This is a genomic window from Rahnella sp. AA (genome assembly GCF_002834385.1).
GTDB lineage: Bacteria > Pseudomonadota > Gammaproteobacteria > Enterobacterales > Enterobacteriaceae > Rahnella.
The window spans coordinates 115344-173014 of the sequence record NZ_PITQ01000008.1 but is presented as its reverse complement, the minus strand read 5'-3'; the positions used below and the strand labels follow the sequence as shown (position 1 = coordinate 173014).

Sequence of the window (57671 nt, the reverse complement as noted above, 5' to 3'; positions counted from 1 at the left end):
CCGGCTCGCAGAAAGCACGGATCAAAAGCTCGATTCCCTCATCAGCCCCGCGACTGACCAGGACTTGTTCAGGATCCACACCGGCGTAGGCCGCGTAGCGGTTGATGACCAGTGCGGGCTGGCATTCCGGATAGCGGTTGAATGTCTGCTGCGTCAGCTCAAAGTGTGGCGCAAGGGCATATTCGTTGGCGTTCAGCCAGACATCACCATTCCCCCCCAGACGGCGGGCGGACTGATACGGCGTCAGATCCTGAACATTTTGACGTGCCAGCGCCTGAACGCTGAGATTCTTTTCATTACTCATCAACGTGGCTCCTTTAATGCATTCACCCGCAGGGTCACTGCATTTTTGTGTGCGGTCAGTTGTTCAGCCTGCGCCAGTGTTTCAATGGTACTGGCTAAACCCAGCAAACCTTCCGGCGTTAGCTGCTGAACGGTCATTCGTTTCTGGAAATCGGCCAGACCGAGGCTCGAACAGGTGGCGGTATAGCCGTAAGTGGGCAATACATGGTTGGTTCCGGAGGCGTAATCGCCTGCGGATTCCGGTGACCAGTCACCGAGAAACACCGAACCGGCGCTGGTAATTCGATCAACCAGCAATTCCGGCTCGCGGGTTTGCAGTATCAGGTGTTCCGGGCCGTAGGCGTTGCTGATTTCAATGCACTGGGCAAGATCTTTGGCGACAATCAGGCGGCTGCTGGCCAGTGCCTGACGGGCAATTTCGCTGCGTGATAGTGTCTGTAACTGGCGTTCAACAGCTTCACCGACGGCCTGCGCCATTTGCACATCCGGCGTCAGCAAAATAACCTGCGAATCCGGTCCGTGTTCCGCCTGTGACAGCAGATCAGATGCCACGAAATCTGGCGTTGCGCCGCTGTCGGCAACCACCAGTACTTCGGAAGGCCCGGCAGGCATATCGATGGCCGCCCCGTCCAGACGCTGGCTGACCTGACGTTTTGCTTCGGTGACATACGCATTGCCCGGCCCGAAAATTTTCGCCACACGCGGGACGGTTTCGGTGCCGAACGCCAGGGCGGCAATCGCCTGCGCACCGCCAAGCTGATAAACCTCTTCAACGCCACACAGTTGCGCAGCATACAAAATTTCATCGGCAATCGGCGGCGGCGAGCAGAGCACCACTTTCTGGCAACCGGCGATACGTGCCGGTGTCGCTAACATTAATACGGTTGATACCAGCGGCGCGGAACCGCCCGGAATGTACAGGCCGACGGACTGAATCGGACGGGTCAGTTGCTGACAACGGACACCCGGCTGCGTTTCGATATCCACTACGGCCAGTTTCTGCGCCTGATGGAAAGTGTCGATGTTACGCACCGCGTGCGCCATTGCCTGTTTTACGTCATCGCCTAAACGCGCCGCGGCTGCCGCGATTTGTTCCGCCGTTACGCGAAGATCCTGCACTTCTGTTTTATCAAAGCGGGCGCAAAACTCGCGCAGCGCGCTGTCACCTTCACTGCGGACACGACGCAAAATTTCGCTGACAGATTCGGTAATACGATCTGACGCCGAAATCGCAGGGCGGGTCAGCAGATCGCGACGTTGCTGCTCGTCGCATTGTTGCCAGTCAATCGGGGTAGTAAACGCGTCAGGCTTCATGGCATTACTCCATCATTTTTTCGATTGGCAGAACCAGAATGGAGCTGGCGCCCAGCGCTTTCAGTTTCTCCATGGTTTCCCAGAACAGGGTTTCACTGCTGACCATGTGCATCGCAACACGTTGCTGATCGCCTGCCAGCGGCAAAATGGTCGGACGTTCAGCGCCCGGCAGCAGGGCAACGATTTCGTCGAGACGCTCGCTTGGCGCGTGCAACATAATGTATTTGGATTCGCGGGCCTGAATCACACCCTGGATTCGGGTCATCATTTTGTCGATCAGCAGTTGTTTCGCCTGCGGCATCTCGCCGTCGCGCTGGATAAGGCAGGCTTTGGAACGGTAAATCACTTCGACTTCACGCAGACCGTTGGCCTCAAGCGTTGCGCCAGTGGACACCAGATCGCAGATGGCGTCAGAAAGGCCCGCACGAGGTGCGACTTCGACAGAGCCGTTCAGCAGACAGGATTTGAAATCGACGCCTTTTTTATCGAGGTATTGCTTGAGCAGGTGTGGATATGAGGTGGCGATACGGGCATTTTGCAGGCTTTGCGGGCCGGTGTATTCCGTATCCAGCGGCGTCGCCAGTGACAGACGGCAGCCACCGAAATCCAGACGACGCAGCGTGAAGTAACGCGGATCTTCCCCCTGAGCGCGGCGGCTCAGCAACTCTTCTTCCAGCACGTTCTCACCGATGATGCCCAGGTCAACTACGCCATCCATCACCAGCCCCGGAATATCGTCATCACGGACACGCAAGATGTCGATCGGCATGTTTTCTGCGAAAGCGATCAGGCGCTGTTCCTGCAGGTTGATTTTGATCCCGCAGCGCGCCAGCAGTTCGCGTGATTCATCGCTCAGGCGACCTGACTTCTGCATTGCTATCCGTAAACGTGTTTTATCCAGCATGATGACCTCAATTTCTCAATTATTTATAGTAAATTCATGGTTATAAAATATTTAACTTCAATCCGTCAGGCCAAAAAAAAGCCCCCGGAAGAAATCTTCCGGGGGCTATCTCTGCGTTCTGCGCCACTGGAAGATCTAAACGTCTCCCAGCACCAATCGCCTGAAAGACTAGTCAGGGTGATGGTGATGATGGTGGTTAATCAGAACGTTTGTCATGTCAGTGTCTCAATTTATCTATTCATATGCCGCGTGATTCAGGTTTGAATCATCCGCAACACGTATCAAATTCATTGGCAATAAAACTAAACTATCGGGCTGCCAGTGCGCAACCTTTTTTTATGATGATGAGTTTTTCTTATCTGCTGAAGGGGTTTCATCGCAAAAATGAATGATCTGTTAACAGACGCAGATAAAACCTTACGCAGGCTGAACGGGGAAAAGGCGTAGTTTGCTAGTATAAAGAAAGATATCAGCAATTGGCGACGTGATGCCAAATCTGAACAAATGGAGCAGAGTATGAAGAAGGTTTCGATTATCGGGCTGGGGTGGCTGGGAATGCCGTTAGCAAGGGCGCTGGCTTCCAGAGGTTACGATGTGGTCGGCAGTAAAACGACACCGGATGGTGTGGACGCCGCCAGAATGGTCGGTATCGAATGTTTTCCACTGGTGTTTACGCCTGAGCTGGTATGTGAGGCTGAGGATCTGGAGCGGTTGCTTAACGCAGATGCGCTGATTATCACGTTACCGGCGCGCAGAACCGTTGAGGGCAGTGAACTCTATTTTCAGGCGGTACAATTGCTCACCGACAGCGCACTGGCGCATAACGTGAAACGGATTATTTTCACCAGCTCGACGTCTGTCTATGGCGAAGGTGAGGGCCTGGTGCGCGAAAACTCTGCGCTTGAGCCGGTGACGGCCAGCGGCAAAGTGCTTAAAGAGCTGGAGAACTGGTTCCACGGATTACCGAATACCTCCGTCGACGTTCTGCGTCTGGCCGGGCTGGTGGGCGGCGATCGCCACCCAGGCCGGTTTATGGCCGGTAAAGCTCAGGTCAAAGGCGGTCAGCAGGGCGTGAATCTGGTGCATCAGGATGATGTGATTGCCGCCATTACTCTGTTGCTGAGCCTGCCAAAAGGCGGACATACCTATAACCTCTGCGCCCCGGTGCATCCGTCCAGAGCGGCATATTACCCGGTCGTGGCAAAACAGTTAGGGCTTGAGCCGCCGACTTTTGCTGAAGAGGCTTCAGCCACAAAGGGGAAAGTTGTCGATGGCGGGTTAATCTGCAAAGAGCTGGGGTTTGAATACCAATACCCCGACCCGCACACTATGCCTTTTTAATCCGTAAAGGGCTTTCAAATAATATAACGTGATGACCTGCCGGAAATTTCGGCAGGTTTTGAAAATTCGCTGGATTAATGTTCAGCACGTTAAGTTCTGTCTTTGAGTGAAAGTCCCCCGCCTTTGAAAATAGCCTGTAATAAATAATTCAACAATTAGCCCGATTAATGGCTCTTCCTTCCGCAGGGATATTCCCTAATACCCTTAATAGCGACAGTTAAAGATGTGCTTTATGCGTTTTTTTACCCGCCAAAGTGGCGTTGAGTGCTGTATTGGTAATAAAAGTCCTAGTTATAAGCTTTTAATTCGTCATTGGGTGGTATAAACCACTTTTTTAAGCCCAATCATTAAAGTTTTCCTGAAGAGTTGCCGATAGGGTAGTACGGCAAAACTACGCCGTTTCATCATTTCTTCTTAACAATCTGACCGTCTGGTTGGATGCGCCTCCCTGCATGATCACAAATTCTTACAATCATTGTCTTTTTACTTTTGAAATAGCGTGGTTGCTCACGATTTCAAAACAATCTGCACTTATTTTAGCCGCAATTTTTTAGGACTACTCCCCGATAGGCCGCATGGTGACTGGGTTGCGCACAATTAGCACAATGATCATGCTATATGAAATTTGCAGCATAAAACACTGCCTGAGCTATGATTAATTTCTGTGTATGCTAACCATTTGGGTTTAAGTGGACTTTGTACAAAATGATCTAAAAAAGGCGAAAAAAGACAGTTTGAAGACAGCTTTTTAGACGCTTTTTTACTTTTGACTGAAAAGTGCGCAAATTTTTACGATAAATTGCACTTTCGGAGACAAAATAAATTTTAAAAGTGTGATGTACGTCACACTTTATTCAAAATTCGGCAACGGTAAGATTGTATGTATAAAGGAAACGGGGTTAGAGTTGCGTCGTAGTAAGATTATTCCTAATAATGTATGTAAAAGCGTTTCACTGAACGAGACGCCATCACAGCAACGGACTCTGCCAGTACACCAAAACTGAAGTGTTTTACGATTACTTAGCAGTGCAATTGTCACAATTAATTTAGTTTACATCAGGAACAACTTTGTATTGGCGGTGAAGTAAATACCGCGGGATAAATCTAATTGTCATCGTGAGATTTATTAATCAGCCAATGATCCAATTGTTTTGATAGTAAAAAATACTCCTGCCACGCCGGGTAAAACTCTTGCTGCATGGAATATGTCTATCAATCAGCCACCTTAAAAAAGTGGCATCGGTAATGGGGTAGAACAGAATGTCCGAATTGCTTAAGCACATATATGATATCAACCTGTCATATTTACTGTTAGCACAGCGTTTGATTAACGACGAGAAAGCCTCAGCGATGTTCCGGCTGGGGATTGATGACGTAATGGCAGACACCCTGGGACAGCTGACACTGCCTCAGATGGTGAAATTAGCTGAAACGAACCAGCTTTTGTGCCAGTTCCGCTTTGATGACAGTAAGACAATTGAACGCTTGACGCAGGAATCGCGTGTGGATGATTTACAGCAAATCCATACCGGCATCTTGTTGTCCAGTCACCTGCTGAAAGGCCTGGCTGCGAAAGATAGCGGCGCGATGAAGAAAAGGGCGTAGCTATGTCTGGGAAAGATGCGTCAACCAAACCGGCAGAAAAAAGTATCGTTCAGGAAGCACGGGACATTCAGCTTGCCATGGAATTGATTACGCTGGGTGCCAGATTGCAGATGCTGGAAAGCGAAACGCAATTAAGTCGTGGCCGACTGATTAAATTGTACAAAGAGTTGCGCGGGAGCCCGCCGCCAAAAGGAATGTTGCCGTTCTCCACCGACTGGTTTATGACCTGGGAACAAAACATTCATTCTTCCATGTTCTACAACGCGTATTCGTTCTTGTTAAAGAGCGGCCATTGTAACGGCGTGGAAGCGGTGATTAAGGCTTACCGTTTATATCTGGAACAATGTCCTGAACAACCTGGAGAAGCGCCGATTCTCGCACTGACCCGCGCCTGGACACTGGTACGTTTTGTCGACAGCGGAATGCTGCAGCTCTCTGCGTGCAACTGCTGTGAAGGATCATTTATCACCCATGCACACCAGCCTCGCCACGGGTTCGTCTGCAGTCTTTGCCAACCGCCATCCCGGGCAGTAAAAAAACGTAAACTTTCCCCGCAAGTTGCCGATATAACATCTCAAGAGCTGGACGAACAGGTCAAGCGCGCAGTTTGAGATGTATGGGTTGCAGTATGTCGTTCTGAGCGGTGGTTACACCGCTCATCATTTCTCCCCTGAACATCTCAGTTATCCATTGTCTGGCATCTTTTATGCACGTTTTAGCTGCGTAAATTCTGGCAAGACTCTGGCGTCGCGTGTTACCTCGCCCTGAAACCACATCGAATTAAGGATTCATCGTGCTAGTGATAATAGGTTACATCGTGGTGTTGGGCTCAGTCTTCGGCGGTTTCATGCTCGTCGGTGGTGAACTGGGCGCGTTATACCAACCAGCAGAATTGCTCATCATCGGCGGTGCAGGTATTGGTGCCTTCTTTGTCGGTAACAACGGCAAGGCCATCAAATCCACCATGCGCGCGTTGCCGCAGCTGTTCCGCGCGTCGAAATACAACAAAGCGTTGTATATGGATCTGATGGCTTTGCTTTACCGGTTATTAGCAAAATCACGTCAACAGGGGATGCTGTCGCTGGAAAATGACATCGACAATCCCAGCGAAAGTGACATTTTTGCTAATTATCCGCGCATCATTGCCGATAAACATTTAGTCGAATATCTGACTGACTACCTGCGTCTGATGGTCAGCGGCAACATGAATGCTTTCGAAATTGAAGCATTGATGGATGAGGAAATTGAAACCTACGAACACGAAAGCGAAGTGCCCGCCAACAGCCTGGCGCTGGTCGGTGACTCGCTGCCGGCATTTGGTATCGTCGCCGCCGTTATGGGGATCGTCCACACCCTGGCCGCCGCAGACCGTCCGGCAGCCGAGCTGGGCGCATTGATTGCCCACGCGATGGTCGGGACTTTCCTCGGCATCCTTTTGGCTTACGGTTTTATCTCTCCTCTGGCGAGCGTTCTGCGCCAGAAAAGTGCTGAAAACGCCAAAATGATGCAGTGCATCAAGGTGACATTGCTGTCGAGTATTAATGGTTATGCGCCACAAATTGCCGTCGAGTTTGGCCGCAAAACGTTGTACACCTCAGAACGACCTTCATTTATTGAGCTGGAGGAACACGTTCGTCAGGTCAAATCGCCGGGTCAGAAACAAACTGAAGAAGAAAAAGTATGAAGCATCAGAGTCATCCCATCGTTGTTGTGCGTAAGAAAAAGAACAAGCACGGCGGCGGGCATCACGGCGGTTCGTGGAAGATTGCTTACGCTGACTTTATGACAGCGATGATGGCTTTCTTTCTCGTGATGTGGCTGATTTCGATCTCCAGCCCTAAAGAACTGGTGCAAATTGCCGAATACTTTCGTACGCCGCTTGCGGTAGCCATCACCGGTGGCCCGCGCAGCAGCGATGCAACCAGCCCGATCCCGGGCGGTGGGGCAGACCCTACCGTGCAGGACGGTGAAGTACACAAAATGGATCAGTCGCAGGGCGAGAGTAAACGCGAAGCCGGCGACTTGCAGAAATTGCAGCAGAAACTGGAAGACATGCTGGCAGCCGATCCGCGACTGAAAGATTTGCGTCCGCACCTGATGATTAACCTGACCGAGCAAGGTTTGCGCATTCAGATTATTGATAGCAAAAACCGCCCGATGTTCCAGCTCGGCAGTGCGATTGTTGAACCTTACATGCGGGATATTTTGCGGGCGATTGCGCCAGTGCTGGATGATTTCCCGAACAAAATCAGTCTTGCAGGTCACACCGATGACATGCCGTATGCCACAGGCGAACGTGGTTACAGCAACTGGGAGTTGTCAACGGATCGTGCCAATGCTTCGCGCCGCGAGATGATTATCGGTGGATTAAGCGAAGGTAAGGTTCTGCGCGTGATGGGCATGGGATCTACCATGCAGTTGAAAAACCATCCGGCGGGCGACGCGATAAACCGTCGTATCAGTATTTTAGTTCTCAATAAACATGCTGAGCAGGCCATCGAGCGGGAAAACAGCGAAGGCGAAGCGATTACGATCAGCGATGCGGGCGAGTTGCAAAGACAAGTACAGGGCACCAAAACCGTGCCTGCATTAGCGCCACAAGCGAGTCCGGCTCCGGCTGCTCCGGCATTAGCCCCTAAGGCTAGCCAGGCACCAGCAGTACCCGCACCAGTAAATACACAAGCACCACCATTACCCGGGATTGGGACGCAAACGCCAGTGACACCATCGGCAGGCGCTCAACCTGCGACGGCAGCTCCGGCTGCTGCGGCAGGCACGGCACCTGCGACACATTAACAAGCCGCGATTCACAGCAGAGGTGATCACGTGAGCATGGATATTACTGATTTTTATCAGACATTCTTTGATGAAGCAGACGAGTTGCTGGCGGACATGGAACAACATCTGTTGTTACTTGATCCGGATGCGCCCGATATTGAGCAGCTCAACGCGATTTTCCGCGCTGCGCACTCAATCAAGGGCGGGGCAGCAACCTTTGGATTTACGGTTTTACAGGAAACAACCCATTTACTGGAAAACCTGCTCGACGGTGCTCGTCGTGCTGAAATGAGCCTGAGCACCGACATCATCAACCTGTTTCTGGAAACAAAAGACATTATGCAGGAGCAACTCGACGCCTATAAATCATCACGGGACCCTGACGCAGAAAGCTTTGAATATATCTGTGCAGCCCTGAGACAACTGGCTCTCGAAGCGCAACAACAGCGAGAGCCTGCGCCTGATCTTCACGTCGTTGAAGATGAGCCTGCGGCGGCGGCTGCTGCACCGGCAACCGTTGCTCCGGCGGCGGGTAAGGGCGGTCTGCGAGTCCGTCTGTCCGGCCTGAAAACACAGGAAATCCCTGTGATGTTGGAAGAACTGGGCAATCTTGGTGAGATCAAAGATCCCGTTCAGACCGATGACAGCGTGGAAGCGACACTGGTCACCACCGTCACCGAAGACGACATCATTGCTGTTTTGTGTTTTGTCCTGGAACCAGAACAAATCAGTTTCACGCAGTCTGCAGCGCCGGTGGCCTCTGCCCCCGTCGCCGTCACGGCACCGGTTGTGGCTGAAGTTGCACCGGTTCCGGCAGCAGCTCGCCCGGCACCGGTACTGACTGCGGTACCTAGCAGTGAGCCTGCGAAAGCGCGTGCGCCGAAAGCGCCGGAATCAACCAGTATTCGCGTTGCCGTTGAAAAAGTAGACCAGCTGATCAACCTGGTCGGCGAACTGGTGATCACCCAGTCGATGCTTGCGCAACGTTCTGACCTGCTGGATCCGGTGGTTCACAGCGACCTGCTTAACAGCATGGGGCAGCTTGAACGTAACGCCCGCGATTTGCAGGAATCGGTGATGTCGATTCGTATGATGCCGATGGAATTCGTCTTCAGCCGCTTCCCGCGTCTGGTGCGTGATCTGGCAAGCAAGCTGAATAAGCAAATCGAACTGACGCTGCTCGGCAGCTCTACCGAGCTGGATAAGAGCCTGATCGAACGTATTATCGACCCGTTAACGCACCTGGTGCGTAACAGCCTTGACCACGGTGTGGAAACGCCGGAAGTGCGTATTGCCAACGGCAAAGAGCCGACCGGTAACCTGACACTGTCTGCTGAACACCAGGGCGGTAACATCTGCATCGAAGTTATCGATGACGGTGCGGGCCTGAACCGTGAACGTATCCTGGCAAAAGCCGCGTCGCAGGGTATGAATGTCAATGACAACATGAGTGACGAAGAAGTCGGCATGTTGATCTTCGCCGCCGGGTTCTCGACGGCAGAAAAAGTCACTGACGTTTCAGGCCGCGGTGTGGGCATGGACGTGGTGAAACGTAACATTCAGGAAATGGGCGGTCACGTCGAAATCCATTCCCAGCAGGGCAAGGGGACGACTATCCGTATCCTGCTGCCGCTGACGCTGGCGATCCTCGACGGAATGTCGGTTAAAGTCGGTGAAGAAGTCTTCATCCTGCCGCTGAATGCCGTGATGGAATCGCTGCAACCGCTGGCAGAAGATTTACATCCTCTGGCCGGTGGCGAACGTGTTCTGCAGGTTCGCGGTGAATACTTGCCGCTGGTTGAGCTTTACAACGTCTTTGATGTTGAAGAGGCGAAAACCGAAGCTACGCAGGGCATCGTCGTTATTTTGCAAAGTGCAGGACGTCGCTACGCATTGCTGGTCGATCAGCTGATAGGTCAGCATCAGGTTGTGGTGAAAAACCTGGAAAGCAACTATCGCAAAGTGCCGGGCATTTCCGCCGCGACCATTTTGGGCGACGGTAGCGTGGCGCTGATTGTGGACGTCTCTGCATTGCAGACGCTGAACCGTGATAAGTTAGCAACAGGCGCAACCGCTGCATAATAAGTAAAGCTTCCCGGTGACCTGAACCGTCGCCGGGTGTGAAAAACTCAGGCCGATTTAAAGATAAAAGCAAAGGTGAACAACATGGCAGGACTTGCAACCGTGTCGAAAATTGCGGGCGAAACAGTAGGTCAGGAATTTCTGATCTTCACTTTAGGCGATGAAGAATACGGCATTGATATCCTGAAAGTGCAGGAAATCCGCGGATACGACCAGGTAACCCGCATTGCTAATACACCGTCATTCATTAAAGGTGTGACCAACCTGCGCGGTGTTATCGTGCCAATCCTCGACCTGCGTGTGAAATTCGCGCAGGAAGATGTGATTTACAACGAAAACACCGTGGTTATCGTACTGAATTTCGAAAACCGTGTTGTCGGGATCGTTGTCGATGGGGTTTCTGACGTGCTCTCCCTGAGCCAGGATCAGATCCGCCCGGCACCGGAATTCGCCGTCACCATGTCGACAGAATACCTGACTGGCCTGGGCTCTTTGGGCGACCGTATGCTGATTCTGGTGGATATCGAAAAACTACTGAGCAGCGAAGAAATGGCGCTGGTTGATTCGGTAACGAAGATCTGAGTCTTTGAAGGTCAAGGTCAAGGTCAAGGTCAAGGTCGTGGGCGCCGGCCCACACCGGGTTAAGGGGCGTAAACGCGCCCCTTAACAATCCTGCGTTTTTCTCACTGCGCGCTGCCGCTGGAACGACGGACATGTTCTGCCACAACGGCGCGTGGCGCAAATCTTGCCGCTGCGCGGTTCCTTCTCCCGATCCTGAAGCCTCAGGTCTTCAGGCCGCTCCGTTCAGCAAGATTTTGAGCGCGCCAGTCTCGAACAAATATCAGTCTCGAAAAAATGCCAGTCTCGAAAAAAATCCTCGCTATGATTCTTATTTAAAATCATGTGGTTAATTGGGGTTTCTTGCTCCTCCCCCTGCGAAGGGGGAGGCCGGGAGGGGGTTTTAATGCCATCTCTGCAATTCCCTGAAAACCATAAAAACTCTCTGGAAGCAGTATCTCATTCCCAAAGTTTGCCCATTTTCTCCGTATGGTTATCCAGTTATTGTCTCCTCGCTGCGACAAAATCCGCAGCCGTAGAGGCATCTCTTTTTCACCCCACCAAATCCCTTTCCCTAAATTCTTTCCGCCAGCGCGTCGGCGTGGTGTTAAGCCGTTGCCGGAAGTGGTGGCGAAGCGCTTCGGGTGAACCGAAACCCGCCTGTTCTGCGATGCTATCAACGCTCATTTTTCCGCTTTCCAGCAACGCGCAGGCTTTTTCCAGCCGCACGGTCAGCATCCATTCGCCCGGCGTGGTGCCGGTTGCATCGTGAAAACGACGCAAAAATGTCCGGCGGCTCATCCCGGCCTGAACGGCAAGTTGCTCAATAACCATCGGCGTATTGAGATGGCTGCGTAAATCATCCAGCAGCGGCGCGAGCGTTTTGGCCTGCCGCAGCGGCACCGGTTGCTGAATAAGCTGCGCCTGATTTCCTTCACGCATCGGCGGCGTCACCATCCGGCGGGCGGTGCGGTTGGCGACTTCGATACCGTAATCGCGGCGGATCAGATGCAGGCATAAATCGACACCCGCCGCGCCGCCCGCAGAGGTGATAATGCTGCCTTCATCGACGTAAATCATGCCGTGCTCGACCTGCACTTTCGGGAATCTCTGCGCCAGAATATCGGTGCTGTTCCAGTGCGCGGTGGCCCGTTTTCCGTCAAGCAAACCGGCCGCGCCGAGCACAAAACTGCCTGCGCAAATCGACACAATCCGCGAGCCGTCGTTATGCGCTTTTTGCAACGCTGCAATCAGCCGCGCCGGTGCCGGTTCATGGACGCTGCGCCAGCCGGGGATCACAATCGTGCCCGCGCCTTCGAGCAGTTCCAGCCCGCCATCGACCACCAAACGGACGCCCCCCTGTGCGCCAAATGTGCCTTCCTCAACTGACGCCACGGACAACTCATATAAGGGTTCGCCGGTCAGTTCATCGGCGCGACCAAACGCTTCGACCGCTGTCCCAAATTCAAACGTGCACAAGCATTCATAGGCGAGCAAAACCAGCCGCCGGTTTTGCGGTGCAGAAACGCGCGTTGCTTCAATTTTTTGCATAACAGGTTACCGTCAGTTTGGCATGATCTTGACGATACATGGCATATCCGCTGATTTCCACTTCGCCGCCAATCTTTCATGCTGAACGCCTCTCAACGTTTGCAGGATTTACGCATGAAAAACACATTGGCACTGATGGCTGTGTGCCTCGCCGCCCTGATGTCAGGGCTGGAAATCTCCAGCGTACCGGTTATCTCGCCGGTGCTTGAAACGCAGCTGCACGCCAGTTTCCGCGAACTTCAGTGGATCATGAACGCGTACACGCTGGCTTGCACAACCGTGCTGATGGCAACCGGCACGCTGGCGGACCGTTTTGGCCGCAAGCGCATATTCGTCATCAGCATCGCCGCGTTCGGGCTGACGTCGCTGATGTGCGGATTATCCGGCAGCGCCGCGTGGCTGATTGCCGGGCGTTTTCTTCAGGGGCTGAGCGGCGGTGCGATGCTGACGTGCCTCATTGCCATTCTTTCCACGCAATTTCCGCAAGGCAAGGCACGCAGCCAGGCATTCGCCGCGTGGGGGATTACCTTCGGCTTCGGGCTGGGCTTCGGGCCGATTATCGGCGCGCTTCTGGTGGCGTGGCTGAGCTGGCAGTGGGTATTTCTGGTGCATTGTTTTATCGCGGTGATCACCCTGATTCTGGCGCTGAACAACGTGGTGGAATCCCGCGACGGGCAGGTCAAAAAATTGGATCTCGGCGGGTTGCTGACGCTGTCGGTCACCGTCATGGGCGCAACGTACCTGATTACGCAGGGCAGCAGCCTGGGCTGGAGCAGTACGCTGGCGCGCAGCATTATTGTGGTAACGGCGCTGAGCGCGGTGCTGTTTGTCTGGACGGAGAAACGTCACCCGCACCCGATGTTTGATTTTTCTGTGTTCCGCATCCGGCCATTTTCCGGCGCGCTGATGGGGTCTGTGGGCATGAACTTCAGCTTCTGGCCGCTGATGATTTACCTGCCGGTTTATTACCAGAGCGGGCTGGGGTACAGCAGCGTGGCGACCGGGCTGGCGCTTCTTGCGTACACATTACCGACGTTGCTGATGCCGCCGCTGGGCGAAAAACTGACTGCCCGGTTCGGCGCGGCACGGCTGATCCCGCTGGGGTTATTCACCATCGGTGCGGGTTTTATGCTGATGAATATCGCCGTCGCAACACACACCAGCCTGCTGCCGGGCGCACTGATCGCCGGAGCCGCGCTGGGCCTGACCAATACGCCGGTGACCAACACCACCACCGGTTCCGTCCCCGGCGACCGTGCGGGGATGGCGTCGGGGATTGATATCAGCGCGCGGCTTATCACGCTGGCGATCAACATCGCGCTGATGGGCAGCCTGCTTGTCGCGGGCATTGCCTCCAGCCTGAAAGCCTTGCTGCCCGCCGGAGAAAATTTACCGGCAATCGCCGAGCGGATAGCCGGTGGCAGCGACGTTTCACTCGCGCAGGGGATCTCAGCGCAAGCGCTGGCGGGCGGCTTTTCAGGTGTTTTGCTGTACGGCGCGACAGGCGTCTGGGCACTGGCGCTGGCGAGCAAAATACTGTTTGGTCGTACACGCTAGATTTTCATTATGACCTCTGGCTGACGTAGCCAGGCAGAGGCCGGGCACAAGGCGTTTAAAATACAGTTGGAGAGAAATTTAAAACCATAAAAACTCTCTGGAAGCAGTATCCCATTCCTGCGCTTTGCCCGTTTGTTCTGTGGGGATATCCGGTTATTGTCTGCCCGCTGCGGCAAAATCCGCAGCCGGGTGTAGGAACTCGGTAATCTTTTGATGACACGGCGTTTTTTTGTGCCATCGCTATGCTTCACCTTTATAAAACGGATTTATACCGTATTATATTTTCGGTGACTCAGGCGGGGCAGCTTTAGCTGGTCGGTACCCAATAGAACCGATATTCCTACCCCCGTCTGAGTTACCACCTGAGTGTAGGACTCCAGTGGTAACGTGATACCCAATCTATTGGAAATGAACTAATGAACACTCAGATTTCAGAAATACTCCCCGACTCATGGACGCTCACAGACAGATGCAGGTTACTCGCGAATGCGCTGGTGAATCCGCAAAATGACGACGCGCAGGATAAACTTTGCCTGATGCTGCAAACCCAACTGATGAACCTTGAGATAGCGTTACGCCAGCCTGTTCCCGAACACCGCCAAAATATGGGGATTCCATTAGACGACGGTTTATTTGATTACACCGAAGCGGAACCGGAAGAACTTTGTGATCAATGTTCTGCCCTGAACTTTGCACTGCTGACGCTGCATGATAAGAGAATAAAAGAGATTTTAGCGTTTGTGCTGTGTGAACGTTTCGAGATGCTGCGCTGTTCGCTCTATGCCTCAGGCGAGGTGATCCAATGAAAAAGGACTGGCATCAGGCTGATATCATCGCCGCAATTAAAAAGAAAGGCACCACACTGGCCGCAGTATCCCGTGAAGCGGGGTTATGTTCTTCAACGCTGTCGAATGCGCTAACGCGCAAATGGCCAAAAGGCGAACGGCTGATCGCCGAAGCGATTGGCGTGAGAGCCGAAGTGATCTGGCCGAGCCGATACACTGAAATCTAATACCGGCGTCTTTTGAGACAAAAAATGAAGCAAGGCGAAAGGGGGTAAATTTACCCCTTTATTTTTTAGCCTCGCTAACGCATTGATATTACTTAACATATTATCACTGCCATAAAAAAGGGTTTTGGCGCTATAAAGCGCTTAACACATTGTTTTTGATTTGGATCCCGCTATTCTGTAACTGTTCACTGCCGTACAGGCAGCTTAGAAACTCATCACAGCGAAGAACCGCAGAGTCTTCATGTTCACTGCCGTACAGGCAGCTTAGAAAGGCATGCGTCGCCAAGTATCCCCTAAATTATCGTTCACTGCCGTACAGGCAGCTTAGAAAACTAAATACATGATTGCAGCCTAATCCAGAAAGTTCACTGCCGTACAGGCAGCTTAGAAAAACGATAAGCAGGGGGACTGGTTATTGCCGGTGTTCACTGCCGCACAGGCAGCTTAGAAAGCCACCTGGCCGCGCGTGATGCCGAAGTGAGGGTTCACTGCCGCACAGGCAGCTTAGAAAATAGTGAAGCTGGGTATTCGCGAAATCTTCAGGTTCACTGCCGCACAGGCAGCTTAGAAAAGGCTTGGTAGTGCGTCGGAATAAGTTTTAATGTTCACTGCCGCACAGGCAGCTTAGAAAATGATGCGAACGGTCAGCAACTCCGTCATTCCGTTCACTGCCGTACAGGCAGCTTAGAAACTTGGAGGCTGACCAGGCGGTGCTACGTTAAGGTTCACTGCCGTACAGGCAGCTTAGAAATGGACAGATAAACCCTAGGTGAATCTCAGACCGTTCACTGCCGTGCAGGCAGCTTAGAAATTCATTTTCGGTGCGCAGATGCTTGTTTCCATGTTCACTGCCGTACAGGCAGCTTAGAAAAGCATTCTAAATGGCACCGCTCGCCGCAAGATGTTCACTGCCGTACAGGCAGCTTAGAAAGACTGGATACCGCCCAAGCTCAAGCATACACAGTTCACTGCCGTACAGGCAGCTTAGAAAGGGGCCGTTCACTTCTACAATAATTCGGGGTAGTTCACTGCCGTACAGGCAGCTTAGAAAATATGTAGACGTAAATGACGAAGGAGAATTAGGTTCACTGCCGTACAGGCAGCTTAGAAAGGGAGGCCAGACTCAAAAATCGAGACATTCCCGTTCACTGCCGTACAGGCAGCTTAGAAATTCTCAACCGGTCACGCGATTTCCTCAAATTTGTTCACTGCCGTACAGGCAGCTTAGAAAATGAAGAACCGGCGGTGGATTGTCGGCGCACCGTTCACTGCCGTATAGGCAGCCAAAAGCGGTAATTCCACTTCCCAAAAGGGAAAGGGTTAATTATTTTTTTAACACAATTACTTAACAACAATTCAATCGTGGAAATACAACATAATAAAAACCAACATATTTGAAAGAATGCAGGGCGGGTATATGTTTAAGTGTTGATGTTTCATCCGATTAGGTTACTTTAATTTCTGTGCTTTCCGGACGCCAATAAAAGGAACACCAAATGGCTGAAAGATTAATGCCTGCCGCGATGGCATTTCAGAAGAGGCGTAGTGCGCCATCTTACCAACGCGCAGACGCACTCGATGTAATGATTGATACATTACAAAATACGGCTCAGCAACTTGGGCAGGCCGGCGAATGAATATATTACTGGTCTCTGAATGTAATAAAAAAGCCTTAATCGAAACCCGCAGAATTATCGATCAGTTTGCCGAACGTAAGGGAGAAAGAACCTGGCAGACGGCGATCACTCTTGAAGGGCTTAATACATTACGCCAGATATTGAAAAAGACGGCTCGCAGAAATACGGCGGTCGCCTGCCACTGGATTAAATCCAATAATCAAACAGAAGTTATATGGATTGTCGGGAATATCCGCCGGTTTAATGAAAAAGGCTCGGTGCCGACACATTCCACCCGGCGGGATATTCTTAAATCTGACAGTGAAAATTCATTTCACAGCCTGCAAACCCTGGCGCTGCTTGCCGCCATTGCCGGTCTGTTTCATGATTTTGGTAAAGCCAACCGGTTATTTCAGAATAAATTAAAAGGGAAGGGGAAAAGCTTCGAGCCTTTCAGGCATGAGTGGATTTCTGTCTGGTTGTTTCGGGCATTTGTTGCCGGGCAGACGGATGAACAATGGCTCAGGTCTTTAGCCTCCCTCTCTGCGGATAGCGAGAAAGCCATGATCAATAATCTGGCTACGTATCATGGGCTGCACAGCCCGCTGGAGGGGTTGCCGCCTGTTGCACGGTTTGTTGCATGGCTGATTGTTTCACACCACCGTTTGCCGGTTTATCCCCGTCAGGGGGTTAATGATCACCACCAGAATCCCCCGCAACTTAGCGATATTGATCACTGGCAAGATCAGCAGCTTGCGGCTTGCTGGAACTCCACCAATATGGAAGCAAAATGGACCGAAAAAGAGCTGAGCGGCGTCTGGCAGTTTCCGTACGGGACGCCGTTGCAAAGTGCCACCTGGCGCAGTAAAGCACACAAGTTTGCGAACCGGGCATTGCAACTCTCCCTGTTCACCTCTCCTCATGCTATTTCCGAACAGCGTTTTACCCGCCATATCGCCCGGCTGGTTTTAATGCTCTCCGACCATCTTTATTCTTCCTTGCCTGCCACTGCCGGATGGCAGGACCCCGGCTATGCGGCGTTCGCCAATACGGATAAAGCCGGAGCGTGCAAACAGCAGTTAGATGAGCACAACGTCGGCGTCAGCCAGAATGCGTATTTGCTGGCGAAAAGCCTGCCGTTGTTGCGGGGGACATTGCCGGCCATTGCCCGCCACAAAGGCTTTAAGAAACGGACGCCGGATGCGAAATTTCGCTGGCAGGATGAGGCGTTTGATGTCGCCTGCGGCCTTCGGGAGCAGGCGGGCGAGCACGGATTTTTTGGTATCAATATGGCCTCGACGGGTTGCGGTAAAACACTGGCGAACGCCCGCATCATGTATGGCCTCTCAGATGAGGCGCGGGGTTGTCGCTTTTCTGTCGCACTCGGCCTGCGAACGCTGACGCTGCAAACCGGGGATGCCCTTGGCGAAAAGCTACATCTGGATAAAGAAGATCTGGCTGTGCTGATTGGCTCACAGGCAGTTCAGCGGCTGCATCAGCTAAATGATGATCGTACCAGCCCGGTGAAAACCGGCAGCCAGTCTGCCGATGCGCTTTTTGCGGAACATCAGTATGTCCGCTATGACGGAACGCTCGATTCGGGACGGTTAGGCCAGTGGCTGAAAGATAAGGGAACGCTGCTGAAATTACTCAGTGCGCCTGTACTGGTCACGACGATTGACCATCTGATCCCGGCGACGGAAAGCCTGCACGGGGGGCATCAGATAGCCCCGATGCTGCGTCTGCTGACGTCCGATTTGGTCCTCGACGAACCCGACGATTTTGAACTGGCTGATCTCCCCGCGCTTTGCCGGTTAGTCAACTGGGCGGGAATGCTGGGCTCGCGGGTCTTGCTGTCTTCCGCCACGCTGGCACCAGCGTTGGTGCAGGCGTTGTTTAGCGCTTATGCGGCAGGGCGGAAAGACTACCAGCAAGCCTGCGGGCAGCCGGGGCTACCGGTGAATATCTGCTGTGTATGGTTTGACGAGTACAATGTGGCCAAAAGCCAGCAGATGACCGGAAAATCCTTCGGTGTACAACATCGGGCATTTGTCGAAAAACGTGTCAGCCAGTTGCAGCAGGCTCAGGCGCTGCGTAAGGCGATTCTTGTTGTCACATCACCCGCCAGCATTCGTGAAAGCCACGTTCTGGACGCTGTCGCGCAGCGTATTCATCAGTCAGTCTTTGAACTGCATCAGCGCCATAATCAGATAAATGACGGTGATAAAACGATTTCTGTGGGCATCGTCAGAATGGCAAATATCGATCCGCTGGTGGCCGTCGCGCAGCGCCTTCTCGCGACTGCTTCGCCTGAAGATTACCGGTTACATTATTGCGTGTACCACAGCCAGCACCCGCTGGCGATGCGTGCACATATCGAGAACCGGCTGGATGCGACGCTGAACCGTTATGATCCGCAAGCCATCTGGCAGGTCAGTGAAATTCAGCAGGCCATCGGGCAGCAACCGGAAAGGCACCACATTTTTATCGTGCTTGCCACAGCAGTTGCCGAAATTGGCCGCGACCACGATTATGACTGGGCTATCGCTGAGCCGAGTTCGATGCGCTCGCTGATCCAGCTCGCTGGTCGTGTACAACGCCACCGGCAAAATCCCCCGGCCTTACAGAATATTCATATCCTGCATAAGAACGTCAAAGCCCTGCAACAAACAACACCGCAGCGCCCGGCATATCACAAGCCGGGTGCCGAAGGCAGCGGCAGCCATCTGTTTGCCAGCCATGATCTGCACGATTTGCTGGAGCCAGAACAGTTCGCAATCATCAATGCCATTGCTCGCATTCAGGAACCTGAGGTGCTGAAACCCAATGAAAGGCTGGCAGATATGGAGCACGGGCGGCTCTGGGCGGAATTGTCCGGTCGCCAGCCTTGTACTGATAATTACGCTGCCCGCTGGTGGCGTGATGAAGCAACCTGGTGCGGTGAGCTGCAAAGGCTCACGCCGTTCCGCCAGTCCGCGCCGGATAATCTTTATGCGTTATGGCTGGAAGACGAAGGCGATGAGCCACGCTTTCGTCAGACAGATGAGGGAGCTGAAGGCTGGAAGGACAGCAGTGCATTTAAGCCGACAGGCCTAGATTACGTGCAGGGCGTCAGTGCCTGGATGGACATGGATTGTGAAACGATTTATCAGCGGCTTGCCGAAAACTTTGGTTGGGAACTCAGGCGCGTCAGCACGATTTTTGGAGAAATACGGTTGCGCGAAGATGCCACTAAACGATGGTGCTGGCACGAAATACTGGGCGTGTTTGGCGCACTCGATTGAGTGCGCCGCTGCTTGTACAGCAGTGAACAATTTCTAGTACAGATTTTCCTAAACTGCTTGCACAGCAGGGTGCCCAGCTTACTGCGAAGGCAAATCAAGAACAAATTTTTATTGATTTTCCCTTAGTATAGATTGGTTATATTTTTTTTGGGTGTATTATACCCTTACCTTTTGTAAGGAGGCCGTAAGGGCATGCGCCTGAAGCTCATAATCAGAATTATCATTTTTCTAGCGTTGATGCTGTACACAGAACAAACGCAAACCACAAAGCAGGAGTGCATGAGCGTAATGTGCAGCCGTTAGAGTCCGTGACAGATGTCAATTGAGGTTTCCCAAATGACGAGTGACAAGGAGTCATATGTGAAAGAACAGCCATTAATATCATTCATCATCCACTACATTGTAGGCCGTCTTCAGCCGAAGCTTGAAGCCTTCGATAAAGAGGCCGAAAAGCGCCTTTCAGCAGCGGGTGCAGAAGATAAATCCGCTATTGCGCAGCAGTTAGCCGGAGAACGGCGTGAGCTGGAAAAAAAGTATGAGATCCGCACCTGGCTGACAGATGCCGCCGCGCGGGCGGGTCAGATAAGCCTGGTTACTCATGCAGTAAAATATTTCCACGGTGACGCCAAAGGCAGCAGTGTCTACAGCACGGTAAAAACGCCGGAGTGCGCTTATCTTTCTACCGCGACGTTGCATTCACCGGTGCTGGACGCAGTCGGCAACTCCGCCGCGCTGGATGTCGCGAAACTGTTGCAAACCGAACACGAAGGCGATTCTTTACTGGCGAGCCTCCGGCGTGGCGATGGCTCGGCATTGGCAGCGCTGGCAGAAAATGATGCGCAGTTTGAGCAGTGGGTGAGTGGCTTTATGCTGGCGCTATCGGATAAAAGCCTTTCGACTCATCAGCTTGCTAAACAACTCTTTTTCCCAGTCTCCGGGATGGGAAATTATCACCTTATCAGCCCGTTATATTCTTCCTCACTGGCGCATGCCCTCCATCTGCGGATTAATGATTCACGCTACAGCGAAGAATCGGTTGCTGCGCGCAAGGCCCGGCGTGAAAAAGTGTGGTCTCCGGACGAGGTGACGATTTTTCCGGATATTGCCGTGCAGAATGTGGGCGGCACCAAACCGCAGAATATCTCTTATCTGAACAGCGTGCGCGGGGGCAAAAGTTATCTTTTACGCTGTGCGCCGCCGCAATGGCAGCAATCTCTTAAACCCCCCGCCGGTCAAAAAACGTTTTTCTCGTCATTTTCGCCGGAGACGGGGCGCGTTGTCGCCGACCTCCGTCGCTACCTGTACAGCGTCAGTGAGCGGGAAAGTACGATGGAAATCCGCCAGAAGCGCGCTGAATATGTTGATGATCTGATTGGCCTCGTTTTCAACCACGCAGCAGAAATTCAGGGCCTGACCGAGCTTCGGGGCTGGAGTCAGAAGCCGGAGTGCATTCTTAAAACCGCACATCAGCTGTGGCTTGACCCGATGCGTCAGGATACAGATCCGGATTTCAAACGCCTTCGTGAAGGCGGCGACTGGATTATTGAGGTCGCAGAGGATTTCTCTCACTGGCTGAATACTCACCTGAATAAAAACGGGAAAATCACGCTGGGGGCCGTGGAGTTTCGTGAGTGGTCGGTGCTGATGCGCAGACGTTTACGCGAGTTTGATGCGGTTCAGCAGGAGACATGGCAATGAGCTATTTGATCGTTTTGTCCCATCTCCGCGTCGAAAACGCTAACGCGATTTCAGGCCTGACGTATGGTTTCCCGGCTATCACCCATTTTCTGGGATACACCCATGCGCTCTCGCGAAAAGTTCAACAAAGTCACGGCCTGAGGTTTACGGGGTGTGGCGTGGTGTGCCATCAGCATCAGATTCAGGCACATCAGGCCACGGAATATAGCGACAGTTACTTTGCGCTGACCCGCAACCCTCTGACCCGTGAAGCTAAAACGGCGCCGTTTAATGAAGAAGGGCGGATGCACATGACGGTCACGCTGTTTATCGAATGTGAGGGCAGTATTGCGCACGGTGATTCCGGTGCCAGCGAGCTGGCGCAGCATCTGCAATCGCTGTGCGTTATGCAGCGGCTGGCCGGTGGAACCGTACTTTCACTGAAAACTGTGCGGGTCATGGCTATGCCGGTGAACGCGGGGGAGCTGGAAACCTTTACCCGTCGTGAGATGTATCGTGCGTTGCCCGGTTTTGCGCTGGTTGACCGTTCTGAGCTGCTGGCACAACGCTTTGCAAAGCGGCGTGAACAGGATCCACAGGCTGAAATGATCGACGCCTGGCTGGATTTTGCCAGCATCACTTACCGGGCTGAACCGCCGGAAGATAACCTGTCTGAGTGGCGATACCAGCCGAAACCGGCAAAAGGTTATCTCGTGCCGCTGATGGTGGGATATAGCGCTATTTCGCCTTTGTATTCGCCCGGTGAAGTGGCAAAAGCGCGCGACATGGGGTTGCCGTTCCGTTTTGCGGAGGCGGCGTATGGCGTGGGTGAATGGCGCAGCCCGCACCGCGTCATGAATATTCATCACTTGCTGTGGCGCTACCCAAACAGCGAAGAAAATTATATCTGCAGCCATGCCCGGCCTCTTCAGGAAGCTGATTTAACTCAGCAAGATCACGAAGACTTTTAATCATTGAAACAAGGAACAGACAGTGACTAAACCAACCGTAACGACCGCCACCGTTTTGGCTTTTGAACGTAAGCTGGCAAATTCTGATGCGCTGATGTTTGCCGGCAACTGGCATGACCGCGAAACCGGGCATTTCCAGGCGATCGCCATTGACGAAAAAGCGGTGCGGGGCACCATCTCCAACCGCATGAAAAATGCCATTGCTTCTGACCCGGCAAAACTGGACGCCGAGATCCAAAAACCCAACCTTCAGCGCGTAGATGTCGCTGCGTTACCTTTTGGCTCTGACACGCTGAAGTTACAATTTACCCTGCGCGTGCTGGGCAATCTCGCTTCGCCTTCGGTATGCAACAATCAGGATTATCAGGCGGCTCTGGCTGCGGTGATTGACGGTTATCAGCGTGAACATGGTTTCAGTATTTTAGCCGCGCGCTATGCTGAGAACCTCGCCAACGGGCGCTTTTTGTGGCGCAACCGCGTCGGCGCGGAAAACATCAGTGTGAAAGTCACACACGAAAAAACCTGCTGGGTTTTTGATTCTGCGGATTTTAGTCTGCGCAGTTTTGGCGGTGTGACAGGGGACATCACTAAATTGGCTGCCGCGATTGAGCAGGGGCTGGCGGGTCACGGCTCTGCATTGTTCACCGTTGAGGCTTTCGCTCAATTGGGGGCCGGTCAGGAAGTCTTCCCTTCGCAGGAGCTGGTGCTCGATTCCAGCCGGGATGCAAAGAAAAGCAAGATCCTCTATCAGACCGGGGGCGTTGCCGCGCTGCACTCACAAAAAATCGGCAATGCGCTGCGCACGATCGATGACTGGTATCCGGACGCGCTGACAGAAGAGCTTGGCCCTATTGCCGTTGAACCTTACGGCTCAGTGACCAGCAAAGGGAAAGCCTACCGCCAGCCAAAACAGAAAATGGATTTTTATAGCCTGCTGGATAACTGGGTAACAAAAGACAAACAGCCCGACGCTGAGCAGCAACATTATGTGATGGCAGTGCTGATCCGCGGCGGCGTATTCGGCGAGAAAGGTGAATAAGGAGGAGGATATGGATTGTTATCAGGATATCCGCGTGTTGCCTGATCCGGAATTTAGCACAGAGATGCTGATGGCGGCATTGTTTGCGAAATTGCATCGGGCTTTGGGGCAATATTCCTCAGGAAATATCGGCGTCAGTTTTCCGCGTGCGGCAAAAACACCCGGTGATTTGTTGCGGTTGCACGGTACGGCGCAGGTTTTGGAAATCTTCAGCCAGGCGGCATGGCTGAAAGGGATGAATGACTGCGTGCAAAGCGGCCCCATTCAGGCCGTTCCGCTCAATACTCCCTTTCGCTGTGTCAGCCGCGTTCAGGTAAAAAGCAGCGCGGAAAGATTGCGCCGCCGGTCGGTTAAAAAAGGCTGGTTGAGTGAAGAAGAGGCGCTGGCACGTATCCCGGATAATAAATCGCAACACACCGATCTGCCGTTCATCCCGATGAAAAGTTTGTCTACCGGCGAGCATTTTCGTCTGTTTATCCGGCAGGGTGAACTGCGGCCACAGCCTGCCCCCGGTGAATTCAGCACTTACGGGCTGAGCGCCGTCGCCACCATCCCCTGGTTTTGACGCCCTGTTCCCCTTTCTTTCCGCTGGCAGGAGGGGGAACACAGCCTGCCATCCTGCCTTCAGAAACACCGATATGCACAGAGGTTAGCCTGTTCTGACCCGTGTAGCGACCCCGGTTTCACCTTTACACTTCGCAAAAAATTATTTGATCTCCCTCACATAAAGTTCCGCCATTTTCTGCCGATAACTGTTCCAGATAATTCTCATTTGAAAAGGAACAACATGTTTAACCGTATGAAAGTGGTCACGGGAATCGTGATCTTACTGGTGGTCTTCGGTGCTTTACAGTTGGTATCCGGTGGCCTGTTCTTTAAATCATTAAAAACAGATAAAGACAATTTCACCACCTCACAACAGATTCGTTTACAGCAGGCGGAATTCAATGCCAGCTGGATTTACTTACTGCAAACCCGTAACACGCTCAACCGCGCAGGTATCCGTTTCATGCTTGACGCTAACCAGATGGGGAGCGGTGCAACGGTAAAAGAGCTGATTGATACGGCAACTAAAGATCTGCAAATCGCCGATCAGCATTTCGCCAACTATCAAAAAATCCCCGTCGATGCCAGCCAGAACCCGCAATATGCGGAAGATGCTAAAAAACAATATCAGGTTCTGCATGACGCGCTTTCTGAGCTGATTGATCTGATCGGCCTGGGTCGTATCAACGACTTCTTTGAGCAACCGACGCAGCAGTATCAGGATAACTTCGAAAAAGCCTTCGTTACGTATATCGATCAAAACGACCGTCTGTATAACGACGCGGTGAATGTGAGCGAGAATTCCTTCACACACGCGATGTGGATGTTGGGTACCACACTGATTGTGCTGCTGATTTTCATCATTCTGGCCTGGGTTGGCGTGCAGCGCATCCTGATCCATCCACTGAAAAATATCGTCGATACCATCCGCAAAATTGCAACCGGTGACCTGACGCACGAAATAGTCGTGAAAAGCCGTAATGAAATCGGCCAGCTTGCCGATAGTCTCAAGTACATGCAGGACGAACTGATCCGAACCGTTTCCGGCGTGCGTCATGGCGCGGATGCGATTTACAGCGGTGCCAGCGAAATCTCTGCCGGTAACAGTGATTTGTCTTCCCGTACGGAACAGCAGGCCTCAGCGCTGGAAGAAACTGCCGCCAGCATGGAACAGCTGACCGCAACGGTGAAACAAAACGCCGAAAACGCCCGTCAGGCCAGCCAGCTGGCACTGAGCGCGTCCGAAACGGCACAGAAAGGCGGCAAAGTGGTGGCAAACGTGGTTGATACCATGAATGACATCGCCAGCAGCTCGAAGAAAATCACGGATATCACCGGTGTTATCGACGGGATTGCGTTCCAGACCAACATTCTGGCGCTGAACGCAGCAGTAGAAGCCGCCCGTGCGGGCGAGCAGGGCCGCGGGTTTGCGGTCGTCGCGGGTGAAGTTCGTACACTGGCGCAGCGTAGCGCGCAGGCAGCAAAAGAAATTAAAGGGCTGATTGATGATTCTGTCAGCCGCATTAATACCGGTTCAGTGCTGGCAGAAAGCGCCGGTGAAACCATGCATGACATGGTGAACGCCGTAACGCGTGTGACTGACATTATGGGCGAGATCACCTCGGCGTCCGATGAGCAAAGCCGTGGGATTGAGCAGGTTGCACAAGCCATCACTGAAATGGATCGGGTGACGCAGCAGAACGCCTCACTGGTTGAAGAATCTGCCTCCGCTTCGGCGGCGCTGGAAGAGCAGGCGAGCCTGCTGACGCAATCAGTCGCGGTGTTTACGCTGAGTCAGACCGCAAATTACAACGTGCGCCAGAACCCGGCCACTTCGGCAAAATTGCCTCTGTTGACTCCGAACCTTTCAGGTTCTAAAGCCGGTTCAGGTGGAGCGCAAAGTAACGATTTAGCGGAAAACTGGGAAACCTTCTGAGTCACGTACATCGCATAATTATATAAGAAAGAGGGTGCCGGTCAGGGCTGGCACCCAATGAGGTTACCCATGTTCAAGCACATCCGTGTGTCCACCTGCATGTTTTTGTTATTGATAGTGTTTTTCGTTATGCAACTGGTCAGCAGCGGTTTATCGCTGTTTGCTGCTCACACGGATAAAACGAATTTTGAGCAGATATCCAATACCGCCGAGCAACGCGATGCGCTCAGCCAGACCTGGTCATATCTGCTACAGACCCGAAATACCCTGAACCGCGCGGCAACGCGTCTGGCGCTTAAACAGCCTCAGGACAACATTACTCAGCTGATGTCTGATGCGAAAGCCAGCCTGAAAAATGCCGAAGATTCTTATGCTGCGTTTCTGGCACTGCCCCGCAGAACAGAAAAAGCCGTCACGCTGACGGCGGTGAACAAAGCCAGCTACCAGCAGTTGCACGATATGTTACAGACATTGACCGATCTGCTGTCCAGCGGTGACATGAATGGTTTCCTGAACGGCCCTGCGCAAAAGTATCAGGATCAGTTCCAGAAAGATGTCTCGGACTACGTCGCTTACGTGGGTGGCCGCTTCCAGCAGGCGCAAACGCAAACGGCGGATTCTTATCAGAGCGTGATGATCAATACCGCTATCGTCACGGTGCTGCTGTTGGTTCTGACCGCGCTGGCACTGGTGGTGACCCGTCGCATTCTGTTCACGCCGCTGACCGTGATGCGCGGCCATTTTGACCGGATCGGTGCCGGTGATATCTCCGCACCCATTACGGTAGAAGGGCGTTACGAAATTAAAGTGATGCTGGAAAGCTTACAGCAGATGCAGAAATCGCTGGCGGAAACGGTACGTACCGTGCGCCACGGTGCAGACACCATGTTCTCCGGCCTGAAAGGCATTGCGGCCGGTAACACCGATTTGTCTTCCCGCACCGAGCAGCAGGCTTCGGCGCTGGAGGAAACCGCCGCCAGCATGGAAGAGCTGACCGCGACTGTGAAACAGAACGCAGAAAATGCCCGTCAGGCGACGCAGCTGGCGCGTGATGCGTCAAATACCGCAGAGAAAGGCGGTGAACTGACCGGCAACGTGGTGAAAACCATGAATGATATCGCCGGCAGCTCGAAGAAAATCAGTGCAATCACCAGCGTGATTGACGGCATTGCCTTCCAGACCAACATTCTGGCACTCAACGCCGCAGTAGAAGCAGCGCGTGCCGGTGAGCAGGGGCGCGGATTTGCGGTCGTAGCCGGTGAAGTTCGCAGCCTGGCGCAGCGCAGTGCGCAGGCAGCCAAAGAGATTAAGGCGCTGATTGATGAATCTGTCAGCCGCGTCAGCCAGGGGTCGTTGCTGGTGGAATCCGCCGGCAACACGATGGATGACATTGTGCGCGCAGTAACCCGTGTAACCGACATCATGGGCGAAATTGCCTCTGCGTCAGACGAACAAAGTCGGGGTATCGAACAGGTGTCGATTGCCGTGACCCAAATGGATCAGGTTACTCAGCAAAACGCCACGCTGGTTCAGCAGGCCGCGTCTTCCACGCATGCGCTGGAAATCGAGTCTGAAAATCTGACCCGCGCGGTATCGGTGTTCCGCCTTGCGTCCACGGGGGGCGTGTCGCCACGCCGCAGTGGCCAGACGCAGGCCTTTACACCACGCCAGGTGGCCCAACCCGCGTTACTTCCGGCAACCGCGCAGGCGGGGTCGGCGGATAACTGGGAAACCTTCTGACAGGTCAATCTGCATGAAGCGTCAATTGGGTACCCGTATTACCACCTGTCCATTAATGGAGCTGCACCATGAATCAACCAGGCTCGCCAATGAGTGCTGATAACACTTCGATCATGGCACAGATGATCCAGCGTTTACCGCTGTCAGATACCCATTTCCGCAGGATCAGTGAGCTTATCTATCAGCGCGCGGGGATTGTGCTGGCGGATCACAAACGCGAGATGGTCTACAACCGCCTGGTCCGGCGGTTGCGGATCCTCGGGCTGAATGACTTCGGCAGTTATATGGCGTTGCTGGAAAATGACAGCAACAGCCCGGAATGGCAGGCGTTTATTAATGCGCTGACCACCAACCTGACGGCGTTTTTCCGCGAGGCGCACCACTTCCCGATTCTGGCGGAACATGCACGCTCGCGCCCGAATAATTACAGCGTGTGGAGCACGGCGGCGTCTACCGGCGAGGAGCCTTATTCCATCGCCATGACGCTCAGTGAAGCGCTGGGGCCACGCATGGCCAGCTGCCGGATCCAGGCCAGCGATATCGATACCCAGGTACTCGAGAAAGCGACGGCGGGCGTTTACCGGCTGGAAGAGCTGCGCACGCTGAGCCCGCAGCAGTTGCAGAAATTTTTCCTCAAAGGCACCGGCCCGCACAGTGGTCTGGTGCGGGTGCGTCCCGAGCTGGCGCAGATGGTGGCTTTCCAGCAACTGAATCTGCTGGCAAACCAATGGCAGCTGAACGGTCCGTTTGATGCAATTTTCTGCCGTAATGTGATGATTTATTTCGATAAAGAAACACAGGAGAAAATTTTACGCCGATTTGTTCCGTTACTTAAACCGGGTGGCCTGATGTTCGCCGGACACTCAGAAAACTTCAGCCAGATCAGCCGGGAATTTTATTTGCGCGGTCAGACTGTCTACGGCCTCGCCAAGGAGAGGTAATGAATAAAATCAGAGTGTTGAGCGTCGATGACTCGGCGTTAATGCGTCAGCTGATGACGGAGATCATCAACAGCCATGCGGATATGGAAATGGTGGCGACAGCGCCGGATCCTCTGGTCGCGCGCGATCTCATTAAGAAATTTAATCCGGATGTGCTGACGCTGGATGTCGAAATGCCGCGCATGGACGGGCTGGATTTTCTGGAAAAGCTGATGCGCCTGCGCCCGATGCCGGTCGTGATGGTGTCATCGCTGACCGGGAAAGGCTCGGAAATTACCCTGCGTGCGCTGGAGCTGGGCGCGATTGATTTTGTGACCAAGCCGCAGCTGGGTATCCGTGAAGGCATGCTGGCCTACAGCGAAATGATTGCAGATAAGATCCGTACTGCGTCTAAAGCACGTCTGAACAAAAACGTGAATCTGGAGCAGCCGCGCATTCTCAGCCATACGCCGCTTCTGAGCAGCGAAAAGCTGATTGCGATTGGTTCATCAACCGGGGGCACCGAGGCGATCCGCCATGTGTTGCAACCGTTGCCGCCGACCTGTCCGGCGTTGATGATTACGCAGCATATGCCACCGGGTTTCACCCGTTCTTTTGCCGACCGCCTGAACAAGTTATGTCAGATCACGGTAAAAGAAGCGGAAGATGGCGAACGTGTCCTGCCGGGCCATGCGTATATCGCCCCGGGCGACAGACATATGGAACTGGCGCGCAGTGGCGCCAACTACCAGGTTAAGTTGAACGACGGCCCGGCGGTGAACCGCCATCGTCCGTCGGTCGACGTGTTATTTCGTTCGGTGGCGCAGTTCGCCGGACGCAATGCCGTTGGGGTGATCCTGACGGGAATGGGCAATGACGGAGCCGCCGGCATGCTTGAGATGCACCGGGCAGGGGCTTACACCCTTGCACAAAATGAAGCCAGCTGTGTGGTTTTCGGTATGCCTCGTGAGGCTATCGCTACCGGTGGTGTAAACGAAGTGGTGGATCTTAGCCAAATCAGCCAGCGAATGCTGGCACAAATATCAGCCGGTCAGGCATTACGTATTTAATTTTTCAGCCTTGCGCTGGGTAGCAAACCTTAGGAGTAGATAAAACATGGCCGATCCAAATCTGAGATTTCTGGTAGTAGACGATTTCTCTACCATGCGTCGTATTGTACGCAACCTGCTGAAAGAGCTGGGCTTCAACAACGTTGAAGAAGCGGAAGACGGTGTCGATGCGCTGAATAAACTGCGCGCCGGTGGTTTTGACTTCGTGGTCTCCGACTGGAACATGCCAAACATGGACGGTCTGGATCTGCTGAAAACCATTCGTGCTGATGGCGCGCTGTCGAAATTACCTGTGCTGATGGTGACTGCGGAAGCGAAGAAAGAAAACATCGTCGCCGCCGCGCAAGCTGGCGCGAGTGGTTATGTTGTGAAACCTTTTACCGCGGCCACGCTGGAAGAAAAGCTGGGCAAAATCTTCGAAAAACTGGGCATGTAGGAGTACATATATGGCAGAGATACCAATGCCTGCAAATGATGCAGCAACCGCGGGCGAGATAATCGCCCGCATTGGGCAACTGACCCGTATGTTGCGTGACAGTATGCGTGAGCTTGGCCTGGATCAGGCCATTGCTCAGGCAGCAGAAGCCATTCCGGACGCGCGTGATCGTCTGGATTACGTTGTGACCATGACCGCTCAGGCTGCTGAGCGCGCCCTGAACAGCGTTGAGGCAGCGCAACCGCGTCAGAACAAACTTGAGTCTGACGCGAAAAAGCTGGATAAGCGCTGGGATGAATGGTTTGAGAATCCGATTGAATTATCGGATGCGCGCGAACTGGTGACGGATACCCGCAGCTACCTGAAAGAAGTCCCTGAGCACACCAGCTTTACCAATGCTCAGCTGATGGAAATCATGATGGCGCAGGATTTCCAGGATCTGACCGGTCAGGTCATTAAACGCATGATGATCGTGGTTCAGGAAATTGAAAATCAGCTGCTGATGGTGCTGATGGAAAACATTCCTGAACAGCAGATTAAAGCCAAACGTGAAAACGACAGCCTGCTTAACGGCCCGCAACTCGACGCCAACGGCGTCGGTGTTGTTGCTTCGCAAGAACAGGTCGATGACCTGCTGGATTCATTAGGCTTCTGATGTGCTGGTTTGTCCACCCTGAACACCTCTCCGTATCCTGCTGAGAGGTGTTTTTCTTATGCTAAATTTATTCATCTGCTGAATAGCCCCCTCTTTATATCGTTTTTCCATCCATAAGACTTAGCCGCTTTTGTCATGCTATGCATGAAATTGTGCCCGCTGCTTTTTTGCGCCGGGTAAATGCTGACAGGAACCGCCGGTGGCTGAAGACAGCGATCTCGAAAAAACAGAAGCCCCCACATCCCACAGGCTTGAAAAGGCCCGTGAAGAAGGGCAAATCCCGCGTTCACGCGAACTGACCTCGATACTGATGCTCGGGGGCGGCTTTACGCTGCTATGGGTATCGGGTGAGTCGATGGCGCGTCAGCTGGCTGTGATGATTTCACAAGGGCTGAATTTCGATCACAACATGGTCAGCAATGACCGGCAGATGCTGCAACAAATGGCCTCACTGCTGGGGCGCGCGGTCTGGGCATTACTGCCGGTGATTGGCGGGCTGATTTTAATCGCGCTGACCGCACCGCTGTTGCTCGGCGGGCTGATGTTCAGCGGTAAATCTTTTGCACCGAAATTCAGCCGGATGGATCCGATCGCCGGTCTGAAACGTCTGTTTTCGGCTCAGGTGCTGGCGGAATTACTCAAAGCCGTGCTGAAAGCGATTCTGGTCGGCACCGTGACCGGCCTGTACTTGTGGCACAAATGGCCGGATATGATGCGGCTGATGGCGCAACCCACCATCCCGGCGCTGGGTGAAGCGCTGAATATGGTGGCGTTCTGCGCGCTGATGGTGGTGCTCGGGCTCACGCCGATGGTCGGTTTCGATGTGTTCTGGCAAATCTGGAGCAACCTTAAAAAGCTGCGCATGAGTAAGCAGGATATTCGTGACGAGCATAAAAGCCAGGAAGGTGACCCGCACGTTAAAGGACGTATCCGCCAGCAGCAACGTGCGATGGCCAAGCGCCGTATGATGGCTGATGTGCCGAAGGCTGACGTTATCGTCACCAACCCGACACACTACGCCGTGGCATTGCAATACAGCGAGAATAAAATGAGTGCGCCGAAAGTTCTGGCGAAAGGTGCGGGAGAAGTCGCGCTGCGCATTAAAGAACTTGGTGCGGAACACAAAATTCCGATGCTGGAAGCGCCGCCTCTGGCGCGTGCGTTATACCGGCACAGCGAAATTGGTCAGCAAATCCCGACCACGCTTTATGCGGCGGTAGCCGAAGTGCTGGCCTGGGTCTATCAGCTGAAACGCTGGAAGCGCGAAGGCGGACTGATCCCGAAAAAACCTCAACATTTACCAGTGCCTGAAGGTCTGGATTTTGCAGCAGGAGAGAGTGATAACCATGGCTAATCTGGCCGAGATACTGCGTTTACCCGCCAACTTTAAGTCCGGACAATGGCAGGTGCTGGCAGGCCCAATCCTGATCCTGATCATCTTGTCGATGATGGTGCTGCCGTTGCCGCCGTTCCTCCTCGACCTGCTGTTCACCTTTAATATTGCACTTTCTATCATGGTGCTGCTGGTGGCGATGTTTACCCAGCGCACACTGGATTTCGCCGCATTCCCGACTATTCTGCTGTTCTCGACGTTGCTGCGCCTGTCGCTGAACGTTGCCTCTACCCGTGTCATTTTAATGGAAGGTCACACGGGTGGTGCGGCAGCAGGGCGGGTGATTGAAGCCTTCGGCCACTTCCTGGTGGGGGGCAACTTCGCCATCGGTATCGTGGTGTTTATCATCCTGGTGCTGATTAACTTTATGGTTATCACCAAAGGTGCCGGGCGTATCGCCGAAGTTGGTGCGCGTTTCGTCCTCGACGGGATGCCGGGCAAACAGATGGCGATCGACGCCGACCTTAACGCCGGCCTGATTGGCGAAGACGAAGCGAAAAAACGCCGCAGTGAAGTGACACAGGAAGCCGACTTCTACGGGTCGATGGACGGTGCGAGTAAATTCGTGCGCGGTGATGCCGTTGCCGGCCTGATGATTATGATCATCAACGTGGTCGGCGGCTTACTGGTGGGCGTACTGCAACATGGTATGGATCTCGGCCACGCCGCTGAAAGTTATACCTTGCTGACCATCGGTGACGGCCTGGTCGCGCAGATCCCGGCTCTGGTTATCTCGACCGCAGCCGGTGTTATCGTGACCCGCGTCGGCACTAACGAAGACGTCGGCGAGCAGATGGTGACCCAGCTGTTCCGCAACCCGCGCGTTATGATGCTCAGCGCCGGCGTTCTGGGCTTGCTCGGCATGGTGCCGGGAATGCCGAATCTGGTCTTCCTGCTGTTCACCGCCGCACTGCTGGCTCTGGCCTGGTGGACCCGCGGGCAGGAGCAGAAAAAACCTGCCACACAGGAAGTCGCTCCTGCAGCAACCGATGCCAATGCACAGCTGGTCGAAGCCAGCTGGCAGGATGTGCAGCTGGAAGATCCGCTGGGTATGGAGGTTGGCTACCGGCTGATCCCGATGGTGGATTTTTCGCAAAATGGCGAGCTGCTCGGGCGTATCCGCAGTATCCGTAAGAAATTTGCGCAGGAAATGGGGTACTTACCCCCGGTTGTCCATATTCGCGATAATCTCGAATTAGCCCCTGCCGGTTACCGTATCCTGATGAAAGGGGTCGAAATTGGCACCGGCACCGCGCATCCGGGGCGGTGGATGGCGATAAACCCAGGCAGCGCTATCGGTGAGTTGCCGGGCGAGCCGACGGTCGATCCGGCATTTGGCCTGGCGGCTGTCTGGATTGAACCGGCGATGCGTGAACAGGCACAAATTCAGGGCTTCACCGTGGTCGAAGCCAGTACCGTCGTGGCAACCCATCTTAATCATCTGATAAGCCTGCATGCCAAAGAGCTGTTTGGCCGCCAGGAAACGCAGGAACTGATGGAACGCGTCACCAAAGAAATGCCGAAGCTGACGGATGATTTTATCCCTGGCGTCATTTCGCTGACCAATATGCACAAGGTGCTGCAAAATCTGTTAGCGGAACGTGTTTCCATCCGCGATATGCGCACCATTATTGAAGCACTGGCGGAACATGCGCCAAATCAACCAGACCCGAATGAACTGACGTCGGTCGTTCGCGTGGCGCTGGGCAGGGCGATTACCCAGCAGTGGTTCCCGGGCAACGGGGAAGTGCAGGTCATCGGGCTGGATACGGCGCTGGAACGTCTTTTATTACAGGCATTACAAAGCGGCGGGGGTCTGGAACCCGGCCTGGCCGAGCGGCTTCTGACGCAGTCCGAAGCCGCGTTGCAGCGCCAGGATATGCTCAACGCGCCACCGGTTCTGCTGGTGAATCACGCGCTGCGTCCGCTGTTATCACGCTTCCTGCGTCGCTCGTTGCCGCAGATCGTCGTGATGTCCAACCTCGAAATGACCGACAGCCGCCAGATCCGCATGACCGCAACGATTGGTGGTGAATAATATGCACCGCCCGCTGGTGTTGATGATGCTGACAATACTGAGCCTGCCTGCGGTTGCCGCAACGGGCTCATGGTCAGATACCCAGAGGGGGGTGGTATTGCAAAACCGTGGCGTGATGATGTCATCCGGTGTCCTGGCGGCGGCGAACTCTTCCCCGGTCAGGAAACGGCCAGATGCCACGATCACCACGGTGAGCTGGAAATATGAACTGCTGGGCGCAATGCCGGCCGGGATGCAGGTGAAGCTGTGTAATTCGGTTAACCACTGCGTCGGGCTTGATGCCGGCGGCGGTGTGACAAAATCCTTTTACGGCCAGCCCGCGATATCACCTTTGCGATTTATCTATTTCGTGGCTGGTGCCGGCGCAATGAATACGCCGTTGCGGGTGATCAGCAATCAGGTGATTGTGAATTACCGGTGAGTCAGTCACTCAGTACGGTGAAAATTTCGGATTCTCAATGGCCGTGATCGCTCAGCGTCTGGCGCCAAAACTGACCAAATCTCGCAGTAGAAAAGACGCAGAAATTCAAAAGAGGCCCCATCCGGGGCCTCTTTTGTCGGTTTCGATGCGGGAGGTCATGCGATCACTGCCATTGATAAACCGAAACCTTCTCGGTCCGCCGTTAAATACAGGCTCGTAGTGCAGCGGCATTCGGCAAATCAGAAACCGTTGTCCGTTTCGGTTTAAACGGAGATCTTGCGTACGGTTTGCCCCGAAACGGTTTCCTGCCCGTTCGGCCCGTAGAATTTCTGCGTCTGACTGGCGTTGAGAATAGCCAGTGCTTCAGTGTTGTACGCGAGCTGCTTACCGAGCAACATCCCGTTGTGACGGTTAATCTGACTCAGCTTGGTGGTCAGTTGCACCACATTTTTCCACATCGCGGCAATTTCCGGCTGACGGGAATAAGGGGCAGTTTGCTTCAGGCGTTCGTCATGTTGACGACGCTGTTTATCAAGATAGTCTACCGTAGCTAACAGTGAGCTTTTCTGCTCGGTGATATGTTGCAAGGCAGCGCCATTAACGCGGCCAGAGCACAGTATCGTTTGTTCGTGATTAATCACTTGATCCAGAGCTTGCAACGTTTCAACCAAGGTAGTCATGGTCTTGATAAAGTTCTTCATCGGGCCGTATTACCTTTCAACTTTTCGCCTTTAAACTGAGGGCTTCAGCTTAAAGACCTTTGAGATAATCTTGCGTGTTCTGCAACAGAGCATCAGCAATTTTGCCGGTATCCATGGTCAGTTTACCGTCACGGATAGCCTGTTTCAGTTGGTCAACACGCGCCGTGTTGATATCTTGCGCACTTGACTGAGTCAGAGAGGTCTGTGCTGAGCTCAGTGTCACCGCGGTTGCGCTGCTGGTGGTGGTGCCAGAAACAGTGCCTTCTTTACGCGCGTTCTGTACTGAAGCTTCAGAAGGGTCGCGCTGCTGGATCGAAGTTAAAGGTGAGACACCTTGTGTGCGATCGATAGCCATAATTTTCTTCTCCGGTAAGGGGATTCAGGGTTGTTAATTAAGACTAAAACCCTAAAAATGCCGTCCTGGGACGACTCTGATACGTTTGTTATCGACATGTGGCGAAATAACTTTAGCCTTTATTGCAATTTTTTGTATGAAAGCGGTTGCAATACAGTATTAAATTTCCACAGTCACAGACCCATCTGAGCCCACAGTTCCATTCACAATTGCGCCTGACGGCATTCTGATTCGTACTGATTCATTCGCTGCTGCATTATTCATCGCCTTACCGGCGCTTGATACATTAAAACCACTGCCTGTTGCCTGTACCTGCACTTCTTGTCCTGCATGAACCATCCACGGCCTGCGTAACATGGAAAGCGTTATGGGCTGACCAATGTTGATGTTGCGCAGCGTAATCCCGTTAATAGCCTGCTTGCTGTCCAGAACGGCCTTAGGTGGCAGCAAATCTAAACGTCCCTTTTTTTGTTGCAAATCCGTTGCTGCCAGATGTGCCCCCGCAGAGACATTTTTTGCCGCTACCCAGTATGTCCCGCTGACCTGAACTTTGGTCTGTATATAACTTTTCTGCCCGTTACAGTTCACCGCGACTGAGACATTGCCCCAGGTCCGGCTGTTGGGTGAAAGCATAAATTGTGGTGATAAACACTGTGGCTGGCGAGCCGGGGGAGTATTCACCACGACGGATACCTCCATTCCGCTGTCGGCATATTGCTGACGGAAGAACTGCTGGATTTGCGCGGACAGTATTGTATCGCTATTGGCGGAGGCAGGCACGCTTTTGACCTGCGTATTCTGCGCATAGCTCATAGCACCGGATGTCGCACCTAAAAAGATGCAGCCCAGCGTGATGCCTAAACGACGGAGTTTCAGCCTGTTCATAAGCAATTTACCTTTGTGCCAACCTACTACTGGCGACAAGTCTACGCTCACTTTGCAATTCCTAAAGGGACAAATAGCGGCCGATTTTACGCTTATTCAGACGATAGGTTGTTGACACCCGCATTTATGCTGTCGACTCCAAAATCTCACTTTGCGGAGGGCGCATGCTCGACAAATTGAACGCCGCACTACAGTTCCAACAGGAAGCGCTCAACCTGCGTGCCCAGCGGCAAGAAATACTTTCAGCCAATATCGCCAACGCGGATACCCCAGGGTATCAGGCGCGTGATATCGATTTTGCCAGCCAGTTGCAGAAGGTGATGGAGCAGGGGCGCGCGAGCGGCAGTGGTATATCGCTGGCGCTGACATCCGATCGTCACATTCCGGCTTCGAACGTCCAGCCGCCTGATATGGATCTGCTGTACCGGGTCCCTGACCAGCCGTCGGCAGACGGTAACACGGTAGATATGGACCGTGAACGTACCAACTTTGCGGATAACAGCGTGCGCTATCAGACCGATTTGACCGTTCTCGGCGGCCAAATTAAAGGGATGATGTCGGTGCTGCAAGGATAATAACCTATGTCTATGCTCGGTATTTTTGATATCGCGGGTTCTGCGCTGGCTGCACAGTCTCAGCGTCTGAACGTCAGCGCCAGTAACATGGCCAATGCTGACAGTGTTACCGGCCCAGATGGCCAGCCGTATAAAGCGAAGCAAGTTGTCTTCCAGGTCGATGCTGCACCCGGCCAGGAAACCGGCGGAGTAAAAGTCGCGCAGGTTGTTGATGACCCGGCGCCAATGCGCATGGTGTACGAGCCCGGTAATCCGATGGCGGATGCGAAAGGCTATGTGCAAATGCCAAACGTAGATGTGGTCAGCGAAATGGTGAACACCATCTCCGCTTCCCGCAGTTATCAGGCCAACGTTGAAGTGCTTAACACCACTAAGTCGTTGATGATGAAAACTCTCACTCTGGGGCAATAGCGGAGCGAACCATGGCAATTACCACGTCGATTAATGACACCACTGATAACACTACGATTGCGAGTACCAGCTCCAGCACCTCGACGACGGGCACCAGCTCCGCCGACGATTTATCCAGCAGTTTTCTGACGCTGCTGGTCGCACAGCTGAAAAACCAGGATCCCACCAATCCGATGGATAACAGCCAGCTCACCAGCCAGCTGGCACAGATCAGCACCGTCAGTGGCATTGAAAAACTCAATACCACACTCGGCGGTATTTCAGGACAAATTTCCACCGGGTCTTCAGTGCAGGCAAGTTCACTGATCGGCCACGGCGTCATGGTCGCAGGCAGCAAGATCCTGGTCGGCAGCGATACTGACGGCACCGTCAGTACGACGCCATTCGGTTTCGAGCTGGAAACTGCTGCGAATTCCGTCACAGCAACGGTCAGCGATTCAACCGGCAAAGTCGTGAAAACCATCAGTCTGGGTTCTCAGACTGCCGGTGTTCACAGCTATACCTGGGACGGCACACAGGACGACGGCACGAAAGCACCGGATGGCAGCTATAGCTTCAGCATCAATGCCCTGAACAACAGTCAGCAGATGGTGGCAACACCGCTGAACTATGCGCTGGTCAATGGTGTAACCACAGATTCATCCGGTAATACCGCGTTGGATTTGGGTGTGCGTGGAACCGCCACTGTGGATTCAGTACGCCAGATTTTGTAAGCGAATGACTTTGTAGCAAGAACAAACCCGGGTTTTTTAACCTTCATGTAGCAACTAAACAGTATACGGAGCAGACCATGAGCTTTTCGCAAGCAGTCAGCGGCCTGAGCGCAGCATCCAGTAACCTCGACGTGATTGGTAACAACATTGCCAACTCCGCGACCGTAGGTTTCAAAACTGCAACCGCCTCTTTTGCCGATATGTTCGCCGGTTCTCAGACCGGTATGGGCGTAAAAGTCGCCGCAGTAACCCAGAACTTTAACGACGGTACCACCACCAATACTTCCCGTGGTCTGGACGTTGCGCTGAGCGGCAACGGTTTCTTCCGTCTGGCCGACAGCAGCGGCACTATTTATTACTCACGTAACGGCCAGCTCCAGCTCGATTCTAACCGTAATCTGGTTAACATGCAGGGCCTGAGCGTGACGGGTTATCCGGCAACCGGTACACCGCCGACCATTGCCGCAGGTGCGCAACCTGTTGCACTGAGCATCCCGACGACAATGATGAGCGCACAGAGGACTGCAACGGGCACTATGGTTGCCAACCTTAACTCCAGCGATACGGTGATTCCGGCGGCGAATACGTTTAATGCGAATGATGACTCGACGTACAATTTCGCCACGACCATAACAACGTATGACTCACTGGGCAACGCTCATGATAACAGTCTTTACTTTGCCAAAACGGCTGCTAACACCTGGGATGTCTACTCCGTAGACACCAGCGACAGCGCTGCCACACCGGCTAAAATCGGTACGCTGAACTTTGATACCAGCGGTAATCTGGTCAGCAGCGTTTCGGCGCCGACGGCAACCCCTGCTTCTGTTGTCAGCACCCCGGCAATCCCGTTGGTGATGCCAATGTCTACTGCGACGAACGGCGCGGCAACAGGACAAACGGTGCAATTGAACTTTACCGGCAGCATCCAGCAAAGTACCGGTAGCGACAGCATCAGTTCCAAGACTCAGGATGGTTATGCAGCGGGTCAGATGACGGGTTATACCATCAATGATGACGGCACTATCGACGGGACTTACTCCAACAACAAAACCCAACTGTTGGGGCAAATTGTGCTGAGTAACTTTGCTAACCCTGAAGGTTTGAAATCTGAGGGCGATAACGTCTGGACGGCGACATCCGCTTCCGGCCAGGCGATTACCGGCATTGCAGGTCAGGGCGGTCTGGCATCGATGACCAGCGGTGCGCTGGAATCGTCAAACGTCGATCTGAGTGCGGAGCTGGTCAACATGATCGTTGCTCAGCGTAACTATCAGTCGAATGCGCAAACCATCAAAACTCAGGACGCCATCCTGAACACGCTGGTTAACCTGCGCTAACGCGCATTAAGACGACATAGGGCAGCACTATGGATCACGCTATCTACACCGCGGGCGGCGCAGCCAGCCAGACGCTGGTACAGCAGTCGGTCACGTCAAGTAACCTGGCTAACGCCAATACCCCGGGCTTTCGCTCACAGCTTTTAGCCATGCGCGCCGTGCCGGTCGATGGTGAAAGCCTGCAAACCCGTACTCTGGTCACGGCGTCTACGCCGGGCGCAGATATGACGCAGGGAAAACTTAACTACACTGGACGTCCGCTGGATGTCGCTTTACAGCAGGACGGTTTTCTTGCGGTGCAGATGCCTGATGGTTCTGAGGCCTATACCCGTAACGGTGACATGCAAGTGTCACCGACTAACCAGCTGACCGTTCAGGGTCATCCGGTGATGGGGGATAACGGGCCAATCGAAGTTCCGCCGAATTCTCAGGTCACTGTTTCTGCGGACGGCACGCTTGCCGTGCTCGAGGCGGGCGCTGATCCCAATACGATGGGGCAGCTCGGCAAACTCAAACTGGTCAAAGCGGCAAACAATGAAGTCGCCCGCGGCGACGACGGCATGTTCCGTCCGACGCCTGCCACCGCGCAGGCGCGGGGTGCCACATTGCAGGCAGACCCGACCATCCATGTCATGCCGGGAACACTCGAAGGCAGTAACGCGGATCCGGTTTCTACCATGGTTGACATGATCGCCAACGCCCGTCGCTTTGAGATGCAGATGAAAGTCATCCACAGCGTCGATGAAAATGAACAGAGTGCCAACAATCTGCTGTCAATAAGCTGATGATGGCAGAGGAGTAATGACATGATCCCATCGCTGTATATTGCGAAAACCGGGCTGGATGCCCAGCAGACGAACATGGACGTCATCGCCAACAACCTGGCGAACGTCAGCACCAACGGCTTTAAACGCCAGCGTGCGGTATTTGAAGACTTGCTTTACCAGACGGTTCGCCAGCCGGGTGCGCAGTCTTCCGAGCAGACCAACTTGCCGTCAGGTTTACAAATTGGTACCGGTGTGCGCCCTGTGTCGACTGAGCGCCTGTTCTCTCAGGGTAACCTGTCGCAGACCAGCAACAGTAAAGACATCGCCATCAAAGGCGAAGGGTTCTTTCAGGTGCAGTTGCCGGATGGCACCACGGCTTATACCCGTGACGGCTCTTTCCAGGTTGACCAGAATGGCCAGCTGGTAACGTCCAGCGGTTATCAGATTATCCCTGCAATCACCGTCCCGGCCAATGCCCTGAGCATGACGGTGGGGCGTGACGGTATCGTCAGCGTGACCTTACAAGGGCAGACGGCGGCGCAACAGGTCGGTCAGCTGACGCTGAGTACGTTTATCAACAACACTGGCCTGGAATCATTGGGTGAAAACCTGTACCAGGAAACCCAAAGCTCCGGCGCGCCGACTGACAGTACGCCAGGTCTGAACGGTGCTGGTCTGCTGTACCAGGGCTATGTTGAAACGTCAAACGTCAACGTGGCGGAAGAACTGGTCAACATGATCCAGACGCAACGTGCCTACGAAATCAACAGTAAAGCTGTATCGACGTCGGATGAAATGCTGCAGAAACTTTCGCAGCTGTAATTTTCTGGCTGTCGCATAACAAGAGGACAGGGGCGAAACCGCTCCTGTCCTGAACCGGTTTCTGTTTCTACCAGATTGAATTTTTTAAGGCGACAACTGTGGTGACCAAAAAAATAACGTCGGCAAAGACTTCTTATTCAGACCGACCAGGCAAGCTGGTGCTGCCGCTGTTAGTCACATTACTGGCGAATGGTTGTGCGTATATGCCACACACTCCGCTGGTTCCCGGAACAACCACAGCGGCACCTGCCCCTGCCGCAGCGCCAGTGCCTAACGGTTCGATTTTCCAGTCCGTTCAGCCGATGAACTATGGTTATCAGCCTCTGTTTGAAGACCGCCGTCCACGAAACGTCGGTGATACATTGACCATCGTCTTGCAGGAAAACGTCAGTGCAAGCAAAAGCTCCTCAGCGAACGCCAGCCGCAACGGGGCAACGACGTTTGGTGCCGCGACGGCACCGCGTTATCTGGAAGGCCTGTTTGGCAATGCCCGCGCCGATGTCGATATGTCCGGTGCCAATACCTTTGCCGGTAAGGGCGGTGCAGCAGCCAACAACACCTTCAGCGGCACGTTAACCGTGACCGTCGCCGAAGTGCTGGCAAACGGCAACCTGAAAGTTGTCGGTGAAAAACAAATCGAGATTAATCAGGGAACCGAGTTCATCCGGTTCTCCGGTGTGGTCAACCCACGCACCATCAGCGGTGCGAACGCCGTTATCTCCACGCAGGTGGCTGATGCGCGTATCGAGTACGTGGGTAACGGCTATATCAATGAAGCGCAGAACATGGGCTGGTTGCAGCGGTTCTTCTTAAACTTATCGCCGTTATAACGAGGCAATCATGCGAAAACTTCTTTCCGGTATCTTATGTCTGGCGTTCTCCGCCCTGGTGGTACTGCCCGCATCCGCCGACCGTATTCGTGATCTGACGACGATACAAGGGGTTCGTGATAACGCCCTGATCGGCTACGGTCTGGTCGTGGGGCTTGACGGTACCGGTGACCAGACAACCCAAACCCCGTTCACCACCCAGACGCTGACCAACATGTTGTCTCAGTTAGGGATCACCGTGCCTGCGGGCACTAACATGCAGTTGAAAAACGTTGCAGCCGTCATGGTGACGGCCAAGATGCCGCCGTTCTCCCGCAGCGGGCAGGCCATCGACGTGGTGGTTTCTTCTATGGGTAACGCCAAAAGTATCCGTGGCGGCACTTTGCTGATGACCCCGCTGAAAGGGGTGGATAACCAGGTTTACGCACTGGCGCAGGGTAACGTGCTGGTGGGCGGTGCCGGTGCGGCAGCAGGCGGGAGCAGCGTTGCGGTTAACCAGCTTTCCGGCGGCCGTATTACCGGGGGTGCAACGATTGAACGCGAACTGCCAACGACTTTTGGCAGCTCAGGCACGATCAACCTGCAGCTTAATGACGAAGATTTCAACATGGCGCAGCAGATAAGCGATGCTATCAACCGTCAGGGTGTCGGGACGGCGACAGCGCTGGATGCCCGTAATGTGCAGGTTGTTGTGCCGCGCGGCAACAGCTCGCAGGTCCGCATTTTGTCTCAGATCCAGAACATCGAAGTGAACGTCGGCCCGATGGATGCCAAGGTCATCATCAACTCGCGTACCGGCTCGGTGGTTATGAACCGTGACGTGACGCTCGACAGCTGTGCGGTTGCGCAGGGCAATCTGTCCGTGGTGGTCAATCAGCAGAATCAGGTCAGCCAGCCCAATACGCCATTCGGTGGCGGGCAGACGGTCGTGACGCCTAACACCAATATTTCTGTGCGTCAGTCCGGGGGGGCCATTCAGCAGGTGCGTTCAAGCGCCAGCCTGAACAACGTGGTTCGCACACTTAACGCGCTGGGCGCTACGCCTATCGATCTGATGTCCATTTTGCAGGCAATGAAAACAGCCGGATGCCTGCGCGCTGATTTGGAAATTATCTGATGAGCGATCTGATGTCGATGTCCGGGGCGTTTGACCCGCAGGGAGCAGCGTACGACGCGAACTCCCTGAACAAATTGAAGCGGGATGTTTCGCAGGATCCACAGGCCCACATTAAAGAAGTCGCCAAGCAGTTTGAAGGTGTCTTCGTGCAAATGATGCTGAAAAGCATGCGCCAGGCGTTGCCGCAGGGTGGCATTCTGGATAACGAATCCACCAAGCTTTATACATCGATGTACGATCAGCAAATAGCTCAGGACATGTCTAACAAAGGGTTGGGCATGGCCGATATGATGGTTGAGCAGCTTACAGGTGGTGGGAAAGAACCTTCCGAACAGGCGGGTACGGTGCCGATGGCGCTTGACGGCGAAGTATTGAAAACCATGCCGATTCAGGCGATGGAGCAATATCTGCGTAAAGTGATCCCGACCGCGCCGGACCGCACGACGGGCGGCGCCCCGCTGCCGGCTGACAGCGGGCAGTTTGTTTCCAGCCTGAGTATCCCGGCGCAGGTCGCCAGTAAAGGCAGCGGGATCTCACATCAGCTGATTATGGCGCAGGCCGCGCTGGAATCGGGTTGGGGGCAGCGTGAAATCCCAACGGCAGACGGTAAACGCAGCTTCAACCTGTTTGGCATTAAAGCCGGCAGCAGCTGGGACGGCCCGACGACTAACGTCATGACCACCGAATATACCAACGGTGTCGCGAAAAAAGTTCAGGCCAGCTTCCGTGTTTACGGTTCGTATGTTGAAGCCATCAGCGACTACATCAAACTGCTGACCAATAACCCGCGTTATGCGCAGGTGGCTTCGGCCAACACGCCTGAGCAGGCAGCGCACGCATTGCAACGCGCCGGGTATGCGACGGACCCGAATTACGCCGAAAAATTGGTCAGCGTGATCCAGAAAATTAAAGGTGCGGGCGAGCAGGCGGTTAAAGCCTATAGCCATGATTTAAAAGATATCTTTTAGGCCTGCAATTCCTCGTTTTTTTTCTCAAGTTTTAGCGGTTCAGGCCGATAACCTGATCAGAATGGGAAAAGGGGAGTGCCCCGATTCAGTTCCCTTAATTACACGGTGGTAATAAAGGTCACCGGCAGACAAAAGGTCACTCATGTCCAGTAGCTTAATTAATACCGCAATGAGCGGACTGAACGCAGCGCAGGCCGCGCTCAGTACCACCGGGAACAACATCGCTAACGTTAGTGTGACAGGCTATAACAAGCAGACTGCGATCATCACGCAAAGTAATGGTACCTCAACTTCCGCAGGCTATATTGGCAACGGCGTATCGGTGACAGGTATCAATCGTGAATACAACTCGTTTGTGGTGACTCAGTTACTGGGGGCAAACGCGACGGGCAGTGCGCTGTCAACACAGCTTGACCAGGCGAGTTCTATCGATGATTTGCTGGGTGACAGTTCGACCGGTATTGACGCCACCATGTCAACGCTCTTTAAAGGGCTGCAAACGCTGACCAGCAATGCCAGCGACAGCTCAGCGCGCCAGGCGGTTTTAGGTGAAGCGCAAGGCCTGACTGCACAGTTTAATAGCTCCGCCAAATACCTGAACGATATGAATACGGCGGTTAACCAGCAGATCACGCAAAACGTTGACCAGATCAACACTTACGCTTCCCAAATTGCCAAGTTAAATACCCAGATTACGGCGACCCGTGGCAGCACCGGGCAGGAGCCAAACGCCCTGCTCGATCAGCGCGACCAGTTGGTCAGCGAGCTGAATAATATCACGGGCGTCACTGTGAGCCAGCAGGACGGCGATACTTATAGCATCTCATTTGCTAACGGTGTTCCACTGGTGAGCGGCAGCAATGCTAAAACGGTTGTCGCCGTGGCCTCAAGTTCTGATCCAACAAAACTGACTGTTGCGATGAAGCAAGCCGACGGCAGTATTGCTCAAATTCAGGAGAGCCGTCTGTCTACCGGTTCACTCGGCGGTACGCTGGCATTCCGTAAAGACAATCTTGAACCGGCCATCAACCAGTTGGGGCAGCTTGCACTGACATTAGCTGACAGCTTTAACTCCACCAACAAAGCGGGTTTTGACCTTAACGGTGATGCGGGCACGGATTTCTTCTCCTTTAACGGTGCATCGACGGTTGGTAATAGCAAAAACCAGGGCACGGCTGATGTGAGCGTCGCCTACAAAGACACTACCGCCGTAAAAGCCAGTGACTATACCATGGCCTACAATGGCACCAGCTGGGATGTCACGCGTGTTTCCGATGGTGCAAAGATCACCCCTACGGCGGGCACTGATGGGGTCGGTAATCCGACGCTGGAGTTTGACGGGTTGTCCGTCACTGTCAGCGGTACGCCGTCAACGAAAGACAGTTTTACGATTAAAACTGTCAGCAACGTTGCGGGCAGCCTTAACGTCGCTATCTCTGATTCTTCATTGATTGCTGCGGCAAGCGCCGCGGACAGCGGTGTCAGTGATAACACCAATGCGCAGAAACTGCTGAATTTGCAAACTGCAAAACTGATCGAGGGTAAATCAACCCTGTCAGGTGGTTATGCCAGCATGGTCAGCAGCGTCGGTAATCAGGTTGCAACGCTGACGACAACCAGCACCGCACAGAGCAATATCATGACCCAGCTGACCGCGCAGCAACAGTCTATCTCCGGGGTTAACCTCGATGAAGAATACGGCAATCTGCAGCGTTATCAGCAATATTACCTGGCGAATGCGCAGGTGGTGCAGACCGCATCGACCATATTCGACGCGATTATCAACATTCGCTGATCTTTGAACTGATAAGGAACTGATGCCATGCGCCTTAGTACCAACATGATTTACCAACAGAATATGGATGCGGTGCTGGATGGTCAGAACCGTTTTCAGGCGACCGGTTTACAATTGTCAACCGGCACCAAAGTCAGCAAACCTTCTGACGATCCGCTGGCGGCATCGCAGGCTGTTCTGGTGCGCCAGGCGCAGTCTCAAAACAGCCAGTACACGGTGGCACGTAGTTTTGCTAACCAGAGTATGAGTCAGGAAGTCTCGGTTTTATCCAGCGTGACATCTACGATCATTGATGCCCATACGCTGATCGTTCAGGCGGGTAATGGCTCGCTGAGTGATGATGACCGTACTTCTCTGGCCACTAAGCTTGAGAGTCTGAAGTCACAGCTAGTTAACCTGGCAAACAGCACCGATGGTAATGGCCGCTATATTTTTGCCGGTTATAAAAGCGATACACCACCTTATACGCAGGATCCGACGACAGGGGCGGTAACCTACAGTGGCGGGACAACGGCAATCACCCAACAGGTGGATGCCAGCCGCACGATGACCATCGACCATACCGGCAATCAGGTGTTTGATTCCTTAACCGGTGATGCTGTTGCCGAACCCGACGGTTCTGCCAGCCAGACGGACGTGTTCAAAACCATCGATGATGCGCTGACTGCGCTCAAAACGCCGTCTGCCGATTACACCTCAGATACTCAATATTCAGATGCGATTGATAAAGCCAACCGTAGCCTGACTAACTCAATGAATAATGTGTCATCCGTGAGTTCAGAGATGGGGACACAACTGAGTGAGCTGGATACGCTGGATACGTTAGGCAGCAACCGTGATGTCACCAACGCCAGCAAGCTGAGTGATCTGGTTGATACTGAGTGGACGTCGGCTATTTCGACCTACACGCTGCAACAAGTTGCGCTGCAGGCATCATACAAAACATACAGTGCCATGCAGGGTATGTCTTTGTTCCAGATGAATTCGTAATCCCTCCGGCGCGTAAACTTACGCGCCAGACCCACACTCTTCGTTATCGACTGCGTATCCGCCTGACGGCGGGTCTGCAGGCACTTTTCTGACTGTACTTAAACCGGGTACTTTCAGCTTTGTATGTCGTCTTTCTAAGGTTGGACGACATACTCTTTTTCTTCTTCCTGTTTTACACCCTGGTTGCCCGGATCGCTGACTGACTGTTATCTCAATGCCCGAAAATGGCGAGTAAGACGGGGAACAGGAACGGGGCGAGAAGGGAGGTGATAATCCCGCAAATCACCAGCGCCAGTGAGCTGAATGCCCCTTCCTGATAATCCATTTCTGCGCAGCGCGCGGTGCCCAGTGCGTGTGAGGCGGTGCCCATCGCCAGGCCGCGTGAGGCTTTAGTGGTAATCTTCAGCACGTTCAAAATGCTGTGACCAAATACGGCACCCAGAATACCCACGAAAATCACGCAAACGGCGCTGATCGCCGGGATGCCGTTAATGGATTGCGCGGTCGCCATCGCGATAGGCGTGGTGACAGATTTAGGCAAAACAGAGGCGGCAATTTGCGGTGTGGCTCCCATCCATAATGCAATGGCCGTGCCGGTCACCATGGCTACCATGCTGCCAATAAAACAGATGCTGATGATGGATTTCCAGCGGGCGCGGATCTGATGCAACTGTTCATATAAAGGAAACGCCAGCGCAACAACGGCGGGTTGCAGCAAGTCATTGAGGATCTTGCTGCCCGCGAAATACCGTGCGTAAGGAATATTAGTGACCAGCAGAAGCGGGATGATCACCACCATCGACATCAGCAGGGGGTTAAGCAGCGGCATTTTGAGCTTGATCGCCAGTTTGCGGGTGGCGAAAAACACCACCAGCGTCAGCGGCAGAGACCACAGGATATCAATCATTTTTCTTCTCCGCTTTGTCGGTCAGGGTGCCGCGTTCACCATGGATATAGTGAGAACAATAGGCGACAACCAGCAATACGATAATCGTACTTGCCAGACAGGACACCACCAGCGGGCCGAACTGTGTGCGCAGCTGGTCGTAGTAGTTCATCACGCCGACCCCGATAGGAACAAACAGCAAAGCCATATAGCGGATTAGGAGATTACAGCCGGGTTTCACCCATTTGAACGGCAGGATCTGCGTTGAGAGCAGGCAAAACAGAATCAGCATGCCGATAATGCTGCCAGGGATGGTGATCGGCAAAAGAGAAGAAATCGCATTCCCGGCGAATAAACAGAGATAGATCAGAATGAATGCCCGTACATATTGCATTATAAGGGATATTGTATTGCTCATGGTGTTTCACCCGGTTAAAAGATGAATTCATCATACAATTAAGATGTGATCTGTGCCACAAAACGCAGTATGAAATTTAGGAATGAAGTGTATTCCAAAATGGTGTTCAGGAAACGGGGAAAGTTTTGGTTTCTCACTCGCCGTGAGGGGGGATCGGGAAAGTTTCGGTTTTTCACTCGCCGTGAAGGCTATGACCGAGAATATTTCGGTTTCTCATGTGCGGTGATCACTTAGCCAACTGCGCCGAAACCGCCAAAGAGGGAGGAAAGCGCCTCCCTCTTTGATCTCCCACGCTTTTTTCACTGCGCGCTCCGCTCGCTGGCTATGTTTCAGGGACAATTGCTATTGCCGCGAAATCTTGCCGCTGCGCGGTTCCTTCATTTCGGTCTTCGAGCCCTTCGTCTCGAAACACTCATTCAGCAAGCTTTCTGATAGCGGCCACTGGCTTATCCAAATTCAACGGCGTCTTTTAAAAACCATCAGCAGTGAGGTTGTGAATTAGAAAGCCAGTGGCCGCTTTCAAAACGACGTCGAGTGAGGAGTGAGAAACAGCGAGAGTCTTTTTTCGAGCAGGTTCGAACCCGAGGCGAGAGCACCGCGCAGCGGCGACGTTTGCGGCACTAGCAGGAGTTGCTGGAATATAGCCAGCGAGCGGAGCGCGCAGTAAAAAAGACGAGAGAGATCCAAGAGAGGCCCGTCCTGGCCTCTTTTGGGCGGTTTCGGCGCAGCGCGTTAAGGGAACACCGCAATTGAGAAACCGAAATATTCTCAGTCAGAGCCTTCACGGCGAGTGAGAAACCGAAATTTTCTCGATCAAGCCCCTCACGGCAAGTGAGAAACCGAAATATTCGCGGTCATAGCCTTCACGGCGAGTGAGCCCCCCCCTCACGGCAAGTGAGAAAACCCAAAATTTGCCAATCTTAAAGCACCTTCTCCAGGAAGGCTTTCGTCCGCTTATGCACCGGCCTGTCCAGCACCTGCGTTGCACTCCCGCTCTCAACAACGGCGCCATCCACCATAAACACCACCTGATCCGCAACCTGGCGTGCAAACCCGATTTCATGCGTCACCACCACCAGTGTGACGCCGGACTGCGCCAGTTTTTTGATGACGTCCAGCACTTCACCCACCAGTTCCGGGTCGAGCGCGGAGGTGGGTTCATCGAACAGCATCACTTTGGGATTCAGCGCTAAAGCGCGGGCGATGGCGATACGCTGCTGCTGGCCGCCGGAAAGATGGCGCGGCCAGGCGTGGGCTTTTTCGCGCAAACCGACGGTATCGAGCAGTTCATAAGCGCGGGCAATAGCCTGCCTGCGTTTCAGCAAACCGTGAACGACGGGCGCTTCGATAATATTGTCCAGCACCGTCATGTGCGGGAATAAATTGAAATTCTGGAAAACATAACCGACGTGTGTGCGCTGTTTAAGAATTGCGCGCTCTTTCAGCTCGTACAGCGTGTCACCTTTACGGCGGTAACCGATGTAATCGCCGTCAATCTGGATAAAGCCTTCATCGACGCGCTCCAGATGATTGATGGTGCGCAGTAACGTGGATTTTCCCGAGCCGGACGGGCCAAGGATCACCGTCACCGTGCCGGGTTCAATGCGCAGACTGACGTTATCCAGCGCTTTGTGCGCGCCGTAGAATTTGCTCAGATTATTTATCTCGATGCGCCCGACGGTGGCGGCCTGCGGCTGGCGCGGAAACAACCGTTCAACGGAAGCGTCCTGAGGCTGTTTTACGAAAAGATCAAAGGCTTCAGACATAGATTTCTCCAGAATTATCAACGGGCGACACGCCACTGGCGCAGACGCTGCAACGGCGTGGGCGCAACCTGACGCACCGTACCGCGTGAGAAATAACGCTCGACGTAGTATTGCAGCACCGACAGCACGGTCGTGATCAGCAGATACCACACCGTCGCCACCATCAGCAGCGGGATCACCTGCTGCGTGCGGTTGTAGATCACCTGTACGGTGTAGAACAACTCCGGCATGGAGAGCACGTAAACAATGGATGTGCCCTTTGCCAGGCTGATCACTTCGTTAAAGCCGGTCGGCAGGATCGAGCGCAGCGCCTGAGGCAAAATGATGCGAAACGTCCGGCGGTAGGCCGGTAAACCGAGCGCGGCGGCGGCTTCGTGCTGGCCGTGTTCCACGCCTAAAATCCCGCCACGGATAATCTCTGCGGTATACGCCGACTGCACCAGCGAAAGCCCCAGAACCGCGACTGAAAACTGATCCAGCAAATTCACGGTTGGCGTGCTGAAAAAGGAAATGGACGTAAACGGAATACCGAGCGACAGGTTGTCGTAGAGATATGAAAAGTTGTAGAGAATGATCAGCACCAGTAACAGCGGCAGGGAGCGGAACAGCCAGATATATCCCCAGGCCAGCGCATTCATTAAGTAGGATTTCGACAGGCGGGCGAGGGCCAGCGCTGTGCCTAAAATAATGCCAAACAGCGTGCCCAGCAGCGTCAGCAGCAACGTTTTTCCCAGCCCGGAAAGAATGACCGGATCAAAGAACCACTGGCGAAAAACGCCCCATTCCCAGCGGGCGTTGGTGGCAATCGACTCGACGATGCCCAGCAGGATAAAGACTGAAAATATCGCACCGGCTACCCGCCACGGATAGCGTGCCGGGACCACTTTCAGCGGCGGATGATTCACGGAAGTCGGGGCGTTTTCGCTCATGGTGTTCTCTTTCTTTTGGCAATTTCAGGTGACAGGGACATCAGCGGTCAGCGCCTTGGTAAACGGCAGACGACCGTCGTACGGCGGGTGGGAATAAACATCCGGGTCGAGGCGCGTGTCAAACAACGGCTGGTAACCGTGCGACAAGTACAACCCGACCGCTTCCGGCTGGCGGAAACCGGTGGTGAGGAATACCTGCTGATAACCATACCTGGCGGCGCGGCGTTCCAGTTCAAGCAAAACCTTCTGTGCCAGCCCCTGACGGCGCAAAGACCGGTGCGTCCAGATGCGTTTCAGCTCAGCGGTTTTCTCGTCGTAGCGCTTGTACGCGCCCATCGCAATGGGCGCTCCGTTTCTCAGCAGCACAATAAACGTGCCGTCCGGTGCGGAGAATACGCTGTCATCCTCCGGTGGCTGGCTGGAAAAATAATCGCCGTAACGTTCACGGTATTCACCGAACAATCCTTCGATGAACGGCGCAATCAGCGGGTCTTCCGGCACGGTCTGGATAAACACGTCATCACTCATGATTGAGCCTCTTTTATCAGTCGCCCAGGCCGGGCGGGTTAATTTCGGAGTGGTCGATTTTCTTAACGCTTTCACCCCAGCGATCCAGAACCTTGATGTAAGCACCACTGGCGATGGCGCTGTTAAGCGACGCCTGCACCGCATCCACTAATCCGTTGCCCTTTTTCAGCGTCACCGCAATGTTGGCGGTTTTCGGCCAGCCGCCCGGCACGGTGCCGACCAGTTTGGTTTTGCCGGTTAACAACGCTTTGTATGCGCCGGTGACGTTCGGCCCGAACGTGGCATCCGCGCGGCCAGACTGAATCGCCAGCGTCGCGGCGGCGTCGTCAGTGACGTACTGCGGTTTCAGCGCCGGTAAGCCTTTAGCCTGATTCTCTTTATCCCACGCCAGCAAGACAGCTTCCTGATTGGTGCCGGAGCCGACAATAATGCGTTTCCCGGCGATATCCGGCGCGGATTGAATCGAGGTGATTTTGCTGTCGGATTTCACGTAGAAGCCCAGCGTATCCTGGCGATACGTGGCGAAATCGAATTTGGTTTTGCGATCTTTGGTGACGGTAATGTTGTAGATGGCGGCGTCGTATTTCCCGGACGTCACGCCCAGCGGCCAGTCCTCCCAGGAAGCCGGAACCACTTTCAGTTTAAGGCCCAGACCGTCGGCCACCAGACGGGCGATATCCGCTTCGCTGCCGATCACGGTCTTATTATCGCGGGCATACAGGCCGAACGGCGGGGCGCTGCCCAGCACCGCCAGCGCCACGGTCAGCGTGCCGGGTTCAACAAATTTAAAATTAGCCGGGATTTTTGCCACAGCTTCCGGGCTTTTGGGCGTATTGACCGGCGTTTCATTGGCGACCAGATCAATACCCGGTGCGGCCTGCGCCAGTGCAGAAACACTTAATAAAGCGGCGATGGTGGTTAATTTAAGACTGTGTTTCATCATTTGTTATTTTGCCCTGCATTCTTATTGTATGGGGTGATCCGTGTGAGACAGCAATTTCACTATTCCGGAGTGTTACAGAGATGTAAAACAACAAAATTAAATAATCAAAGAGAGAAAATGAAAATACCCGCAGCGGTTTGATGAAAATAAAAATCAGGCGATTTTTAATAAAGCCGATATTTGCATAGCAAAATACTGACTATATAAGTGCCATTTTATTATTTAGCTTTGTCCTTATTTCGTGGAACTCTTTTTATCACAACGGATAAAAAGGAATGCCAGGTGAATTACCGACTGAGTTTATTAGACCAAAGCCCGATAAATGACGGACAAACGCCAGCGCAGGCGCTGGAGGCCACGCTGGCCTTTGCGCAGGCAGCGGAAACCCTGGGCTATCACCGCTTATGGGTCTCTGAACATCACGATACTGAAAAGCTGGCCGGCAGTTCGCCTGAAGTCCTGATCGCCTGGTTGCTGGCACACACATCACGGCTGCGCATCGGCTCCGGTGGCGTCATGCTGCAACATTACAGCCCGTATAAAGTGGCGGAGAATTTTCATCTGCTGTCTGCGCTGGCGCCGGATCGTGTGGATATAGGTATCGGCAAGGCACCCGGCGGTTTACCGTTATCCACTAAAGCCTTGCGTGCGCATGCACCGGCAGATTCTGCGCCGGGGTTCCCGGCGCAGTTGCAGCAACTGACGCATTATCTGACGCATCTTGATGAACATCTGGCGGGCACGGAAGCCCGTGCGTTACCGCGTCCGCCCGTTGCGCCGCAACGCTTTTTACTGGGTGCCAGCAAAGACAGCGCCCGGCTGGCAGCCTCACTCGGCTGGAATTTTGTGTTTGCCGGCTTTATCAATACCTCGGCGGAAGTGATGACGGAATCCGTACTGGCGTTTCACGAGTATTCCGGCGGGCAGGGACAGGCGCTGATAAGCCTTGCTGTGCTGGCGGCTGAGACCCGCGAGCAGGCGGCGGCGCTGGTTTCTGAGCAGCATAATTTTCGTGTCACGGTCGGTGACCGGCATGTGACGGTGGGCACCCGTGAGCAGGCGGAAGCGTTTGTGCGGCAGGCCGGGGCGGCACAGTATCGCATTGAGCAACAACAACTCAGCGTGCTGCACGGCACACCCGGCGAGATCCACGCGCAACTGCGTGAGCTGCAGCGCCGTCTCTGCGTCAACGAATTTGTCATCCATACCCCACTGACAGATGCCGCCGTGCGTCTGAAATCCATCGAATTGCTGGCTGGCCAGCTGTAAGGAGAATCCATGAGCCATTCAAAAAGTATCAAGTTCGGCCTGATGTTGCATGGTGCAGGTGGTCATATGAATTCGTGGCGGCATGAAAAAGCGCCTGCGGACGCCAGCGTGAATTTTCCGTATTTTCGCGATTTAGCATTGCGCGCCGAAGCCGCCGGTTTTGATTTCCTGTTTGTGGCCGACGGTCTGCACATCAACGAAAAGTCGCTGCCGCATTTCCTCAATCGTTTTGAGCCGATTGCGCTGTTGTCGGCGCTGGCATCGGCCACCCACAGTATTGGTCTGGCGGGTACGATTTCGACGTCTTACAGCGATCCGTTTACGGTGGCGCGTCAGCTGGCATCGATAGACAATATCAGCCAGGGGCGTGCGGGCTGGAATGTGGTGACCTCTCCGCTGGCCGGTTCGGCGAAAAACTTCGGTAAAGATCATCCTGAGCACGCGCTGCGTTATCAGATTGCGGAAGAATACATCAACGTAGTGCAGGGTTTGTGGGATTCGTGGGAAGACGGTGCGTTTGTCCGTGACCGCGAAAGCGGCGTGTTCTTTGATGCGGCGAAGCTGCATAAACTGAATCATCAGGGGCAATTCTTCTCGGTGGAAGGGCCACTGAATATTCAGCGCTCACCGCAGGGGCAGCCGGTGATTTTCCAGGCCGGCGCATCGGATGCGGGGATCGCGCTGGCAGGTAAATCAGCCGATGCGGTTTTCACCAATGCACGTACTCTGGACGAGGCGCAGGAATACGCCGCGAAGTTACAGGCTCAGGTGGCGCAAAATGGTCGCCATCCGGTGGGCATCTTCCCCGGCATCAGCCCGATTGTGGGCAAAACGGAAGAGGAGGCCGAGGCCAAATATCAGTATCTGCTTTCCCTGCTGTCGCTTGATGATGCGTTAGCCTATCTCGGGCGTTTCTTTGATCACCATGATTTCAGCCAGTATCCGGCCGATGGCCCGTTCCCTGAACTCGGCGATTTGGGGCAAAACACCTTCCGTTCCACGACAGACAGCATTAAGAAACTGGCAAAAGAAAAACAGCTGACGTTGCGTGAAGTGGCATACCAGACGACGTTGCCGCGTGGCGAATTCTTTGGTACGCCGGAGCAGGTGGCTGACCGTCTGATCCGCTGGGTGGAAGAGGGCGGTGCCAGCGGATTTATCATCAGCGGTCCGGTGCTGACAGAAGCACTCGACGACATCACGCGGCTGGTGCTGCCGGTGCTGGCCGCACGCGGTTACTGGCATCCGTCCGAAGCGCATACGCTGCGCGAGCGTCTTGATATTCCGTTTAAAGTGAACCGTTACAGCGTGCCCGAAACGCGCCGTGAGCCAGTGATCGCGAAATAGTTACAACATACTAAGGCATTTTAAAAGCCCGCTCCGGTTAGCCCGAGCGGGCTTTTTGCTTTTCAGGAAGGCCTGCGGTCTTGCCTGTGTAAAAAATTGGGAGTAGGCTTCCTGCAATTAAAAAACGATCGGTCTAAATTATGAGTAATGATCTTCCCGCTGTTTCTGACGTTCAGAACAAGCCCCGCAGAGGGCGCCCGCCGAGAACGGCGCGTGAGCTGACGGACACGCGTGAAGCACTGATCCGCTCCGGGCTGGAAGTGATCACCGAGATGGGCTATCTGGCGGCGGGTATCGATGCGGTGATTAAAAACATCGCCGTGCCAAAAGGGTCGTTCTATCACTATTTTAAAAGCAAACAGGAGTTCGGCATGGCGGTGCTGACCGCCTACGGGTCATTTTTCGCCCATAAGCTGGACAAATTTTTGCTCAATACCGGCTTATCCCCGCTGGAAAGAATGGCCGCTTTTGTCCGTCATGCCGGTCATGCAATGGCGAAGTTCGAGTTCAGCCGGGGATGTCTGGTCGGCAATTTATTGCAAGAGTCTCCGCATCTTCCTGACGATTTTCCCGAAAAGCTGAAAACAATTCTGGATGACTGGGAAAGCCGCGTGGCGTGCTGCCTGGAAGATGCACAGCGGTGTGGTGAGATCTGCGGCGATATGCCTCCGGCGCTTCTGGCGCAGGTTTTCTGGTCAGGTTGGGAAGGCGCCGTGATGCGCGCAAAACTGTTCCGTTCAGCCGAACCTTTGGATCAGTTTTGGGCCTATTTCCGGCACAGCATACAATAAGAAATTTTAAAAATAGCACCTGCAATCATTGCGTTAGCCATCGCATCGCTAACGACGACATAATTCGCTCTCCTGAAATAATTAAGGGAAAAAAATGAAAGCACTGGTTCTGGAACAACAAGACAAAACGACGCTGGCCGAAGTGAAAGAGATAGCTCTGCCGGAAATGGCGCAGGGCGATGTCCTGGTGGATATCAGCTGGTCAGGTCTTAACTATAAAGATGCACTGGCGATCACCGGTAAAGGCAAAATCATCCGCCAGTTCCCGATGGTGCCGGGGATTGATTTCGCTGGCCGCGTCAGCCGCAGCAACGACCCGCGTTTTGATGTCGGACAATCGGTGATCCTGACCGGCTGGGGCGTAGGCGAAACGCACTGGGGTGGCCTGGCAGAGCAGGCCTGCGTGAAAGGCGACTGGCTGGTGGCACTCCCCGCAGGCCTGGCTGCGCGCCATGCGATGATCATCGGTACTGCCGGTTTTACCGCAATGCTGTGCGTGATGGCGCTGGAAGAAGCGGGCGTAACTCCGGAAAGCGGCACCGTTGTCGTGACCGGTGCCAGCGGTGGTGTGGGCAGTACAGCAGTTGCCCTGCTGCACACCCTCGGTTATACCGTTGCGGCCGTGACCGGGCGTGAATCTACCCATGATTATCTGCGTAAACTCGGTGCCAGTGAGATTCTGTCCCGTGATGATTTTGCCGAAACCCGTCCGCTGGAAAAACAGGTCTGGGCCGGTGCGGTTGATACCGTGGGCGACAAAGTGCTGGCAAAATTGCTGGCGCAAACCAACTACGGCGGCTGCGTAGCGGCCTGTGGCCTGGCCGGTGGCTTCAACCTGCCGACAACGGTGATGCCGTTTATCCTGCGTAACGTGCGTTTGCAGGGCGTAGATTCTGTTTCCGTGCCCGCTGAACGCCGTGCCGCCGTGTGGGAGCGCCTGCTGAAAACATTGCCGGACAGCTTCTACCAACAGGCGGCCACTGAAATTACGCTGGAACAGGCGCCAGCCGTTGCTGCGGATTTCCTGAATAATAAAATCCAGGGCAGAACGCTGGTTAAAATCAGCGGCTAATCTGCCATCCCCGGCATCCTCAGGGTGCCGGGCGTTTTCTCCGCTCAATTTTTCTTCCTCTATAAAGAATTCCCTGCAGTCAGCCGATAAATACAATGTTCGTCTGAGAAAATGATTCCTTATTTTCCAAATGACTCATATTGCAGCGCAAACACACTCAAATAAAAATACGCATGGGGAAAGTATGGATAATTTTCAGAAAGAAATTGATGAGAGAACTAACCTTACGTCATCAAACCGGTTTGAGCTTTTGCTGTTCCGTCTGGGGACTTCACCGGATGACGAGCAGTCTGAACTTTTTGGCATTAACGTTTTTAAGCTGCGCGAAATTGTGCCGATGCCGACGCTGACCAAAGCGGCAGGTATGGCTTCACCCATGATGGGGATGGCCAATATTCGCGGCGAAATTATTCCGGTCATTGACCTGCCTGCGGTCGTCGGCTGCGTGCCGAAAACCGGGCTGAACATCTTACTGGTGACAGAGTATGCCCGCAGCACACAGGCATTTGCCGTGGAATCTGTGGATGATATCGTGCGCCTTGAATGGAGCCAGGTGCTGGCCGCTGAGGCGGGCGTGAAGAGCCGCAACATCACCAGCATCGCGCGGCTGGATAATGATAAATCCAGCAACCGCCTGGCGCTGGTGCTTGATGTCGAGCAGATCCTGCATGACATCATTCCGAACAACAATATCAACATGGATAAG

54 protein-coding genes, 1 CRISPR repeat array and 1 other annotated feature (2 of these 56 cut by a window edge) are annotated in these 57671 nt (G+C 53.7%); of the genes, 41 read left to right on the top strand and 13 right to left on the bottom strand.

All coding sequences use genetic code 11. The features are described from left to right. The 3 genes in view from hisC to hisG are tightly spaced (at most 4 nt apart) and all read right to left on the bottom strand, a layout consistent with a single transcriptional unit that may run on beyond the window. Nucleotides 1-304, bottom strand: the 5' portion of a protein-coding gene (hisC, locus tag CWS43_RS19155; protein ID WP_101078673.1) for a histidinol-phosphate transaminase. The gene continues 830 nt to the left of window position 1, outside the view; the window shows 304 of its 1134 coding nt (coding positions 1-304); the start codon lies at nt 302-304; the stop codon falls past the left edge of the window. Next, nucleotides 304-1617, bottom strand: coding sequence for a histidinol dehydrogenase (gene hisD / locus CWS43_RS19150; RefSeq protein WP_101078672.1), 1314 nt, complete (start codon nt 1615-1617; stop codon nt 304-306). The genes hisC and hisD overlap by 1 nt, the downstream gene beginning before the upstream one ends. Before the next feature lie 4 nt (nt 1618-1621). Beyond that, entirely contained in the window at nt 1622-2521 is a 900-nt protein-coding gene (gene hisG / locus CWS43_RS19145; RefSeq protein WP_101078671.1) for an ATP phosphoribosyltransferase, read from the bottom strand. 72 nt (nt 2522-2593) lie between these two features. Continuing rightward, nucleotides 2594-2714, bottom strand: a sequence feature (His leader region). Nucleotides 2715-3037: 323 nt separating this feature from the next. On the opposite strand from hisG, the gene CWS43_RS19140 reads away from it, so the two are divergent. From CWS43_RS19140 to cheW, 7 genes are all read left to right on the top strand, one after another. Further along, nucleotides 3038-3862: an SDR family oxidoreductase gene (locus tag CWS43_RS19140; protein ID WP_101078670.1), complete on the top strand. Its 825-nt coding sequence runs from the start codon at nt 3038-3040 to the stop codon at nt 3860-3862. A gap of 1260 nt (nt 3863-5122) precedes the next feature. Then, nucleotides 5123-5467 carry a flagellar transcriptional regulator FlhD gene (gene flhD / locus CWS43_RS19135; protein WP_101078669.1) on the top strand — a complete coding sequence of 115 codons (345 nt, stop codon included), beginning with the start codon at nt 5123-5125 and terminating at the stop codon, nt 5465-5467. A 2-nt stretch (nt 5468-5469) separates the two neighbouring features. Next, nucleotides 5470-6078, top strand: a complete 609-nt coding sequence (gene flhC, locus CWS43_RS19130; protein WP_101078668.1) for a flagellar transcriptional regulator FlhC — start codon at nt 5470-5472, stop codon at nt 6076-6078. 182 nt (nt 6079-6260) lie between these two features. Then, nucleotides 6261-7151 (top strand): flagellar motor stator protein MotA, encoded by an 891-nt coding sequence (gene motA, locus CWS43_RS19125; protein ID WP_101078667.1) that lies wholly within the window; start codon nt 6261-6263, stop codon nt 7149-7151. Further along, the gene (gene motB, locus CWS43_RS19120; RefSeq protein WP_101078666.1) at nt 7148-8263 is read left to right on the top strand and encodes a flagellar motor protein MotB; all 1116 of its coding nucleotides are present in this window, start codon (nt 7148-7150) and stop codon (nt 8261-8263) included. The genes motA and motB overlap by 4 nt, the downstream gene beginning before the upstream one ends. A 36-nt stretch (nt 8264-8299) precedes the next feature. Continuing rightward, nucleotides 8300-10327 carry a chemotaxis protein CheA gene (gene cheA, locus CWS43_RS19115; protein WP_198555874.1) on the top strand — a complete coding sequence of 676 codons (2028 nt, stop codon included), beginning with the start codon at nt 8300-8302 and terminating at the stop codon, nt 10325-10327. Nucleotides 10328-10411: 84 nt separating this feature from the next. Then, the gene (cheW, locus tag CWS43_RS19110) at nt 10412-10909 is read left to right on the top strand and encodes a chemotaxis protein CheW (protein ID WP_101078664.1); all 498 of its coding nucleotides are present in this window, start codon (nt 10412-10414) and stop codon (nt 10907-10909) included. A gap of 528 nt (nt 10910-11437) precedes the next feature. Here cheW and CWS43_RS19105 read toward each other — a convergent pair. Continuing rightward, entirely contained in the window at nt 11438-12436 is a 999-nt protein-coding gene (locus CWS43_RS19105; protein ID WP_101078663.1) for a helix-turn-helix domain-containing protein, read from the bottom strand. A gap of 114 nt (nt 12437-12550) precedes the next feature. Between CWS43_RS19105 and CWS43_RS19100 the strand changes: the two genes are divergently transcribed. The 18 genes from CWS43_RS19100 to CWS43_RS19020 all read left to right on the top strand — a co-directional run bounded on the left by CWS43_RS19100 (nt 12551) and on the right by CWS43_RS19020 (nt 34747). Then, nucleotides 12551-13993 carry an MFS transporter gene (locus CWS43_RS19100; RefSeq protein WP_101078662.1) on the top strand — a complete coding sequence of 481 codons (1443 nt, stop codon included), beginning with the start codon at nt 12551-12553 and terminating at the stop codon, nt 13991-13993. 416 nt (nt 13994-14409) lie between these two features. Next, complete coding sequence (locus CWS43_RS27580) at nt 14410-14799, top strand: hypothetical protein (protein WP_232777078.1); 390 nt, start codon at nt 14410-14412, stop codon at nt 14797-14799. Beyond that, nucleotides 14796-15005: a helix-turn-helix transcriptional regulator gene (locus CWS43_RS19090; protein WP_101078661.1), complete on the top strand. Its 210-nt coding sequence runs from the start codon at nt 14796-14798 to the stop codon at nt 15003-15005. Before CWS43_RS27580 ends, CWS43_RS19090 begins: the two co-directional genes overlap by 4 nt. A 183-nt stretch (nt 15006-15188) precedes the next feature. Next, nucleotides 15189-16296: a CRISPR direct-repeat array (repeat unit 28 nt; unit sequence GTTCACTGCCGTACAGGCAGCTTAGAAA). A 205-nt stretch (nt 16297-16501) separates the two neighbouring features. After that, nucleotides 16502-16642: a hypothetical protein gene (locus tag CWS43_RS27275; protein ID WP_157825414.1), complete on the top strand. Its 141-nt coding sequence runs from the start codon at nt 16502-16504 to the stop codon at nt 16640-16642. Next, the gene (cas3f, locus tag CWS43_RS19085; protein WP_101078660.1) at nt 16639-19905 is read left to right on the top strand and encodes a type I-F CRISPR-associated helicase Cas3f; all 3267 of its coding nucleotides are present in this window, start codon (nt 16639-16641) and stop codon (nt 19903-19905) included. The genes CWS43_RS27275 and cas3f overlap by 4 nt, the downstream gene beginning before the upstream one ends. Nucleotides 19906-20265: 360 nt before the next feature. Further along, the gene (gene csy1, locus CWS43_RS19080) at nt 20266-21603 is read left to right on the top strand and encodes a type I-F CRISPR-associated protein Csy1 (protein ID WP_232777076.1); all 1338 of its coding nucleotides are present in this window, start codon (nt 20266-20268) and stop codon (nt 21601-21603) included. Continuing rightward, nucleotides 21600-22553, top strand: a complete 954-nt coding sequence (gene csy2, locus CWS43_RS19075) for a type I-F CRISPR-associated protein Csy2 (RefSeq protein WP_101078658.1) — start codon at nt 21600-21602, stop codon at nt 22551-22553. Before csy1 ends, csy2 begins: the two co-directional genes overlap by 4 nt. 22 nt (nt 22554-22575) lie before the next feature. Then, nucleotides 22576-23592: a type I-F CRISPR-associated protein Csy3 gene (csy3, locus tag CWS43_RS19070; protein ID WP_101078657.1), complete on the top strand. Its 1017-nt coding sequence runs from the start codon at nt 22576-22578 to the stop codon at nt 23590-23592. Nucleotides 23593-23602: 10 nt separating this feature from the next. Next, nucleotides 23603-24157: a type I-F CRISPR-associated endoribonuclease Cas6/Csy4 gene (cas6f, locus tag CWS43_RS19065; RefSeq protein WP_101078656.1), complete on the top strand. Its 555-nt coding sequence runs from the start codon at nt 23603-23605 to the stop codon at nt 24155-24157. A 222-nt stretch (nt 24158-24379) separates the two neighbouring features. Beyond that, nucleotides 24380-26074, top strand: a complete 1695-nt coding sequence (locus CWS43_RS19060; protein ID WP_101078655.1) for a methyl-accepting chemotaxis protein — start codon at nt 24380-24382, stop codon at nt 26072-26074. A 69-nt stretch (nt 26075-26143) separates the two neighbouring features. Next, the gene (locus CWS43_RS19055; protein ID WP_101078654.1) at nt 26144-27814 is read left to right on the top strand and encodes a methyl-accepting chemotaxis protein; all 1671 of its coding nucleotides are present in this window, start codon (nt 26144-26146) and stop codon (nt 27812-27814) included. A gap of 68 nt (nt 27815-27882) precedes the next feature. Next, nucleotides 27883-28755: a protein-glutamate O-methyltransferase CheR gene (gene cheR, locus CWS43_RS19050; RefSeq protein WP_101078653.1), complete on the top strand. Its 873-nt coding sequence runs from the start codon at nt 27883-27885 to the stop codon at nt 28753-28755. Next, on the top strand, nt 28755-29804 hold the full coding sequence (locus CWS43_RS19045; RefSeq protein ID WP_101078652.1) for a chemotaxis response regulator protein-glutamate methylesterase: 1050 nt from the start codon (nt 28755-28757) through the stop codon (nt 29802-29804). The genes cheR and CWS43_RS19045 overlap by 1 nt, the downstream gene beginning before the upstream one ends. A 46-nt stretch (nt 29805-29850) precedes the next feature. Beyond that, on the top strand, nt 29851-30240 hold the full coding sequence (gene cheY, locus CWS43_RS19040; RefSeq protein ID WP_095922326.1) for a chemotaxis response regulator CheY: 390 nt from the start codon (nt 29851-29853) through the stop codon (nt 30238-30240). A 10-nt stretch (nt 30241-30250) separates the two neighbouring features. Beyond that, complete coding sequence (cheZ, locus tag CWS43_RS19035; RefSeq protein ID WP_101078651.1) at nt 30251-30895, top strand: protein phosphatase CheZ; 645 nt, start codon at nt 30251-30253, stop codon at nt 30893-30895. Nucleotides 30896-31094: 199 nt separating this feature from the next. Next, a complete protein-coding gene (gene flhB, locus CWS43_RS19030) occupies nt 31095-32249 on the top strand; it encodes a flagellar biosynthesis protein FlhB (protein ID WP_101078650.1) in 1155 nt (384 codons plus the stop codon). Further along, nucleotides 32242-34326: a flagellar biosynthesis protein FlhA gene (gene flhA / locus CWS43_RS19025; protein WP_101078649.1), complete on the top strand. Its 2085-nt coding sequence runs from the start codon at nt 32242-32244 to the stop codon at nt 34324-34326. Before flhB ends, flhA begins: the two co-directional genes overlap by 8 nt. Before the next feature lies 1 nt (nt 34327). Next, nucleotides 34328-34747, top strand: coding sequence for a flagellar protein FlhE (locus tag CWS43_RS19020; RefSeq protein WP_101078648.1), 420 nt, complete (start codon nt 34328-34330; stop codon nt 34745-34747). A 263-nt stretch (nt 34748-35010) separates the two neighbouring features. On the opposite strand, the gene CWS43_RS19015 is transcribed toward CWS43_RS19020, so the two are convergent. The 3 genes from CWS43_RS19015 to flgA all read right to left on the bottom strand — a co-directional run bounded on the left by CWS43_RS19015 (nt 35011) and on the right by flgA (nt 36688). After that, the gene (locus tag CWS43_RS19015) at nt 35011-35448 is read right to left on the bottom strand and encodes a flagella synthesis protein FlgN (protein ID WP_101078647.1); all 438 of its coding nucleotides are present in this window, start codon (nt 35446-35448) and stop codon (nt 35011-35013) included. Between the two features lie 49 nt (nt 35449-35497). After that, nucleotides 35498-35803 carry a flagellar biosynthesis anti-sigma factor FlgM gene (gene flgM, locus CWS43_RS19010; RefSeq protein WP_101078646.1) on the bottom strand — a complete coding sequence of 102 codons (306 nt, stop codon included), beginning with the start codon at nt 35801-35803 and terminating at the stop codon, nt 35498-35500. Nucleotides 35804-35962: 159 nt separating this feature from the next. Next, nucleotides 35963-36688, bottom strand: coding sequence for a flagellar basal body P-ring formation chaperone FlgA (gene flgA, locus CWS43_RS19005; protein WP_232777074.1), 726 nt, complete (start codon nt 36686-36688; stop codon nt 35963-35965). Nucleotides 36689-36852: 164 nt separating this feature from the next. Here flgA and flgB point away from each other — a divergent pair, with 164 nt between their 5' ends. The 11 genes from flgB to flgL all read left to right on the top strand — a co-directional run bounded on the left by flgB (nt 36853) and on the right by flgL (nt 47016). Continuing rightward, nucleotides 36853-37263, top strand: a complete 411-nt coding sequence (gene flgB / locus CWS43_RS19000) for a flagellar basal body rod protein FlgB (protein WP_101078644.1) — start codon at nt 36853-36855, stop codon at nt 37261-37263. A gap of 6 nt (nt 37264-37269) precedes the next feature. Next, complete coding sequence (flgC, locus tag CWS43_RS18995; protein ID WP_101078643.1) at nt 37270-37674, top strand: flagellar basal body rod protein FlgC; 405 nt, start codon at nt 37270-37272, stop codon at nt 37672-37674. A gap of 11 nt (nt 37675-37685) precedes the next feature. Then, complete coding sequence (gene flgD, locus CWS43_RS18990) at nt 37686-38387, top strand: flagellar hook assembly protein FlgD (RefSeq protein WP_101078642.1); 702 nt, start codon at nt 37686-37688, stop codon at nt 38385-38387. 77 nt (nt 38388-38464) lie between these two features. Next, a complete protein-coding gene (gene flgE / locus CWS43_RS18985) occupies nt 38465-39727 on the top strand; it encodes a flagellar hook protein FlgE (protein ID WP_101078641.1) in 1263 nt (420 codons plus the stop codon). Between the two features lie 29 nt (nt 39728-39756). Next, nucleotides 39757-40512: a flagellar basal body rod protein FlgF gene (locus CWS43_RS18980; protein ID WP_101078640.1), complete on the top strand. Its 756-nt coding sequence runs from the start codon at nt 39757-39759 to the stop codon at nt 40510-40512. Nucleotides 40513-40533: 21 nt separating this feature from the next. After that, nucleotides 40534-41316: a flagellar basal-body rod protein FlgG gene (gene flgG / locus CWS43_RS18975; protein WP_101078639.1), complete on the top strand. Its 783-nt coding sequence runs from the start codon at nt 40534-40536 to the stop codon at nt 41314-41316. A gap of 203 nt (nt 41317-41519) precedes the next feature. Beyond that, a complete protein-coding gene (locus CWS43_RS18970) occupies nt 41520-42146 on the top strand; it encodes a flagellar basal body L-ring protein FlgH (RefSeq protein ID WP_232777097.1) in 627 nt (208 codons plus the stop codon). A 10-nt stretch (nt 42147-42156) separates the two neighbouring features. Beyond that, nucleotides 42157-43263 carry a flagellar basal body P-ring protein FlgI gene (locus CWS43_RS18965; RefSeq protein ID WP_101078637.1) on the top strand — a complete coding sequence of 369 codons (1107 nt, stop codon included), beginning with the start codon at nt 42157-42159 and terminating at the stop codon, nt 43261-43263. Further along, nucleotides 43263-44231 (top strand): flagellar assembly peptidoglycan hydrolase FlgJ, encoded by a 969-nt coding sequence (gene flgJ / locus CWS43_RS18960; protein ID WP_101078636.1) that lies wholly within the window; start codon nt 43263-43265, stop codon nt 44229-44231. The genes CWS43_RS18965 and flgJ overlap by 1 nt, the downstream gene beginning before the upstream one ends. A gap of 142 nt (nt 44232-44373) precedes the next feature. Further along, nucleotides 44374-46026, top strand: a complete 1653-nt coding sequence (gene flgK / locus CWS43_RS18955; RefSeq protein WP_101078635.1) for a flagellar hook-associated protein FlgK — start codon at nt 44374-44376, stop codon at nt 46024-46026. A gap of 27 nt (nt 46027-46053) precedes the next feature. Then, the gene (gene flgL, locus CWS43_RS18950; RefSeq protein ID WP_101078634.1) at nt 46054-47016 is read left to right on the top strand and encodes a flagellar hook-associated protein FlgL; all 963 of its coding nucleotides are present in this window, start codon (nt 46054-46056) and stop codon (nt 47014-47016) included. A 211-nt stretch (nt 47017-47227) separates the two neighbouring features. Here the strand turns inward: flgL and CWS43_RS18945 are convergent, their stop codons facing one another. From CWS43_RS18945 to CWS43_RS18920, 6 genes are all read right to left on the bottom strand, one after another. Then, a complete protein-coding gene (locus tag CWS43_RS18945) occupies nt 47228-47923 on the bottom strand; it encodes a CidB/LrgB family autolysis modulator (protein ID WP_101078633.1) in 696 nt (231 codons plus the stop codon). Then, on the bottom strand, nt 47916-48320 hold the full coding sequence (locus CWS43_RS18940; protein WP_101078632.1) for a CidA/LrgA family protein: 405 nt from the start codon (nt 48318-48320) through the stop codon (nt 47916-47918). The genes CWS43_RS18945 and CWS43_RS18940 overlap by 8 nt, the downstream gene beginning before the upstream one ends. 920 nt (nt 48321-49240) lie before the next feature. Then, nucleotides 49241-50086, bottom strand: a complete 846-nt coding sequence (locus tag CWS43_RS18935; protein WP_232777072.1) for an amino acid ABC transporter ATP-binding protein — start codon at nt 50084-50086, stop codon at nt 49241-49243. A 17-nt stretch (nt 50087-50103) separates the two neighbouring features. Then, nucleotides 50104-51015: an amino acid ABC transporter permease gene (locus tag CWS43_RS18930; RefSeq protein WP_101078631.1), complete on the bottom strand. Its 912-nt coding sequence runs from the start codon at nt 51013-51015 to the stop codon at nt 50104-50106. A gap of 24 nt (nt 51016-51039) precedes the next feature. Then, nucleotides 51040-51543: a GNAT family N-acetyltransferase gene (locus CWS43_RS18925; protein WP_101078630.1), complete on the bottom strand. Its 504-nt coding sequence runs from the start codon at nt 51541-51543 to the stop codon at nt 51040-51042. A gap of 16 nt (nt 51544-51559) precedes the next feature. Further along, nucleotides 51560-52483, bottom strand: a complete 924-nt coding sequence (locus CWS43_RS18920) for an ABC transporter substrate-binding protein (protein ID WP_198555879.1) — start codon at nt 52481-52483, stop codon at nt 51560-51562. 285 nt (nt 52484-52768) lie between these two features. Between CWS43_RS18920 and CWS43_RS18915 the strand changes: the two genes are divergently transcribed. From CWS43_RS18915 to CWS43_RS18895, 5 genes are all read left to right on the top strand, one after another. Further along, entirely contained in the window at nt 52769-53755 is a 987-nt protein-coding gene (locus CWS43_RS18915) for an MsnO8 family LLM class oxidoreductase (protein WP_101078628.1), read from the top strand. A gap of 9 nt (nt 53756-53764) precedes the next feature. Further along, nucleotides 53765-55102: an LLM class flavin-dependent oxidoreductase gene (locus CWS43_RS18910; RefSeq protein WP_101078627.1), complete on the top strand. Its 1338-nt coding sequence runs from the start codon at nt 53765-53767 to the stop codon at nt 55100-55102. 140 nt (nt 55103-55242) lie between these two features. Next, a complete protein-coding gene (locus CWS43_RS18905; RefSeq protein WP_101078626.1) occupies nt 55243-55893 on the top strand; it encodes a TetR/AcrR family transcriptional regulator in 651 nt (216 codons plus the stop codon). Between the two features lie 94 nt (nt 55894-55987). After that, complete coding sequence (locus CWS43_RS18900) at nt 55988-56965, top strand: MDR family oxidoreductase (RefSeq protein WP_101078625.1); 978 nt, start codon at nt 55988-55990, stop codon at nt 56963-56965. A 184-nt stretch (nt 56966-57149) separates the two neighbouring features. Next, nucleotides 57150-57671, top strand: the 5' portion of a protein-coding gene (locus CWS43_RS18895) for a chemotaxis protein (RefSeq protein ID WP_101078624.1). It continues 450 nt past the right edge of the window; 522 of the gene's 972 nt are visible here — the first part of the coding sequence; the start codon lies at nt 57150-57152; its stop codon lies off the right edge, out of view.

Excerpts from the sequence above, each read along its gene's own strand:
- hisD (WP_101078672.1), bottom strand. The coding sequence starts at position 1,617 with ATGAAGCCTGACGCGTTTACTACCCCGATTGACTGGCAACAATGCGAC.
- hisG (WP_101078671.1), bottom strand. The coding sequence starts at position 2,521 with ATGCTGGATAAAACACGTTTACGGATAGCAATGCAGAAGTCAGGTCGC.
- CWS43_RS19140 (WP_101078670.1), top strand. The coding sequence starts at position 3,038 with ATGAAGAAGGTTTCGATTATCGGGCTGGGGTGGCTGGGAATGCCGTTA.
- flhD (WP_101078669.1), top strand. The coding sequence starts at position 5,123 with ATGTCCGAATTGCTTAAGCACATATATGATATCAACCTGTCATATTTA.
- flhC (WP_101078668.1), top strand. The coding sequence starts at position 5,470 with ATGTCTGGGAAAGATGCGTCAACCAAACCGGCAGAAAAAAGTATCGTT.
- motB (WP_101078666.1), top strand. The coding sequence starts at position 7,148 with ATGAAGCATCAGAGTCATCCCATCGTTGTTGTGCGTAAGAAAAAGAAC.
- cheA (WP_198555874.1), top strand. The coding sequence starts at position 8,300 with ATGGATATTACTGATTTTTATCAGACATTCTTTGATGAAGCAGACGAG.
- cheW (WP_101078664.1), top strand. The coding sequence starts at position 10,412 with ATGGCAGGACTTGCAACCGTGTCGAAAATTGCGGGCGAAACAGTAGGT.
- CWS43_RS19105 (WP_101078663.1), bottom strand. The coding sequence starts at position 12,436 with ATGCAAAAAATTGAAGCAACGCGCGTTTCTGCACCGCAAAACCGGCGG.
- CWS43_RS19100 (WP_101078662.1), top strand. The coding sequence starts at position 12,551 with ATGAAAAACACATTGGCACTGATGGCTGTGTGCCTCGCCGCCCTGATG.
- CWS43_RS27580 (WP_232777078.1), top strand. The coding sequence starts at position 14,410 with ATGAACACTCAGATTTCAGAAATACTCCCCGACTCATGGACGCTCACA.
- CWS43_RS19090 (WP_101078661.1), top strand. The coding sequence starts at position 14,796 with ATGAAAAAGGACTGGCATCAGGCTGATATCATCGCCGCAATTAAAAAG.
- CWS43_RS27275 (WP_157825414.1), top strand. The coding sequence starts at position 16,502 with ATGGCTGAAAGATTAATGCCTGCCGCGATGGCATTTCAGAAGAGGCGT.
- cas3f (WP_101078660.1), top strand. The coding sequence starts at position 16,639 with ATGAATATATTACTGGTCTCTGAATGTAATAAAAAAGCCTTAATCGAA.
- csy2 (WP_101078658.1), top strand. The coding sequence starts at position 21,600 with ATGAGCTATTTGATCGTTTTGTCCCATCTCCGCGTCGAAAACGCTAAC.
- cas6f (WP_101078656.1), top strand. The coding sequence starts at position 23,603 with ATGGATTGTTATCAGGATATCCGCGTGTTGCCTGATCCGGAATTTAGC.
- CWS43_RS19060 (WP_101078655.1), top strand. The coding sequence starts at position 24,380 with ATGTTTAACCGTATGAAAGTGGTCACGGGAATCGTGATCTTACTGGTG.
- CWS43_RS19055 (WP_101078654.1), top strand. The coding sequence starts at position 26,144 with ATGTTCAAGCACATCCGTGTGTCCACCTGCATGTTTTTGTTATTGATA.
- cheR (WP_101078653.1), top strand. The coding sequence starts at position 27,883 with ATGAATCAACCAGGCTCGCCAATGAGTGCTGATAACACTTCGATCATG.
- CWS43_RS19045 (WP_101078652.1), top strand. The coding sequence starts at position 28,755 with ATGAATAAAATCAGAGTGTTGAGCGTCGATGACTCGGCGTTAATGCGT.
- cheY (WP_095922326.1), top strand. The coding sequence starts at position 29,851 with ATGGCCGATCCAAATCTGAGATTTCTGGTAGTAGACGATTTCTCTACC.
- cheZ (WP_101078651.1), top strand. The coding sequence starts at position 30,251 with ATGGCAGAGATACCAATGCCTGCAAATGATGCAGCAACCGCGGGCGAG.
- flhA (WP_101078649.1), top strand. The coding sequence starts at position 32,242 with ATGGCTAATCTGGCCGAGATACTGCGTTTACCCGCCAACTTTAAGTCC.
- CWS43_RS19020 (WP_101078648.1), top strand. The coding sequence starts at position 34,328 with ATGCACCGCCCGCTGGTGTTGATGATGCTGACAATACTGAGCCTGCCT.
- CWS43_RS19015 (WP_101078647.1), bottom strand. The coding sequence starts at position 35,448 with ATGAAGAACTTTATCAAGACCATGACTACCTTGGTTGAAACGTTGCAA.
- flgM (WP_101078646.1), bottom strand. The coding sequence starts at position 35,803 with ATGGCTATCGATCGCACACAAGGTGTCTCACCTTTAACTTCGATCCAG.
- flgA (WP_232777074.1), bottom strand. The coding sequence starts at position 36,688 with ATGAACAGGCTGAAACTCCGTCGTTTAGGCATCACGCTGGGCTGCATC.
- flgB (WP_101078644.1), top strand. The coding sequence starts at position 36,853 with ATGCTCGACAAATTGAACGCCGCACTACAGTTCCAACAGGAAGCGCTC.
- flgC (WP_101078643.1), top strand. The coding sequence starts at position 37,270 with ATGTCTATGCTCGGTATTTTTGATATCGCGGGTTCTGCGCTGGCTGCA.
- flgD (WP_101078642.1), top strand. The coding sequence starts at position 37,686 with ATGGCAATTACCACGTCGATTAATGACACCACTGATAACACTACGATT.
- flgE (WP_101078641.1), top strand. The coding sequence starts at position 38,465 with ATGAGCTTTTCGCAAGCAGTCAGCGGCCTGAGCGCAGCATCCAGTAAC.
- CWS43_RS18980 (WP_101078640.1), top strand. The coding sequence starts at position 39,757 with ATGGATCACGCTATCTACACCGCGGGCGGCGCAGCCAGCCAGACGCTG.
- flgG (WP_101078639.1), top strand. The coding sequence starts at position 40,534 with ATGATCCCATCGCTGTATATTGCGAAAACCGGGCTGGATGCCCAGCAG.
- CWS43_RS18970 (WP_232777097.1), top strand. The coding sequence starts at position 41,520 with ATGCCACACACTCCGCTGGTTCCCGGAACAACCACAGCGGCACCTGCC.
- CWS43_RS18965 (WP_101078637.1), top strand. The coding sequence starts at position 42,157 with ATGCGAAAACTTCTTTCCGGTATCTTATGTCTGGCGTTCTCCGCCCTG.
- flgJ (WP_101078636.1), top strand. The coding sequence starts at position 43,263 with ATGAGCGATCTGATGTCGATGTCCGGGGCGTTTGACCCGCAGGGAGCA.
- flgK (WP_101078635.1), top strand. The coding sequence starts at position 44,374 with ATGTCCAGTAGCTTAATTAATACCGCAATGAGCGGACTGAACGCAGCG.
- flgL (WP_101078634.1), top strand. The coding sequence starts at position 46,054 with ATGCGCCTTAGTACCAACATGATTTACCAACAGAATATGGATGCGGTG.
- CWS43_RS18945 (WP_101078633.1), bottom strand. The coding sequence starts at position 47,923 with ATGATTGATATCCTGTGGTCTCTGCCGCTGACGCTGGTGGTGTTTTTC.
- CWS43_RS18940 (WP_101078632.1), bottom strand. The coding sequence starts at position 48,320 with ATGAGCAATACAATATCCCTTATAATGCAATATGTACGGGCATTCATT.
- CWS43_RS18935 (WP_232777072.1), bottom strand. The coding sequence starts at position 50,086 with ATGTCTGAAGCCTTTGATCTTTTCGTAAAACAGCCTCAGGACGCTTCC.
- CWS43_RS18930 (WP_101078631.1), bottom strand. The coding sequence starts at position 51,015 with ATGAGCGAAAACGCCCCGACTTCCGTGAATCATCCGCCGCTGAAAGTG.
- CWS43_RS18925 (WP_101078630.1), bottom strand. The coding sequence starts at position 51,543 with ATGAGTGATGACGTGTTTATCCAGACCGTGCCGGAAGACCCGCTGATT.
- CWS43_RS18920 (WP_198555879.1), bottom strand. The coding sequence starts at position 52,483 with ATGAAACACAGTCTTAAATTAACCACCATCGCCGCTTTATTAAGTGTT.
- CWS43_RS18910 (WP_101078627.1), top strand. The coding sequence starts at position 53,765 with ATGAGCCATTCAAAAAGTATCAAGTTCGGCCTGATGTTGCATGGTGCA.
- CWS43_RS18905 (WP_101078626.1), top strand. The coding sequence starts at position 55,243 with ATGAGTAATGATCTTCCCGCTGTTTCTGACGTTCAGAACAAGCCCCGC.
- CWS43_RS18900 (WP_101078625.1), top strand. The coding sequence starts at position 55,988 with ATGAAAGCACTGGTTCTGGAACAACAAGACAAAACGACGCTGGCCGAA.